Here is a 57,671-nt window from a genome sequence, read left to right as displayed (position 1 = left end):
GAACGTCTTGCTGAGGTTAGTGATCTCAAGCATCGATGCCCACCTCCTTGATTTCCTGGTTGGTGGTGGCCTTGCCACGAATGCGAATCCGGTTCGCGAACTTCGAGAAGCCCTTCCACTGGGGCAGGATCAGGGCGATGACCACCAGCACTGCGGAGATCAGCTTCATGTCGTTCACTTCCAAACCGGCGTTCAGGGCCAGCTGGATGACCAGTCGATAGATGACCGAGCCCAGGACCACGGCGAGGGCGGCAATCCAGATGAATCGCTGTCCGAAGATCGCCTGACCCACGATGACCGAGGCCAGTCCGATGAGGATCACGCCGATTCCCATGCCGATGTCGGCGAAGCCTTGGAACTGGGCGATCAGTGCGCCGGCGAAGGCCACCAGACCGTTGGACAGTGCCAGACCCAGAATCTTCTGGTTATCGGTGCTCACGCCGAAGGATCGAATCATTTCCTCGTTGTCGCCGGTGGCGCGCATGGCCAGCCCAACGTCGGTGCGCAGGAACCAGACGATCAAGCCCACCACCACGAGGCAGCCAAGGAACAAGATGGCAACAGAGGTTGGGGTGCCCAGCAGCTTGTTTTCACGTAGCGGCGAGATCAGGGTGTCTTCACCCAGGAGCGAGACATTGGCCTTGCCCATGATGCGCAGATTGATCGAATACAGGGCGATCATGGTCAGGATTCCGGCCAGCAGACCGTCAATCTTGCCCTTGGTATGGAGCAGGCCGGTGATAATCCCGGCCACGGCGCCGACAACAAAGGCCAGCAGCGTGGCGATGAGCGGGTTAGTGCCGTTAACGATCAGGATCGATGCGGTGGCAGCGCCAGAGGTGAAGCTTCCGTCGACCGTCAGGTCGGGGAAGTCGAGAATGCGGAAGGTCAAATAGACCCCGAGGGCCATGATTGCGTAGATCAGGCCGAGTTCAACCGCGGTGATCATGGGTGGATCCTTGCGTTGTGAGGTGTGGGTTAATGATGTTGGCCGGTCGGGCTAGCCCGACCGGCCAACGAAGAGCGGAAAAGACCCGCTGTTTACTTGTAGGTTTCGACTGCTTCGGAGAGCAGGTCGGCCGGGAATGTCATGCCGATCTTTTCTGCTGCCGCGGTGTTCAGGTAAAGCTCGGCCTCAGTGATGGTCTCAACCGGCATGGTTGCGGGCGTTGCTTCACCCTTGAGGATCTTCACGGCCATGGCTGCGGTCTGCTCGCCGAGCTTCTCGTAGTTCAGCCCGTAGGTTGCCGTGGCGCCGCGCTTGACGGACGATCCGTCGGCGGAAATCACCGGGATCTTCTTGTCCTGCGAAACCTGGATCAAACCCTCGAGTGCCGAGACGACGGCGTTGTCGGTCGGGACGTAGAAGGCGTCCACGTTCAGGCTTGATGCCGCCTGCTGAACCTCGGAGGAAGCCGAGATGGCCTTGTCCTCGATGGTCAGGCCCAGCTCGGCTGCGGCTTCCTTGGCCCACTTGACCTGGATGGCGGAGTTGGCTTCACCCGAAGAGTAGACGATGCCCACGGTCTTGGCGTCCGGCTTGATCTTGGTCAACAGCTCCAACTGTTCCTTGACCGGGTTCTTATCCGAGGTCCCGGTGACGTTGGCACCCGGTGCCTCGGCACTGGCGACAAGCTTGGCATCTACCGGATCGGTGACGGCGGAGAAGAGTACCGGGATCTCGGTGATGGTCTGGGCAGCTGCCTGCGCCGCCGGGGTGGCAATGGCCAACACGAGGTCAATGTCCTTGTCGCTGGCGAACTTGCCCACGATCGAGGTGTTGGTTGCCGCTTCGCCCTGCGGGTTCTGCTCGTCGTAGGAGATCTTGTCGCCGGTGTAGCCAGCATCGGCCATACCCTTCTTGAAGCCCTTGGCAACGGCATCCAGCGACGGGTGTGTCACATACTGATTGATGCCAATCTTGACCGGACCGTCATTTGCCGCCCCGGATGAAGCAGGGGATTCGGCACCCGATCCGCCGCAGGCGGAAAGCAGAAGAGCTGTGGCTGCAACCCCGGCTGCGAGCTGTACGGACTTGAAGAGTTTCATAGTGTTCCTTTCACGACGTGCGAGTGTCATGCCTGATCTTCGGTGGTGACCAATTCCGGGCATTTTCAGGATTTGTACGTCCATCGCCAAACGGCGGGAAGTTCTCCTCATGAATTGCTTTGATACTACATGTGAAGCTACTCACATTTCTTCCATCTTCCCCGAATTGCAAGACAAACCGTCAGGGTACCAGCAGATGTGCGTACAACTTTGATCCGTGACGGGACAAAACCAGACAATTGATATCCCGACGACGGCAGATTCAGACGCTACCGTGGACAACACGTTTTTTTGACACCCGCTCCCGCCAAAGCAAGACCACCCACGTGGTGTTCGGGACACTGTTGCCACGCTCTCGCAGGAACACCACCGCTGCTGCCCCACGACTGCCCGGCAGTGGACCGGGGCTGACATAGACTTGGGTCATCATGGCCCTGACGATTTCCTATCCCGAAGCCCTTCCCGTATCCGCGCGACGCGATGACATCATGTCCGCCATCAAGGACAACCAGGTGGTCATCGTCGCCGGTGAAACCGGTTCCGGAAAGACCACGCAGCTGCCCAAGATGCTCCTCGAGTTGGGCATGGGCGAACGCGGCATGATCGGGCACACCCAGCCCCGCCGGCTGGCAGCACGTACCGTCGCCGAGCGCATCGCCGAAGAACTCGGCACCACCATCGGCGCCGAGGTGGGCTTCCACGTGCGTTTCACCGGCGAAGTCTCCCGCGCCACCCAGGTCAAGGTGATGACCGATGGCATCCTGCTGGCCGAGATCCAGCGCGACAAGCTGCTCAAGAAGTACAACGCGATCATCATCGATGAGGCCCACGAACGCAGCCTGAACATCGACTTCCTGCTGGGCTACCTGCGCCGCATCCTGCCCAAGCGCCCGGATCTGAAAATTGTCATCACCTCCGCCACCATCGACCCGCAGCGCTTTGCACAACACTTCGCCGCCGAAGGGCCACAGGGTGAAGAGCCGATCCCGGCACCGATCATCGAGGTCTCCGGACGTACCTTCCCCGTGGAAGTGCGCTACCGCCCGCTGAACCCCGCCGATGGTATGGACGAGGACGAACTTGATCCGGACTCGGCGGTGGAGGATCGGGACCCGCTTGATGCGATCGCCGAGGCCGTAGATGAACTGGCCACCGAGGCGCCGGGTGACATCCTGATCTTCTTCCCCGGCGAGCGCGAGATCCGCGATGCCGCCGAGGTCTTACGTGCCCGGGTACAGACCAACCGACGTTTGGCCGGCACCGAGATTCTGCCGCTTTTTGCGCGGCTTTCCCTGGCCGAGCAGCACCAGGTCTTTAATCCGGGCAAGAACCGACGGATCGTGTTGGCTACCAACGTCGCGGAAACCTCGCTGACGGTGCCGGGCATCAAGTACGTCATCGACACCGGCACCGCCCGCATCTCACGCTATTCGCACCGCACCAAGGTGCAGCGTCTGCCCATTGAGCGCGTCTCCCAGGCCAGCGCCAACCAGCGTTCGGGGCGTTGTGGCCGCGTATCCGACGGCATCGCCATCCGTCTGTACTCCGAGGAGGACTTCACCTCCCGCCCGGAGTTCACCGACCCGGAGATCCTGCGCACCAATCTTGCCGCGGTGATCTTGCAGATGAGTTCGATGGGCGTGGTGCGCACCGCACGCGACGTCGCCGACTTCCCCTTTGTCCAACCCCCCGATGCCAAGTCCGTCAATGATGGCATCGCGCTGCTGCGCGAACTTGGTGCCCTGAACACCGGAACCGATGCATCCATCACCAAAATCGGTTCGCAGCTGGCCCAGTTGCCGGTTGATGTTCGTCTGGGTCGCATGATTGTTGAGTCAAGCAACCGCGGCTGCGCCAAGGAAGTCATGGTGCTCGCCGCTGCCCTCTCCATTCAGGACCCGCGTGAGCGCCCCAGTGAGGAAACGGGCAAGCGCGAACGCGCGGCAGAAATGCACAAGCGTTTTGTGGATGCGAAGTCGGACTTCTCCTCACTGCTGAATCTCTGGCGCTACCTGCAGGAGCAGCAGAAGGAACTCTCCTCCTCCGCTTTCCGGCGACTATGCAAAAACGAATACATCAATTATCTACGCGTGCGTGAATGGCAGGACCTGTTCACCCAGCTGCGCCAGCTGGCCAAACCGCTGGGCATCACCATCTCCCCAGAGCCCGTGGACCCGGCGACCAACGAGGACGCCATCCACATTTCCCTGCTGGCCGGACTATTGGGGCACGTGGGCTCCTGGGATGAGCGCAAGCGCGAATATGTGGGGGCCCGCGGTACCCGCTTCTCCGTCTTCCCCGGTTCCGCACTGTTCAAAAAGTCCACCGAGTGGGTCATGGCCGCCGAGCTGGTGGAGACATCCCGGCTCTGGGCACGCACCGTGGCACGGCTGGATCCCAAATGGGTGGAGGAGATTGCCGGAGATCTGCTCAAGCGCAACTACTCCGAACCCCATTGGTCACGCAATGCCGGTGCGGTCATGGGATACGAGAAGGTCACGCTCTTCGGGCTGCCGATCGTCCCGCGGCGCCGTATCCAGTACTCGCGGGTTGACCCCGAGCTCTGCCGTGAACTGTTTATCCGCAACGCGCTGGTGGAGGGTGATTGGAAGACGCACCACAAGTTCTTTGCCCGCAACCGCCGGGTGCTCGAAGACATTGAGGAACTCGAGACCCGCATGCGCCGGCGCGATCTGCGGGTCAGCGACGATGACCTCTTCGAGTTCTACGATGCGCGCCTGGGCGCCGATGTCCTCTCCGAGCGGCACTTTGACCGCTGGTGGAAGGCAGCTCGGCATGACGATCCCACGCTGCTGGACTTCAACCCGGAGGACATGCTCCAGGCGGACGCCACGGAACTTGATGAGGCAGCCTACCCACGTACCTGGCGTCACGGCACGCTAGATCTTGACTTGGTCTACGAATACAACCCCGCCGCCCGCGCCGGAGAATCCGATGGCGTCTCGGTACGGGTGCCGGTGCTCTTCTTGAACCAGCTGGATCCCGTGCGTTTCCGTTGGCTCATCCCGGGGCTGCGCGTGGAGCTGGTCACCGCGCTGATCAAGTCACTGCCCAAGGTGATCCGGAAAAACTTTGTGCCCGCTCCCGATGTGGCTCGCACCGCCGTGGCCGCGCTTGAAGCGGACTTTAATCCGGAGACCGACGATCTGGCGGCCTCGCTGGAGCTAGTGCTCCGCCGGCTCAAGGGTGTGGTTATCGAACCCGGTTCCTGGAATTGGGATGCCCTGCCGGCGCACCTGCGTTTCACCTTCACCATCCTTGATGCCGAGTCGAAGGTGCTTGATGAGTCTCAGGAACTCGCCGTGTTGCAGCAGTCCCTGGCCGCGGCCAACCGCTCCGCTCTGGCCAGGTCCCTGGGCATCAAGCCCGGTGCCGCGCTCCCCGGTGCGCCGGGGACTGCCAACGGGGCGCGGGGCGCCAAGGGTGCTGCCGGCTCCAAGGCGCCTAAGGGTGCCTCCATGCCCGCTTCTACCTCCGGTGCCCGGCGTGGATCCGCGGGCTCGGCGGTGGCCACCACGCTGTGGGAGCGCACCGGTTTGAGCGACTGGGACGCGTCGGTGGGCAACAACGGGGTCATCACCCCCAAGGTGGTCACCCAGGTCGCCGGTCAACAGGTCACCGCCTACCCGGCGTTGCTCGATGACAAAACCTCGGTACGCCTGACCGTCTTCCGCAATCCGGTGGAGCAGCTGGCTGCCCACCGCACCGGCGTGATCCGTTTGCTGCTGCTGAAGGTGCCCTCCCCCGCGCGCTACGTCCTTGATCACCTGAACAATCTGGAAAAGCTGGTCTTTACCCAGAACCCGCATGGCAGCGTGGACGAATTGATTCGCGACTGCACCATGGCGGCGGTGGACAAGTTGGTCCCCGAGACCCTGCCCTTCACCCAGGTGGAGTTTGAGGCCTTGTACGAGCAGGTCCGTGCCGAACTCATCGACACCGTCTTTAGCGTCACGGCCATCGTCGAGAAGGTGCTCTCCGGTGCCCGGCGGATCAACAAGGAGATCAAGTCGGTCTCCTCGATGGCGCTGATTAATGCCCTGAACGACGTGAAGTCGCAGCTCGGGCAGCTGGTCTACCCCGGCTTTGTGGCCAACACCGGATATGCACAGCTGGCGCAGTTGCCCCGGTACATCTCCGCCATCGAAAAGCGGCTGGAAAAGTTGGCCGGCGGCGCGGCGAATCGTGACAACGTGGCCATAACCGACATCCAATCCCTCGAGGATGACTACGATGCCGCCCTGTCTCAGCTGGTGCCCGGCACTCGCACCCCGGCGCCCTTGGCTGCGGTGAAGTGGATGCTGGAGGAATACCGTGTCTCGCTCTTCGCTCAGGAACTGGGGACCGCGTACTCGGTGTCGGCCAAACGGATCCGCGTTGCCATGCGTGAGGGGCTGGCCGCCGCGTCCTAAGGCGGCGTGGCTTCATCACCTGTTCTCAACCGACAGATGCCCATCTCGAATGATTCTGGACGAATCGCTCGAGGTGGGCATCTTGATGTTCGGTACTGCGCCGAGCATCACTGGCCGAGCGCTGTCGCCTAGGCGTCCGGAATAAAATCTCCGTGGCCATCGAGGCGCAGGGCGGCGCGCAGCTGCTGCGCGTTATTGTCGAGGCTGGCCGGATCCGGGTCGATCTCGGCACGTGCCAAATCGAAATCGGCCAGCGAATTGGTGGGCCACACATGCACGTGCAGGTGCGGCACCTCAAATCCTGCGATCATCAGCCCGGCCCGCTCGGAGCCGAAGGCAGCCTTCTGGGCGCGGCCGATGTGTCCGGCCACCAGCATCAGGTGATCGAGTAAGTCCGCCGGTGCGTCGGTCCACTCATTAATCTCTTCACGCGGCACCACCAGGGTATGGCCGTTGGTGATCGGGCCGATGGACAAGAACGCCACCGCACGATCATCCTTCCAGATAAAGCGCCCGGGAATCTCGCCATTGATGATCTTGGTAAACAGCGTGCTCATGCACCCTCCTTGGGGGTTCTCGCCCAATACGGCGAAATCGAGAAACATAGGTGTTGCGGCACGGCGGAAGCCTGACGACCACACCGAAGACGAGGTTCCGTGCACCTCTAACCATGAGCCTATCAATCACCCGGTGCACCGAGCATGTGGATGATGCCGGCAGAACGTGATGGAACCGCCGGTGGCTTAGGGCAGCGGACCCGTGGCTGCCGGGCGTGCGGCATCAGCACAATATTGTGACCACGAGCCCGGGTAGAGAGCTGCCTGCACGCCGATGGATTCCAGCGCAAGAATCTGGTGCGCGGCGGTCACCCCTGATCCGCAATAGGCGGCAACCTTCGGCGCCGCCGCACCAGCTCTGATGCCCAGCTCCGCCAACTGACGACGCAATATATCCGCATCGACAAAGTGCTGGTTCGCATCGAGGTTCTCGGTGGTGGCCCTGTTCACGGCGCCCGGGATGTGCCCGGCACGCGGGTCAACCGGTTCCTGCTCGCCACGGTAGCGCTCGGCGGCCCGGGAGTCCACCAGGATTGAGTGCTCGGGGTAGCTCAAAACGTCCTCCAGCTCGATGACTGGCATGTTGCCCCAACCCAACGCGACATTTCCCGCCCCGGGGGTCACCTCACCGGTTTCCAGAGGCAATCCCGCGGAGCTCCAGGCACCCAGACCGCCATTCAGCACCCGCACCTGGCTGAGTCCCGCATGGCGCAATAGCCACCAGCCGCGAGCCGCGGCCAGAGCACCGGTGGCGTCGTAGAGCACCACGATGGAATGGGTGTTGATTCCCCAGCGGCGCGCGGAGGCGGCCAGGTCCCCCGGCAAGGGCAGCGGGTGGCGGCCCGCGGCCGGGTGAGCCGGCGCGGCAAGATCGGCTTCCAGATCAACAAAGACCGCTGTGGGTAGGTGGCCGGCCAAGTAGTCGCTGTGTCCACTGCCAACGTTTTGACCCAGCTTCCAGCGCACATCTAGCAGCACCACATCGGCATCGGTTTTCAGCAGCGTCGACAATTCGTCCGCTGAGATCAATGTTTGGTGAATTCGTTCCATGCTCGGCTGCTCCCGTGTCTATTTCGCTGGCCCGCTGCCCGCCCTTCTTCCAGCCTAGTTCCCCCGCAGACTCGCGGGGTCCCACGGCCCGGCGTCCGGCTCGGTAGGCTTACTCGGGTGGATACAACACCCTTGATTTTATTGCCCGAGCCTTCCGCCTCCCGATCATGGGTTGACGCGGCGGTACGCACCATCGAGGCCGAAGCCATGCGCTCGGCCGACACCCACCTGCACAAGCTTTCACTGCCGGCTGCGTGGGGCATCGATCTGTACCTCAAGGACGAATCCACGCACCGGACCGGCAGCCTGAAACACCGTTTGGCCCGCTCCTTGTTCCTCTATGGTCTGGTGAATGGGTGGATCACCGAGGGGACGACGATTGTGGAGGCATCCTCCGGATCCACCGCGGTGTCCGAGGCGTACTACGCCCAATTGCTCGGCCTGCCGTTTATCGCCGTCATGTCCGCCGGCACCTCCCCGGAGAAAATCTCCCTGATCGAGGCCACCGGAGGCACCTGCCATCTAGTGGAGGATCCTTCCAGTGTGTATGCCGAATCCGAACGGTTGGCCGCTGCCACCGGCGGGCACTACATGGACCAATTCACCTATGCCGAGCGGGCGACGGACTGGCGGGGTAACAACAACATCGCCGAGTCGATCTTCGGGCAGCTGGCCGCCGAGGAACACCCCATCCCCTCGTGGATCGTGGTGGGTGCCGGCACCGGCGGAACCTCTGCCACCATCGGGCGTTATGCACGCTACCATCGCCATCCAACGCGTCTGGCGGTTGCTGACCCGCAGGGTTCGGCGTTCCTTCCCGCGTGGGAGGCGCATAATTCCGGGGGCAACCCGCAAACAGCCACGGGAACTGCCAGCCGGATTGAGGGCATTGGGAGGGCGCGGCCCGAACCGAGTTTTGTCCCGGGCATCATCGACTTTATGGCCACCGTTCCGGATGCCGCCTCCGTGGCTGCCATGCGGCATTTGAGTGATTTTGCGGCACTGCGCTCGGGGCCTTCCACCGGCACCAACCTCTGGCTGGCCTGGCAGATCATCGCCTCCATGCTGGCCAAGGGTGAACGTGGTTCGGTGGTGACGCTTTTGTGTGACAGCGGCGATCGCTACGCCACCACCTATTACAACGATGCTTGGCTGGCCTCCGCGGGGCTGGACCCTGCCGAATATGACGGACGGATCCAGCGCCTGCTGGGCACCGGACGCTGGGAATAGCGCCCGCTCAATCGTCCACGGATTGTGCTTCGCCGTTGAGAATCCGGTGATAGTTCAGCGACTGCGCACTAGCTTTCGCACCCAGCAGGCGATCCACTAGGGCTAGTCCACGATCGTTGAGCAGTCCGTCGTGAATGGGGATGTTCACCGGTGCCCCCACGATGGACAGAAATTCGATGGTTTCACCGATCTTCGCCCAAGGTGCGTGAGCGGGGATCAGCAGGGTGCTAATGGAGATACCCTCGGGCACCTGGTAGCTATCTCCGGGGTGGAACAGGTTCTTGTTGATGAAGTATCCGACGTTGCTCACCGCGGGCATCGAGTGGTGGATCACCGCGTGGAGCCCTCCGTGGGTAGAAATTTCCATTCCCGCGGCAGTGAAATTCATGCCCGGCACCACCGCATGGATCCGAGCTGCCGCCTCTGACACCCCGGCCGCCCGTGCCGCCGCCACGATGGTGGGCGCCAGCGCCGATGGCGCAAACACCGGCAACTCGGGGTTAGCGGCCATAGCAGCCAGCACCGCGTCCAGATCACAATGATCGGCATGCTCGTGGGTGATCAGGACGGCTTCGGCTCCTTGCAGGGCCTGATGACTCGGGGAAAAATTGCCCGGGTCGATCACCAACGTGCGGTGCTGCGATTGAACCTTGATGCAGGCGTGGTTAAATTTGGTGATCTCCATGTCTCCCACCCTAAACACTGTGGGGCCCCGGACACCAGCATCGCCCGGTTTGGTGCACCGCTGGTAAACTCAAGATGCCCGGTGTCTGCCCCCGAGTCCCGAACCAATGGCGGTCGATTCGCCACGAGTACGGGTGTTGTACCGATCTACTAGGAGTGCCGCAACACATGACAAATCCTGCTACCGAACGGCGCAGTTCCGAACAGCGCGTAACCAAGCAGCGCTTGGCAGTAAATGCCGCGCTGGAGCAGGTTGATGATTTTGTCACGGCGCAGGAACTTCACCGCTGGCTTGTTGACGAGGGTGACAAGGTTTCCCTGGCCACCGTGTATCGCCTGCTGCTCTCCATGGCGGAGGACGGCATGGTCGATGTGTTGCGTAATGACGAGGGCGAGGCGATGTATCGTCAGTGTCTCATCGAGCATCACCACCATCACCTGGTCTGCCGCAATTGTGGCAAGGCGGTAGAAGTTGAGGCCCCCGCGGTGGAGAAATGGGCCGCCCGCGTCGCGGAGGAAAACGGCTACACCGCACCCACTCACACCGTGGAGATCTACGGAATCTGCCCGGCGTGTACGGCCGCTCAGGCCACCAAGACCGCCGACGTCTAAACAGAAACACCGAGCACCGGTGCCTTGACCCGTCCCGGTCTCCATCCCCCGGCGAAATCTTAAGCGTCGGTGCTAGCAAATGGCGATGGGCCCACAATATTGATGCCCCCATTGCGTTGTGCCGACGCCACAACGCGGCCAAAGTCCACCGGGCCGACACCCGGGGCCCCTGCTTCAAGCTTCACGCTGGCGTCCCAATAGAACGCCTGACAGACCCCCGGCGTATGCAGGCACAACACCCTGGTGGCGTCCTGCGTCACCTTAAACGCGTGGGCCATACCTCGTGGCGCCATCACCATCCCACCGGCACCAATCCGTGACTCGTACCCATCTAAATGCATCACGATCTCACCGCTGAGTACGATCATGGTCTCGTCGGACGCCGGGTGCGTGTGCAGGGGCGTGTCTTTGCCTTTCTCGAGCTGATCCTCGAAGAGTAAAAAAGCTCCGGCAGTTTGGGCCTCGGTGGGCTTCCAGAGATGCACGCCACCTCCGTAGAACCAACGGCGCTCCCCTGCCTCGGGTTGCAGGGTGATGGCTGGCAGTTTGTCTCTGGTGTCCACGACGATCGCCTCTTTAGCTGATGTGGCACTTGGATCGGGATTGAGATCCCACGACAAGACTGGACCGATGCTCACGGCGAGTCAATCATCCTGGGGAACCGCGGTGAAAGCCGATGTGTAGGCCACTATGAGGGCCGATATGGCGTGGTCAAAGTCGCGCTGAACTCCGCTGGTCGCCTCCCGCAAACGGCGTATTGACGCTGGCACCAAAATGGCGTGTGTTCGCCCCCTCGAATAAGGGGCCAACACACGCCATTGCTCCAACTGTTGGTTGGGCTGAGGGCGACTAGGCGGCTACTACCGCCATTTTTTCCGAATGCCGCACCTTGTCCTTGCGCCAGGCGATGAGCCGGCACACCAGATAAATCAGGAAGGAAATGGTGGTGACGTAGGGGCTGATCGGCAGGGATCCCGCGAGGGCCAACAGGATGCCGCCCACCACGGAAGTCATGGCGAAGGCCACCGACAGGCTCACCGTCAGCACCGGGTTGGAAGTCACCCGGATGGCTGCTGCGGCCGGAGTGATCAGCAGTGCCAGCACCAACAGGGAACCGACAACTTGGATGGACAGGGCGACGGAGAGGCCCAGGACCACCATGAACGCCACCGACAGCCTGCCAGCGGGGATGCCACGGGCCGCTGCCACCGCCGGGTCAACGCTGGCGAAGGTCAACGGGCGCCACATCGCAATCAGGGCCACCACAACGACCACCGAGCACACCGCCAGCAAACCCAGCTGCACGGTATCGACGGCAACGATTTGACCCGTGAGCAGACCGAACTTGTTGGCGCTACGTCCCTCGTACAGCGCCAGGAACAAGATTCCCAGGCCGAGGCCGAAGGGCATCAGGACACCAATGATGGAGTTGCGGTCTTTCGCTGCAGCCCCCATCAATCCCAAGACCAGTGAGGCCAGCACCGATCCAACCAGCGAGCCCAGCACAACGTTGGTGCCGATCAAAAGCGCGAAGGCAGCACCGGCGAAGGAGAGTTCGGCAATGCCATGGACGGCGAAGGCCATATCGCGCAGCATGACAAAGATGCCGATCATGCCACCGACCAGGCCCAGCAAGGCACCGGCGATCAGCGAGTTGCTGACCAAAGGCAGGATCTCGGCATAGTCCTGGAAGCTGAAGACGGTGCTCCAGATCTCGGAAATATCCATGTGGTTCCTAGACTCCTTGGTGCGGGTGGGCGTGATTGACGGTTTCGGGCATACCGACCACCACAATGCGGCCGTTGGATTCGAAAACCTCGATCGGTGATCCGTAGAGCTCGGAGAGCACCTCGGAGCGCATGACCTCCTCCGGAGTGCCGATGTGGAAGCGTCCACCGGCGAGGTAGAGTACCCGATCAACATATTGCAGAATCGGGTTGATCTCATGGGTCACGAAGACCACCGCGGCGCCATGGTCGCAGGCCTGGCGGTGAATGAGCCCGGAGATGGCCTGCTGGTGGTGCAGATCCAAGGAAAGCAGTGGTTCGTCGCAGAGCAAGAGCCGGGGATCATCGGCCAATGCTTGAGCCGCGCGCAAGCGCTGCTGTTCACCGCCGGAGAGCACTCCGACGGGGCGGTCGGCGTAGGCGCTGGCCCCCACGAGTTCTAGGAGCTCATCCACACGCTCGCGCATGGCCTTACGTTTGAGCCGAATCCCCCACTTGTGTCCGTCGATGCCCAGCGCTACCAGGTCACGGGCCCGCAGCGGAGTGTTGTCGTCAAAGGGGCGCTGCTGCGGAATGGTGCCCACCTGACGTGAACCGCGGGCCGCGGGCTTGCCGCATACCTCAACGCTCCCGCCGGAGAGTTCTTGCAACCCCATCAGGGTGCGCAGCATAGTGGTTTTGCCAGATCCGTTGGGACCGAGTACCGCCAAGAACTCGCCGGGGGCGATATCCAGGTCCAGTCCGTCCCAAAGTGGGCGGGCGCCAAAGCTCAGCGATGCGTTACGCAAGCGCACGACCGGTGCGGGCGCAGTGACCGCGGTGGCATTATTTACCGGCAAGGGACACCTCTAGTTGCTGCACGTTTGATTCCATCCACGAAATATAGTCTTGCCCCTCGGGCAGGGTTTCGGTTAGTTCCAGTACCGGCACACCGGCCGCACGCGCCACGGCTGCGACCTGATCGGTTTGCGCGCCGGAGGTCTGGGTGTTCACTGCCAACAGCGCATAACGCTTGGCCGTCAGTGATTCGGTAAGTTTATTAAGCAGCAAGGGGGAAAGATCATCCCCGGCTTCCATCGCCGCACTGACCCCCTGAGGTGTTCCGTCCTTCAGGCCTGCCTCGGTGAGCAGATAGAACGGCAGCGGTTCGGTCATCGCGAATTCGCGCCCCGTTCCGCCATCGGACAGTGAGTTGATCTTCAGGAGCAGTACCTGGATCTTCTGGTCAAAATCTGCCGCCGCCGCGCTGAACTCTGCCGCCCGCTCGGGGCGCAGTTTGGAATATTCCGCGGCCAAGCCTCGTGCCAAGGAACCAACTATGCGCACGTCATACCAGACGTGTTCGTTGCCCTCGGCGTGTACATGATCTTTTGTGGCCGCACCGCGTGAAACCGGAGCTCCGGCCACGGAATCTGTCTCGTTCTGGAAGTCAATCGCGTGGATTACCGCGCCAGATTCGTTCTGCGGCACCTCGGAGAGCGCGTCAATGAAGGGGTCATATCCCCCACCATTTGCGATGACAACATCGGCCTTGGCCACCGCGAGCTTGTCGCGCGCGGTGGCTTCATAGGAGTGCGGATCCTGCGAGGTCCGATCAACCAGGGCACTGACACTCACGGCGTTGCCACCCACCGCACGAGCCACATCTGCGTACACCGAGGTGGAAGCCACCACGGTGATTTCGCCGTCGTTCGCGGATTCACGATCCTGTTCGGGCTGCACCGTGGCGGCGCAGCCCGGAAGCAACAACAGGGATATGGCAAGCGTGATGGCGCGGATGGGCTTGTTCATGCGGTGAGTGTGTGGCCTTTCGAGATTTACAGAACCACCATACTATCCCAATTGCGAGTCATTCGCATTATTGGGCGCTGCGGTTTTCCCTACGGATGCCACGCTTCTGGTTCTGGTCATCAATCTCGCCGACTAGTTGTTCCAGCACGTCCTCCAGGAACAGCACACCGAGCGTGGATCCGAATTCATCCACCACCCGAGCCAGATGCTTGCCATCGGCACGCATCTGCTCCATGGCATCTTCAATCTCCGCGTCCTTATCCACCACACCCATGGGGCGCAGTTCAATGTTGGACACCGGGTGGTGATAGGAACTATCCGGCAGGGCCATGACGTCCTTCATGTGCCAGTAGCCAACAAACTCGCCGCCGTCGGTGATGATGATGCGCGAGAAACCGGTGCGTCCCACCGTGCGTTCAAACTCCTGCACCGTGGTGCCACGGCGCAGCGTGACCATCCGATCGCGAGTGACCATGGTCCCGGCGGCCGTCAGGTCCGAGAATTCCAGCGCCTTGCGGAGCATCACCGCGTCTTCGGCCTCCAACGTGCCGTATCGGGCCGAGGACGCGATGATGGACTGCACCTCGGCGGCGGTAAAGGCCGAGTTAACCTCGTCCTTCGGCTCAACCTTGAGCAGATGCAGGAATCGGTTGGCCACCCAGTTCAGTGAGACCACGATGGGGTGCAGAATCACGGAGAGCACCAGCAGCGGTCCGGCCAGCAGCAAGACCGCCTTATCAGCCATCGACACCGAGATATTCTTCGGCACCATTTCACCGAAGGTCACGTGCAGGAAGGTCACGATGAGCAGCGCCAGGATAAAGGCGATACTCCCGGCCAGTACCTCCGAGACGCCGAGGAACTCCAACGGCACCACAAAGAGGTGGTGAATGGCCGGTTCGGCGACGTTGAGGATCAACAGCGAACAGACGGTGATGCCCAGCTGGCACACGGCCAACATGATCGATACCGATTCCATGGCCTTGAGCGCACGGATGGCCGCCTTGTTTCCGGCATCTGCCAATGGCTCGATCTGTGAACGCCGGGCGGACATGACGGCAAATTCGGCGGCAACAAAAAACGCGTTGCCCAGCAGCAGGACAATCAGCCATAACAGGCCGGCGAAGTCGTTCATCGCTGATTCTCCGATGCTTCATCCGGGCTGGACGCCGAGGCTGCCCTCGGGTTGCTGGGCGGGCGCGGCACAAAGTGCAGTTCTGCCACGCGGCGCTTATCCAGGGCGGTGACGGTGAAGGTGCCACCGGGGATCTCCACGACGTCCTTCAGGAAGGGAATTCGACCGAGTTCAGCCATGACAAATCCACCCAGAGTTTCGTAGGCGGCATCGTCAGGGATCTCCACCTCACCGATGAGATCGTTGAGCTGATCGGGGCGGGACATGCCCGGAATCTTCCAGGAGCCGTCGGGCAGCTGCTGGACCTCTTCGGTGGCGGTATCGTGCTCATCGGCGACCTCGCCGACGATTTCCTCAATCAGGTCTTCCAAGGTGACCATTCCGGCGGTTCCGCCATATTCGTCGAGCACGATGGCCATTTGCAGGTTGGCGCTGCGCAATTGCACCAGCAGGGTGTCCAGGTGAACGGTTTCGGGCACAAAAATCACCGGAGTCTTGTTCTCGCCGACCTCCTTGCCAGCGCGCTTATCGCGCGGGATGGCAATGATCGTCTTGACGTGGCAGACACCCTTGATTTCATCGGAGGAACCATCTGTCACCGGGAAGCGCGAATAGCCGGTTTCTTTGGCTAGCTCGATGACCTCCTGCACATGGGCAGTATGTTCGATGGTCTCCATCTGGATGCGCGGAGTCATCACGTCGGCCGCCGAACGCTCGGAGAATCGCACGGTGCGGTCAACAAAGAGTGCAGCATCCTTGTCCAGGGTTCCCATTTCGGCACTGCGACGTACCAGGGAGACTAACTCTGCTGGTGAGCGTGCGCCGGAGATTTCTTCTTTAACTTCCAGCCCAAAAAGGTGCAGGATCTTGTTGGAGAAACCGTTGAGCACCACGATCGCTGGCTTGAAGACGGCGGTGAAGACCAGCTGGGGTCCAGCTACGGCACGGCCAATCTCATACGCCTTGGCAATGGCCAGGTTCTTGGGGACCAGCTCGCCGATGACCATCGACAGCAGGGTGGCCAGCACCATGGCGGTGATCAGGCTGATGGGGGCCGCGGATTCGGCAAACCCCATGGATTCCAGTGGGCCGCGCAATAGTTTGCCGACCGATGGCTCCATGACGTAACCGGTCAGCAGCGTGGTGATGGTGATTCCCAGTTGGCAGGAGGAGAGCTGGGTGGAGAGAGACTTGAGGCACTGCAGCAGGGCTGTGGCCTTGGTGTCCCCCGCGTCAACGGCTTCTTGGACACTTGACTGATCCAGCGCGACGAGGGAAAACTCGACGGCGACAAAGAATCCGGTGCCCAAGATCAGCAATAGCCCAACGACTAAGAGCAACCATTCCATTTAGTGTTTCACCGCCCCGAGGGCGCGTGAACTTCGGGGGGCGGCAACGCCGTGGCCCGGAAGTTTAGAATATGTGTGCCTGCAACTAGAAGGCTCCGATAGCGAAGCTGAACTCGGCGAGCAATGACATGAGTGGCCGGCGCTGCGCGATTTCACGACGGGCCGGCACAGAGAATGACTGTCCATTATGGATTCAGTCTAACTGATGGGCGAGGCGAGAAAGGGAAGGGCCGAATCGGAGCCAAATCGCCCGCGCTCAGACGGCTCACGCGGCGTGAAGTCCGCAACCTCGTGTGGAACAAAGTCCAGAGTCACAATCATGCTTGCACCTGCGTCGCGGTGCTGTGTGACCGATGTCCCGCCGCGCTGATTGCGCATAAATATTCACGGCGATATCTCCCGCTAGCTCCGCTGGTAGATTCGCCAGATCTGCGGCGCAGGATTGGGGCCCCACCCGCGCCCACACTCCAGCTGGCGGTACCTGGCCGGAGCAACACGGCGGAGAGCGATTTCTTACTGTGGCATCGACTCGGCGCAGGATCGGGCCGTTCGGCGCGACATACATGTGATGCCCGGCTCATAAGTTCCCAACCTGAGGCCAATAGTCACTAGACTATTACGCAGGTCTAGAACTTTGCCTGCGCGATAGGTACCCGGCGCGGAGGCTGCTTGGACAAACGGAAATTCAGGGAGAAGAGGCGTAATACCGTGCCAGATCAATCGCACCACCGACTCACCGAAGAGTTCGGCGGGAACGAATGGCTAGTTGATGAGCTGTACGAACAGTTCCTCAAGGACAAGAACTCGGTAGATAAGAAGTGGTGGGACATCTTCGCGTCCCTCAACTCGGAGCAGGCGGCCGCTCCTGCGGCACAGGCTCCGGTTGCAGCCACCCCGGCACCGGCTGCACCTGCAGCAGTACCACGTGCCGCGACCCAGGCGCGCGTCGTTGACGTCTCCGGAGGCACACCCAGCTCCTCCGCCGAATCCTCGACCGCCGGCACTGCCGCCGCCGCAACGTCTCGTGTTCCGGCAGATCCCGCTCCGGCCACCAAGTCGCAGCCGATCCCGGCGCAGCTGCCGAAGTCCAACGCCCCCGGCACCATGGGCGAAGAAAAGCGCACGCAGCTGCGTGGCCCGGCCAAGGCCATTGCCACCAACATGGAGCAGTCCCTGACCGTTCCGACCGCCACCACGGTGCGCGCCGTTCCGGCCAAGGCCCTGATTGACAACCGCGTTGTCATCAACAACCACCTCAAGCGTGCCCGCGGCGGCAAGATCTCCTTCACGCACATCATCGGCTTCGCCGTGATTCGCGCCCTGAAGCTCTTCCCCTCGCAGAACGTCACCTATGCCGAGATCGACGGCAAGCCGATGGCTGTCACCCCGGCACACGTGAACTTCGGCATCGCCATTGACATGCCCAAGCCCGATGGATCGCGCATGCTGGCCGTGCCGAACATCAAGGCAGCGGAGACCCTGAGCTTCAACGAGTTCTGGGACACCTACGAAGGCCTGATCAAGCGCGCCCGCGCCAACAAGCTCACCGCAGATGACTACGCAGGCACCACCGTGTCGCTGACCAACCCCGGCGGCATCGGCACCGTGCACTCGGTACCGCGCCTCTCCAAGGGCCAGGCCACCATCGTGGGCGTTGGCGCACTGGAATACCCTGCGGCCTACCGTGGCTCCGCCGAGTCGACGGTTGCTCTCGCGGGTGTCGGCAAGATCATCACCCTGACCTCCACCTATGACCACCGTGTCATCCAGGGTGCTGGCTCCGGCGAGTTCCTGAAGCTTGTTGAGTCGCTGTTGCTGGGCGAGCAGGGCTTCTACGACGAGATCTTCGAAGCACTGCGCATCCCCTACGAGCCGGTGCGCTGGGCAGTGGATAACCAGGTCGACGTCGACCTGCAGGTTAACAAGATCGCTCGCATCCAGCAGCTCATCCACTCCTACCGCGTGCGCGGCCACCTGATGGCCGACACCAACCCGCTGGAATACGTCCAGCGCCGCCACCCTGACCTCGACATCCAGACCTACGGCCTGACGCTGTGGGATCTGGACCGCGAATGGGTCACCGGCGGATTCGGTGGCAAGGACCGCCTGCTGCTGCGCGACATCCTCGGAGTACTGCGCGACGCCTACTGCCGCACCATCGGCATCGAATACATGCACATCCAGGATCCTGTGGAACGCAAGTGGTTCCAGGACGAACTGGAGCACCCGTACACCAAGCCGACCCGCGAAGAGCAGTTCCGCATCCTGGGCAAGCTGAACTCCGCGGAGGCCTTCGAGACCTTCCTGCAGACCAAGTTTGTTGGACAGAAGCGCTTCTCGCTGGAGGGCGGCGAATCCCTGATTCCGCTGCTTGATGGCATCATCTCCGACGCGGCCGACGAAGGCATCGACGAGGTCGGCATCGGCATGGCTCACCGTGGCCGTCTGAACGTGCTGACCAACATCGCCGGCAAGACCTACGCACAGGTCTTCCGCGAATTCGAAGGAACCGCGCCGACCGGCTCGGTTCAGGGTTCGGGCGACGTGAAGTACCACCTGGGTACCGAGGGTTCCTACACCTCGGATTCGGGCAACGAGACCAAGGTTTACCTCGCGGCTAACCCCTCTCACCTCGAAGCATCCGACCCGGTGCTTGAGGGCATCGTGCGCGCCAAGCAGGACCGCGCGGAATCGGGCAACTTCAACGTGCTGCCGATTCTGGTACACGGCGACGCTGCCTTCGCGGGCCAGGGTGTCGTTTCGGAGACCTTCGCCTTCTCGCAGCTCCCGGGCTACAAGACCGGCGGCACGATCCACGTGATCGTGAACAACCAGGTTGGCTTCACCACCGCACCGACCTCCTCGCGTTCAAGCGTGTACGCGACCGATGTTGCCAAGCAGGTTCAGGCACCGGTCTTCCACGTCAACGGCGATGAGCCGGAGTCGGTAGTTCACGTGGCTCAGCTGGCCTTCAAGTACCGCCAGCGCTTCAACAAGGACGTCGTCATCGACATGGTGTGCTACCGCCGCCGTGGCCACAATGAGGGCGACGATCCGTCGATGACTCAGCCGATGATGTACAACCTCATCGAGGCCAAGCGTTCGACCCGCAAGCTGTACACCGAGGCTCTTGTTGGCCGCGGCGACATCACGCAGGACGAGGCAGATTCGGCATTGCGCGACTACCAGGATCGTCTGGAACGCGTCTTCTCCGAGACTCACGCCGCGCAGACCTCCCCGATCCCGGTGATCACCGCGGGAATGTCGGCGATCAACGATCTGGAGCTGCCCGCAGCCCAGCGCGAGGACTACGCATCGGTTGGCACCGGAACCGGCACCGCGATCACCGCCGAAACACTGGCACAGATCGGCGCCGCTCACATGGCCATCCCGGAGGACTTCACCGTCCACCCGAAGCTCAAGGTACTCCTGGAGCGTCGCGAAAAGATGAGCCGCGAGGGCGGGATTGACTGGGGCATGGCGGAAATCGCCGCCTTCGGCACCCTGTCCATGGAAGGTGTGCCGGTTCGTCTGGCAGGCCAGGACTCACGCCGCGGCACCTTTGTGCAGCGTCACGCGGTCTTCCACGATCGCCTGAACGGCAACGAGTGGTACCCGATGCACAACCTCTCCGAGGACCAGGCGAAGCTGTGGATCTACGATTCGCTGCTCAGCGAATTCGGCGCCCTCGGCTTCGAATACGGCTACTCGGTGGAACGCCCGGACGCCCTGGTGCTCTGGGAAGCGCAGTTCGGTGACTTCGTCAACGGCGCGCAGACCATCATCGATGAGTTCATCTCCTCCGCCGAGCAGAAGTGGGGCCAGCGCTCCTCGCTAGTCATGATGCTTCCGCACGGCTACGAGGGTCAGGGCCCGGATCACTCCTCCGCCCGCATCGAGCGTTTCCTGCAGCTGTGTGCAGAAAACAACATGGTTGTGGCCCAGCCGTCCACCGGCGCCAACCACTTCCACCTCTTGCGTCGTCAGGCCTACGCCCGTCCGCGCAAGCCGTTGGTCATCTTCACCCCGAAGCAGCTGTTGCGTCTCAAGGCCGCAGCTTCTGCCGTGGAGGACTTCACCACCGGTACCTTCCAGGAAGTTATTGCCGATACGGCGAACCTGAACCCGGCCGACGTTGATCGTGTACTGCTGGTTTCCGGCCGTCTGTACTACGATCTGGCCGCAGCTCGCACGAAGGCTAACGACACCAAAACCGCAATTGTTCGCGTGGAGCAGCTTTACCCGCTGCCCACCGAGGCCATTGCCGCCGAGGTTGCCAAGTACCCGAACGCCGAGGTTGTCTGGGCTCAGGACGAGCCGGCCAACCAGGGTCCGTGGCCGTTTGTTGGTCTTAACCTTCCCGCAGCACTGGGCAAGGTTGTTCGTCTGGTATCGCGTCCGGCATCCGCCGCCACCTCGACCGGCACGCACAAGCGCCACGAGGTTGAGCAGTCGGTGCTCCTGACAGCGGCATTCAAGCGCTAAAGGATCACGTGAGACTCCGTACATCCCTGAGGATGTGGAGTAACTAAATCAAGCCTCGGGGCGGGACACTAACAGTGTCCCGCCCCGAGCTCGCTTAACCGACTGCTAGTGTGGGTGGGTAGCCGCCCTGAGAAAGGTCATTCGTGGATCACCGCACTATTCGACTAACCGCCATCGGCGACGAGCTCCTTGCCGGACACGGGGACCCACGAGCGTTGGGCTGGTACGGACGGGTGCTGGCACGCACCCCCGGCACCGAGGTCCGCATCGAGAGCTATACCTTGGCAGCTCCCGGCGAAGGTACCGAGGCATTAAGTACCCGCTGGTTTGATGAGGCTTCGCGCCGTTTCGGCGAAAACGTGGATAACCGTCTGGTTGTCGCACTCTCGGACCGCGACCTTGATCTGGGCCTTTCCACGGCCCGCAGCCGACTCAACCTGGCCAATATTCTTGATTCAGCCTCCCAGATGAGCATCAAAGCACTGGTAGTAGGCCCGGCGCCGGGCCTGGACCCCGAACGTAATGCCCGCCTGGCCGAACTATCGCACGTCTACGCGGACGTGGCCACGCGCCGTAAACACCACTACGTTGATACCTTCACCCCGTTGCAGAATCATGCCCAGTGGCGTAACGATCTCACGGTCAACGGTGGGCTTCCGGGGCAGGCCGGGTACGGGCTGATGGCTTGGCTGGTCCTCCATCGCGGCTGGTACTCCTGGCTTGGTTTGCAGGAGCCCGGCGCCAGCTAGTCAGCCCGGTCAGATTCGACTTTGGGGATCGGGTCTGGTGTGTGAAAGACTGGTAAAAGTCCAATTTTTGGGTCAGTACATTGAAGGAGATTCACATGAGCAAGCGCGCACGTAAGCGTCGGGGCCGTAAGTCCGGTGGAGCAAACCACGGTAAGCGTCCCAACACCTAAATCGCTGCATTGTTAGGCACCGGTAACACACCGTGCCCACGCAGTTTAGGGCTTGGCCACTAAAAGGGCCGGATCCCCCGCACCGCCGCAAGGCGATGAGTCGGGGATCCGGCCCTTTTAGCATGTCCGATAGAACAGTGGTTCGTTCCTATGCGTGTCCGATTTCCACCTGGATCTCGGAAATCCGCGAAATGATTTTTGACTTCAGCGTGTCCGGAGCGATCTCCTGGCAGCTACGTCGCACCACCGAGCGAATGATGCACTCAAGGTCGTATTCCTCGGTGCATTCGGCACAATGCTCCAGGTGCTCCTTGACGTCGGAGAGGTCCTTCAGCGACAGCGCACCATCAAGGTATTCGTACAGGCGGACGATGCGATTGTCGTCGCAGTCCCCTAGTGATTGGCAGTCACCCATTATTTCTTCTCCGCTCCGGGCTTGGGTGCCCCTTTGGTCTTAGATGCTGTGTTGATTCCGCGCTCCTGCGCGTAATCGGCGAGCAATTCCCTCAGTTGTTTTCTTCCGCGGTGCAAGCGCGACATCACCGTGCCAATCGGCACCCCGAGGATGTCGGCGGCGTCCTTGTACGGGAAGCCCTCCACGTCCACGAAGTAGACCGCCAGCCTGAATTCTTCGGCAATGGACTGCAACGCGTTTTTCACGTCGGAGTCCGGCAGGTGGTCCAGCGCTTCCACCTCGGCCGAACGCAACCCGCTGGGGGTGTGCTCGGCGGACTTGGCCATCTGCCAGTCCTCGATGGTGTCGGTCCCGGTGCGCAATGGTTCACGCTGCCGCTTGCGGTACAGGTTGATGTAGGTGTTGGTCAGGATTCGGTACAGCCAAGCCTTGAGGTTAGTCCCCGGCTTGTACTGGTGGAACGCCGAATACGCCTTGGTATAGGCCTCCTGGACCAGATCTTCTGCGTCCGATGGGTTCCGCGCCATGCGCATCGCAGCGGAATAGAGCTGGTCAACATATTGGAGCGCGTCACGCTCGAAGCGCTCGCGGCGTTGTGCTTCGGTCTCGTCGGCTACCGGAACGGTGTCGGTGCCCTGCATATGCTCGGTCATCACCGCCAAGTCTACGCGTAGCGACGCTTCGCTCGGGGCCGGGGAATTAGCCGTCAGTACTCCCATATGTCCTCCGCCTCATGGCATCAAATGTGTGATCTCTTCATGGCCGCGCTCGGATCGGAAAATCCTTGCGAAAATTGCGCCATGCATGGATAACACGCAAGCGCCCGACTCTATTCCACGCCGGGTACCGCGCTACGGCTAGAATTGGGGCCGGAGCCCACATCGATGGCGACGTTAAACCGGCCGATAGTCGTGAACTAACGGCGCCGTCCCCACCATCCATGTGAGAATCCCCCACCGCGCGGCTCAGACCGCGACACAGAACCAAATTCGGAGGCAGCCGTTGAGCACCAAAGACATCGTGGACACCGCATGGGACGCACCCCACCCCGCGTACCCAGTTAACGGCACCGTCATCGTTCCGGCGTCCAAGTCTTTGACCAACAGGTACCTGTTGCTCGCCGCATTGGCCGATGGGCCATCACGCATCTATAACGCTCTGGCCTCACGAGATTCCGATCTGATGATCGGCGCACTGCGCGCCCTGGGCACCGGGATCGAGTCCATCAACTCCGCCGATGGCACCGTTGAGCTTCGTATCACGCCGCTGGATCTTGAACGTGAACTGGGTCAGGTGCAGATCGACTGCGGTCTGGCCGGAACCGTTATGCGCTTTGTTCCGCCGCTGGCGGCCTTGGTCCGCGGGAGCATCACCTTTGATGGTGATCCGCACGCACGGCTTCGCCCCATGGCCCCGGTGCTCACAGCCCTGAGTGATCTGGGGGTGAGCGTGCACGAGAATGGCGAGCCCGGCCTGTTGCCGGCCACCATCACCGGGACCGGCTCATTGGCCGGGGGTCGGATCGTTGTGGATGCATCGGCGTCCTCCCAATTCATCAGCGCCCTGATGCTGGTTGCTGCCCGAAGCGAACACGGGGTGGAGATCATTGCCGCGCCGGGCACCATCGCCAGCCCCGATCACATCGAGATGACCGTCGCCACGCTGCGCGAACTGGGTGTGGAGATCACACGACCCACCGAACGCAGCTGGAAGATTGAGCCGGGGCGCATCACAGCCTTTGAACGCACCATGGAACCTGACCTCTCCAATGCCGGACCTTTCCTAGCCGCCGCCATGGTCACCGCTGGCACCGTCCGCATCCCACACTGGCCCGTGCGCACCACGCAGGTCGGGGACCAATGGCGCACCATCCTCACGCGCATGGGGGCACAAATCACCCATCACGAGGATGGGATTCTTGAAATCACCGGACCGGCGAAGATCAGCGGCATCAACTACGCCGATTCCTCCGAGTTGGCCCCGACGCTGGCCGCCATCTGCGCCCTGGCCACCGAGCCCTCACGACTCACCGGCATCGCACACCTGCGTGGCCACGAAACCGACAGACTTGCTGCCCTGGTCACGGAGCTGAACAAGCTCGGCGGGAAAGTCACCGAACTGGACGACGGGCTGCTGATCGAGCCGGCCACGCTGCACGGAGGCGAGTTCGGTACCTATGCTGATCACCGGATGGCCACCGCAGGAGCCATCATCGGCTTGGCGGTACCCGAGGTCAAGGTCCTTGACATCGGAACCACCGCCAAGACCATGCCCGATTTCCCCGAACTTTGGACGACGCTGGCTACCAGCGGAAAGGCCACACACTAAGCACATGGCACGCAATACCGAGGATTGGGAAGACTTCACCGTCCGCGCCCGCCCCAACAAAAAGGGCACCCGCCCCCGCACCAAGGACCGCCCGGCCTACGAGGACGCCTTGATCGGGAGAATCATCACCGTTGACCGTGGCCGCTACCGCGCGATCCTGGATGAGGACAGCGCGCAGGAGCGGATTGTGATTGCTGCCCGTGCCCGTGAGCTACGCCGCAATCCGGTGGTGCCCGGGGACTTTGTGGCGCTGGTGGGCGATACTTCCGGAGATCCGGACACGCTCGCGCGCCTGGTGCGCATCGAGAACCGCAGCACCTTGCTGCGCCGCAGCGCCGATGATACCGACCCGGTGGAGCGCGTGGTGGTGGCCAACGTCGATCAGCTGGTGATCGTGGTGGCCGCCGCCAACCCGGAACCGCGTACCGGTTTCATCGACCGGGCGATCGTTGCTGCCTTCGATGCGGGTATCAGCCCGCTGCTGTGCATCACCAAGGCCGATGTGCGTGACCCGGAGCCCTTCTTGGAGAACTACCGCCACCTGGACATCGACATCGTGGTCTCGCGGACCACCGATGAAACTGCGACCGGCATCGATGCGCGCAGTGCCGATGGACTCTCCGCCCGCTTGGCAGGGACTCCCGTGGAAGCCCTGCGTGAGCATCTGGCCTCGAAGGTCTCGGTGGTTATCGGTCACTCCGGTGTCGGCAAGTCCACGCTGGTCAACGCGCTCACCGGTGCCCAGCGCGCCACCGGCAACGTTAACGCCGTTACGGGTCGCGGTCGGCACACCTCGTCCTCGGCCCTGGCGCTAAGAATCGATGACGCTCCGGCGGGCAGTTGGATCATCGATACCCCCGGTATCCGCTCCTTCGGATTGGCCCTGGTCGACCCGGAAAACATCCTGAACGCGTTTGCCGATTTGGTACCCGTGGCCAATCGGTGTGCCCGCGGTTGCACGCATAAGGCCGCCGAGCCGAAATGTGCCCTTGATGCTTGGGTCGCCTCCGGCGAGGCCGGGACGGTGGGCATCGCCCGGCTGGAATCCTACCGTCGACTCCTGGGTCAGGACGAAGAAACTGAAACCAAGGAACTCGGCTCCATCTAGCTCGCCCCGAGCACGCTGCGTGGGGCAGATCGTTGCGTCGCGGGCCCCTAGATGCGCTCAGAGTGCGGTCATGGTGCGTGTGATTCCGCACACTAGGCACCGCTGTGCGTCATGCCGGGGCCTTTGACCGGTTTCTTGCAGCACGCGCGTCACCACGTGGGATAGGTTAAAAGACATGAACACCGACGTGATGACCTACCTTGATGACCTGCGCCTAGCCCATGTCATTGCCGACTCGGTCGATTCCCTGACGCTTTCGCGTTTCAAGGCAGTTGACCTCGTCGTGGAGACCAAGCCGGATTTGACCCCGGTCTCCGATGCGGACAAGGCGGCGGAGGAAACCATCAGGTCACACATTTCCCGGGCGCGGCCTCGTGATGCCATTACCGGCGAAGAATTCGGTACTACCGGCAAGTCCAACCGGCACTGGGTCATCGACCCGATTGATGGCACCAAAAACTTTGTGCGTGGCGTTCCGGTGTGGGCCACGCTGATCGCCCTGATTGACGACGGAGAACCCGTGGTGGGTTTGGTCTCCGCTCCGGCGCTGAACCGCCGCTGGTGGGCAGCCAAGGACCTCGGTGCGTTTACCGGTCGCTCGCTGACCAGTGCCCACCGGCTCCAAGTCTCCTCGGTGAGCAAATTATCCGATGCCTCGATGTCCTACTCCTCGCTGAGCGGTTGGAAGGAACGCGGGCAACGGGAGAACTTCCTGGAGCTCACCGATTCACTGTGGCGCACACGCGCCTACGGCGACTTCTGGTCCTACTGCATGGTGGCAGAAGGTGCCATAGATCTGGCCGCCGAGCCCGAACTGAACCTCTACGATATGGCCGCGCTGGTTCCGATCATTCGCGAAGCCGGCGGCCGCTTCACCTCGGTCGAAGGTGTGGAGGGCTGCGATGGCGGAAATGCCGTGGCCAGTAACGGCCTGCTGCACGATGCGGCACTGGAAATTTTGAACGCCGGCCGCTAATGTCCCCGGCACCACTGACGGCCAGCGAAGAAAACTACCTTAAGGCGCTCCATGCGCTGACCGAATGGGAAAATGACCCGGTCACCACCGGGAACATCGCCGCCCAGCTGGGTGTTGCCCCGGCATCTGCTACGTCCATGGTCTCCAAGTTGGCGGGCAAAAACCTGCTGATCCACCCACCCTATGGCGCCATCTCCTTCACCGAGGCTGGCCGACTGGCCGCACTTTCGGTGGTGCGCCGGCACCGGCTCATCGAGACCTTCCTGCTCAAGGAGCTCGACTATGGGTGGGATGAGGTGCATGAGGAGGCAGAACAACTGGAGCACACCGTCTCCCCACGGTTTATTGAGGCCCTTGCCGCCCGCTTGGGCCACCCGGCCGCTGACCCCCACGGTGATCCAATCCCCGGTCCAGACGGCGCAATGGTGATGCCACCGGCCGTGCGGCTGGACAGATTTTATGCCGCGGGATCCCCCAGCCAAGCAATCATTTCGCGCATCAGCGATGAAGACCCAGCCTTCCTTCGGCTCTGCACCGATCTAGGGATCTCCCCCGGCAGCACCATCGAGCTGCCCCACCCACAACTGAGCATCATCGACACGACGATGTTGTGGGTGCTTGCCGTACCCACCGACACCTAACCACTTGACCACGATGGTCATCTGGCACGCATCATGATGAAGACAGAGCCGCCGCAGGCAAGCCCCGGAGGGGGCAAGGCCACGGCACGGATCACCGTCGGTAATCTGTTGGCCGTGATGGTCGGCGGATTCCTTGGCGCCGCGCTGCGTGTGGGACTCGGCTTCGTCTTCCCCGAAGGTGGCGGATTCCCCACCACCACACTGGTGGTCAATCTCAGCGGAACGGCTGCGCTGGCGGCCCTGACTAGCTACTGGCAGGTGACTCATCGCGGCCGGCCCTGGTTACGAGCGGGAATCGGCACCGGCTTCCTGGGCGCCTACACCACCTTCTCATCCCTTGTCCTGTTCGTTCTGGGTTCCCCGCTCCCATTGGCACTGAGCGCGCTGCTGGTCTCACTGAGCGGATGCGCCGCTGTGGCATGGCTGGTCATGGCGGGAGTCGAACGCATGGTGCGACCCACGGTAGAGGCGCAGCCTGACCCCGGTGCTGCGGCACCCGGGATGAGAAGCGAAAACGGTGGGGAGGTCTCGTGAGTCTCTTGTGGCCCGGAGGATTCCTGCTGATCGCCCTTGCGGGTGCCCTCGGCGCACTGATTCGCTACCTCATTGATGTTTCCATCTCCGCGAGGCAGCATGCGCAGCCGCGGCGTGGTGCAAAAATCTTCCCGGCCGGCATCCTTGTGGCCAATACCGCTGCGGCGTTCTTAGTGGGCGCTACTGCCGCATGGGCCCTGAATCACGACGTCGGGCTGGATCTTTTTTCACTTTCGCGCCTCTCGGATCTGGTCATTGTGGCTCTGATCCTCGGCGTGGGTGGCGGGTTAAGCACCATGAGCACATTTATGCTCGCCGTGGTCTCACTGTGGCGCTCCGGGGCACGCGCCATGGCTCTGAGCTACCTCGGAGCGACGGTTATCGCCGGACTCTGCGCGGGACTAGCGGGAATTCTGCTCGGGAGACTACTTCCCTAAGCGGTTGCGAAAGACTCCGTGCCGAGCATTGTTGCAGCTGTTCGCTGCCGCACCGCAGCGAACTAACGGGCGGCGCGCCGACCCGAGGTCTTGCTGGGCGCGGGCCGGCGGTCCCGCGCAGCGACGGTCAGCGCGAGACTGATTGCGGTGAGCACGCCCATGGCTATGGCCAGCACCGGCTGCCCGGCTACCGCAAGGAGGACGGCACCAGCCGCGAATAAGAGGTGAGACACAACGGCATGGTACGGCTGCGCAAAACGTAATGGAGCCTTGGGTGACAAGAACATAATCCAGAAAATCAGTACCGGAACGACGCTGATGAGTACCGACAGCACAGGGCTAAAGTTCAGCGTCTGCAATCCCCAGATGCCGAAGGCACCCAAGAGTGCTACTTCAAGGATGAAGCCGACGGTCGTTAGTGCTGCTACGACGCCGCTCCCCTTCGTTCCCTCTGGTGCGTTGGCAGCATTCAGCGTCGTGGCCGCTTCGGTTGCCCCAGCCGCTGCAGGTGCCTGCTCAGACGCACTGTGCGCTTTGTTGTCCGTCGGATTGTGCTGTTTCGGAGGTGTAACGGAGTCAGCCGCCGTAGCTGATGACGATTCCGCCGGTTCGGCTGCTGGTTCACGACGCTGAGCCGGCGATGATTTCGCTGCGGTAGGTGCGCTCACAACGTCGGCGTCATCAGTTGCAGGAGACTTGGAAGTCGAATCGGCGACGTCATTGGCCTCAGTGCCCAGTTTCTGCGCCGTTGGCTTCACCGGAACAGAGCCATCGCTTGTGGGGGTACCGGAGGTTCCAGAGGTCACGTTCCCAGCGTGAGTAGGAGCACTGCTTCCCTCTTTTGCGGAACTATCCGCACCACTATCTCGCGTCGGAACGGGTTTTCTGTTGGCTGTTGAGGATGGCCCGGAGCCCGCTTTGGGAACCACTGTGTTCTCGCCCGCTGCCGTTGGCGCGGAGCCCACATTTGAAACGGGCTTGTTGCTAGCTATCGCGGTTGGCGCACTGCCCACAGCTGGAACCGCTTTGCCCGGAGTAGTTGTCTTGCTCGCGACTACCGGTGCACTTTTTGTTGCTTTGGGGCCAGTGGTGGTCGCGCTTTTTGCCTGGGTCTTGCCGTTTGCAGCCGAAGGAGACGTTCTAATTTTTTCGCCCTGGACGACCTGTCCCTGCTTGGCCGTGGGGCTTTGCTTTGGGGCGCTTGCCGCTTGTTCAGCCACGGACGCTGGTGTTGACGTAACAGGTTGAGAGGAACGACCCGTTGTAGGCGAGGAAGGTCGGGGCTTGGGAGTGGCCTTAACGATCGGCTCGGGCTTAGCAGTGTCCGCTGGTTTACCGGCGACCGCAGGTTTTGCGGATATCGCTTCCGCTGCCTTGGAGTCAGCGGCTGTGGGCACCGGCGTTGATTTCGCGTTGTTGGTTACCGCAGGATTCACCACTGGAGGGCTTGCTACGAATCGGCCGGGTTTGTTCGGCTCATCCGACGAAGTGGACTTGGTCGCGTTCTGGGTATCGGTCGGCGGTGCTGGGCTTGCTGGCCGCGGCGCACCCGGCTTCGGCGATGTCTTGCTCGACGTCTCGGGCTTAGCTCCGGAAGCAATTGTCGAGGGCTTGGGCGGGGACGCAGTCCTATCACCGCTGTTCTCGGCGGAGACGGTGCCCTTCTTTGGCACACCGTTATTCGACGTTGACTGCTCCGGCATGTTGCGCTTACCTCACATGGACTCGACAATGCCCGACACTCGTCGAGCTGACCATTTACGATTCCCAGTCTATGACGCCAACGACGTGCGATGGTCGAACAACATGTCGAAGCAAGGTTTTTCCCGTTTTCTGACAGTCATGACTGATCCCCGGAATTCAGCTGGCGACGTGCTGGTTAAAGCAAATGATCCACTGCCCTGAATCAGGGCAGTGGATCATTTTCTTTGTGGCGGGGACAGGATTTGAACCTGTGACCTCCGGGTTATGAGCCCGGCGAGCTACCGAACTGCTCCACCCCGCGTCGGTAAACACAACACTACCAGCGCATGAACGTCTCACCTAATCGAGCAAGACTTCGCTCAAAAACCTGCCTTTTCAACGCGCGTGCCCGGGTCCAAGACATCGTTTGTGCAACACGAGATGGCATCGGCAAAACAATTGCCTGATGACAAGAACATTGCCATGAGCCGCAACATGACTAAGGGCCGCAAGCCGGCCTTGGACCCCAGCAACATGACTTTTGGGCAAAAGGGAAGGACCCTGGCCAAGTTTCCCTGGTCAGGGTCCTTCATTCGTGGCGGGGACAGGATTTGAACCTGTGACCTCCGGGTTATGAGCCCGGCGAGCTACCGAACTGCTCCACCCCGCGGCGATATATCAATCATCGCCGATAAGGTGAGCAGTAAGCAAATCCTGGGGGTGTCGCCCTGATCACACGTAGTGCAGGCGACTCCCCCACTCCCCCAATAGCCCGAGGATTCCAGCTCTTTACGGAGCCGGTGTTTCGCTGGCCGGCGCCGAAGATGCTGGGGCATCAGTTGGTTCAGCAGGACCAGTGAGCGCATCCTGAGCTTCAGTTGCGCGATCGAGAGCTTCCTGCAGCTTCGTCTGCTCGGCGCCATAGGCAGCGAAGTCATTCTTCGCCAATGCCTCTTGGCCAGCCTTGATAGCCGCATTCGCATCACCCAAGGCGTCGCTCAGCTGCTGCTCCACGGTCAGGTCGACCTCCGGAGCCCCTGGCTCGGGAGTCCCGGTGCCACCCGATTCGGTTTCACTGGTCACCGCGCCGGAGGTTCCCTGGAACACCTGGTCAAGTGCCTCGGCTAGGGTATCGGCGAAGCCGACCTTGTCGCCGAAGGCCACAAGGACCTTGCGCAGCGTCGGGTAGGAGGTCTGGCCCGAGGACTGCACGTAGACGGGCTGGACGTAGAGGATACCGCCACCAACGGGCAGCGAGAGCAGGTTGCCGTTCTTGACCTCCGAGGCACCCTGACGCAGCAGGTTCAACGCTTGGGAAACCGTAGCGTTGGAGTCGAAGTTCTGCTGTGCCTGGCCGGGGCCGGGGACAGAGAGCTCACGCGGGATCGCCAGCAGCCGCAGCTTGCCATAGCCCTCGGCCTTCACTCCCGCCTCGGAGCCGGCGTCGGCTTCCGCAGACAGGAAGCCGAAGAGCACGTTACGCTGCTGACCGCCGGAGGCTGTCTGCGGAATGAACGTACTGGTCAGCGAGAAGGCTTCCTTCTCTTGCTTCGGCATCTTCAGTGAGAGGTAGTACGGTGGCTGCTTGACGCTCGCGTTGGACTGGGTCGGGTCCGAGGGAACGGACCAAGCATCGTTGGCGTCGTAGTAGCCCTCGGGATCTGTCACGTGGTACGTGGAGAGTAGCTCACGCTGAACCTTGAACAGGTCTTCCGGGTATCGCACGTGACTCATCAGCTCGGCGGACATGTCCTTGTAGGACTTGATGTTGGTCGGGAAGACCTTCTGCCAGGCTTTCAACATTGGCTCTTCCGGCTCCCAGGCGTACAGGGTGACCGATCCGTCGTAGGCGTCAACGGTTGCCTTGACCGAGTTGCGGATGTAGTTGATCTGGCCAGTCTGAGCGACGGCACGAGTGCCGCCGGTCAGCGAGTCGGTGACTGCCGAAGCAAGTGCCTGTTGCTTGGAATAAGGGTAGTTATCCGAGGTGGTGTAGGCATCGACGATCCACTGCACGCGGCCATCAACAATCGCCGGGTAGGTGTTTGAATCGACGGTCAGGTACGGGGCGACCTTTTCGACGCGTTCCTTCGGGCTGCGATCGTAAAGAATCTGCGATTCCTCGTTGATGGCGTCGGAAAGCAACAGGTCCGTAGAGGCGAACTTCAGCGAGTAGACCAACCGGTTGAAGAAGTTGCCCACTGAGGGGCCGCCGTCGCCTTCGAAGGTATTACGCGTATCTTGGCTGCCCGAACCGGAAGCCGGACGGTCAAGTTCACGCGGCGCCCAACCCTCTGGACCACCAACAATCGAGTAGGAAGGGGACGTTTCACCGAAGTAAATGCGTGGTTCGTAGGTATCGTCGTTGCCCAGCACGCCATTAGTAGGGATACCACTGAGCATGAAGTCGGGACGTCCACCGGCTGCCACACGGTTACCGAAGGCAGCAACCACACCGTAACCGTGGGTGTAGGTGATGTGCTGGTTGACCCAGGTATCGGTCTGATCCACGTTCAGTTCACGGACACCGATGACCGTGTCTTCGACTTTTCCGTCAATCTCGTAGCGGTCAACGTTCAACGTGGTAGTGAATTTGTAATAGGTGCGGAACTGCTGGAGCTGATCAAACGCCGCTGAGACCAGGTTCGGGTCAAGCAGTCGGATGTTTGTGGTGGTCGCGCTGTCCTTGGCGAGGGCGTTCTTCTGCGGGTTCAGCTGAACGTCGTAGGGTGTCTCCTCAACCGCATCCAGCCCGTAGGCCTGGCGCGTCATGTCGATGTTCTTTTGGATGAACTCGCGTTCCAGTGTTTTTTCCGAGGGAATGACCTGGTACTGCTGGACGATGAACGGGTAGATACCACCGGCAACGATGACGGTGACCAGCAGCATGGCGGTACCGATGATCGGAAGGCGCCAGCGCCCGATGATCGCAGCAACGATGAACGTCACGGCAACCAAAACCGCGGCGATGGCCAGAATGGTCTTGGTGGGGATCACTGCGTGCACGTCGGTGTACAGCGCGCCGGCAACTCGGCCGTCCTGGGCGAGCAGCGTCGAGTAGCGGTCAACCCAGAAATTCACTGCCTGAAGCAACAGGAAGGCTACCGCCACGACGGCGATGTGAATACGGGCAGGTTTGCCAATAACAACCCCACCGCGTTCCTCAATACGAATGCCGCCATAAAGGTAGTGGGTGAGCAGGCCCGCGATACCGGCAATAAGCACCACGGAGATCAGGTAGCCGGACAAAAGCCCGATGAAGGGAAGCGAGAACATGTAGAAGGACAGGTCCATGCCGAACTGCGGGTCAACCTCGTTAAAATCAACCTGGTTGAAGAACAGCAGCACCTCTTTCCACTGTGAGGTCACGGCCGAGGCGGCGAAGATGCCCACCACGACCGGCACACCGATCATCAGCAGACGACGCATCGGCTCAAGCTGGGATTGGTACTTGGACATGGCGTCTTGGCGCTGACCGTCCGGAGCGTACACGGGACGTGAGCGATAGGCCAGCCGCAGCGAAATCCAGACGGCGAAGCCCATGATCAAGAAAGCGACCACGAAGATGGCGGCCTTGGATAGGTACTCGGTCCAGAACACGCGCTCAAAGCCGAGCTGGGTGAACCACAGCACGTCAGCGTAAATGCTCGAGACGAAGACGAACGCGGCGACAAGGACGCCGATCACGATGATCGTGGGCATCAGCGGCGACGAACGCCGCCGATTCGGCTGCGGGTCGGGACGTCCTTCGGGACCCCTCGGGGGACCCTCAAAGGGACTGCCAGTGCCAAAACTCAATTTTTACCTCACGGTTGAAGCGAAGGGTGAATGGATGACACATCAAAAAATGTGTCTTAACGCTCCATTCTGCCTTGGATGCCCCGTGGTACAACAACCGGATACCGGGATGTCGGAGAAATGTAAGCCGATTGTGATCACCCCGCGCCTTCACCGCGCCGCACGAAGAGAACCGAAGCCCACTTTTGCGAGTACTACCTAGCCACAACCGGGGAACGAGGCGGGGTCTTGACCCGAACCAATTCCCTCAACCGCTGCCCTGGCCTCGGCGAGGGTCGCGACCTTGATGACAGTTAAGCCATCCGGGACACGCCCCGTAAGGTCGGCGCAATTATCGGCCGGGGCCAAGAAGTACTGCGCTCCGTTGTCTCTGGCACCAACCAGCTTTTGCGCGATGCCACCGATGGGTTCAACCTCGCCATCGGCAGTGATCGCCCCGGTGCCGGCAAAGTGTTTGCCCCCGGTCATCTCGCCGGCGGTCAGCTGGTCAACGATCGCGAGGGCAAACATCATTCCGGCGCTCGGACCACCAACATTCTCCAAACCGAAAGTGACGTCAACAGGGAATTCGAATCCGCTGGAAAGCATGATGCCCAATTGCCGCTGGCCCTCGGGCGTCTCGGTGGTTGCGGTCTTAACGGTTAGGGCTTTGCCATCACGCACGATGCCCATCGTGCTGGGCTTATCGCCCGCAGCTTCAAGCTGTTTTTTTAGCGTCGCTAAATCGGTGATCGGTTTCCCGTTGAGGCTCTGTAAACGGTCGGAAATTTTCAGCACGTCGGAGTTCTGCTGGGTGGCAAAGCCAACCACGCTCAGGTGCGAAGTGAAATCGATCTTGAGCTCGTTGAGCGCCGCCGCGGTGGAAAGCTGTTGCGAGTCATCCATCATTACGGTGTTCTGCTCGCTTTGCTGGGTCGTCGTGGTCCCACGAGGCAGCACAATTTCTTCCGGCACCACATCTTGCTTCGGATCGATCCAACCCCACAGCACGTTGAAGAATGGCAAGCGCTGCTGTCCGCCACCCTGGACATACACGGTGGTCATATCCAGAGCTCCGGAGGTGGGATACGTCTTGGTCCCGCTGATCTGAAGCAGCTTCGTATCCTTCACCGAACCGATGGTATTCATCGCCGGGCCAGCTGACTCCACAACAAAGTGGGTTGGAAGCACCGCCGCTGCAGCAATGATGGCCAGCGCCGTCCAACCCGCTAATGCGCGGTGCCGGTAGAGGCGGGATTCACCACTGTCCCCCGCCGGCCGCCGGCCCCAAAGCCTTGAACGGTCTGCGCCGTGGCGGCTCGGGTCGGTTCCCAAAATGCCATTGGCGGCCGGACCCTGTTCCGGGTGCGATGAATCATGCGCTGCTGGCACGAGGCCCTCTTTCCTTGTCATTCGGGCACGCGGCACCCCGATAATTGATCGGGGTGAGCCACGGCAGGTTCAAGCCTACAAGCCCGCAAGGATGCAGCGCTGCTGGGCACGGGAGGGAGCCAAGGGTTCACAGCATTTTCCGATGTGCCCACAGCGAACTGTCTGGGCAGATCATGGGCCGATCCTTTGTGCCAGGGGTACCGTTGAACCATGGCTGAGAATCCCCCATCAAACCGACCCGACGACTCCAACAACGACGATGAGAATGCGAAGGATCCGTTCTCCGAGATGTTTGGCTCGCTCTTTGGCGGTGCCGGCGGATTTGACCCCAAGAACCTTCCCGAGGGGTTGAGCGAAGCCATGGGCTTGAACAACAATCCCGAGGCCATGGCGCAGATGATGCAGCAGGCTAAGGCCATGATGGCCGCCATGTCCCAGGGTGATGGCGGCCCGGTGAATTGGAAGATGGCCACCGATGCTGCCCGTCAGGCCATTGCCGGCGATGACCCCTCGATCACCGCAAGCCGCGCCGCCGCCGTGGTCAGCGCCGCTCGACTTGCCGAGATGTGGCTGGACTCGGCCACCGTGTTTGAGGCAGATGGCAGCGAATGTCGCTCCTTCTCCCGTGCCGAATGGGTCGAAAAGACCATGCCGGTGTGGAAGTCTCTCACCGAACCAGTTGCCGTGAGCGTCGGCAAGGCCATCACCAGTGCCCTGAGCGAGCAGATCCCCGAACAGATGCGACCCATGATGGGTGGCGCGCAGGGAATGCTGCAGTCAATGGGCGGCACCATGTTCGGTATGCAGCTGGGTACGGCCGTTGGTGGGTTGGCCAAGGACGTTCTCGGTGCCACCGACATCGGCCTACCGCTGGCCGGGTCGACCCCGGCACTGGTACCAACCAACCTTGCCGCTTTCGGAGACGGACTAGGCGTCCCCGAGCAGGAAGTGCTGCTCTTTGCCGCGTTGCGCGAGTGCGCACACGTACGCCTCTTCAACCGGGTGCCGTGGCTGCGTTCCACGGTCATCTCGGCGGTGGAGTCCTATGCGCGCGGCATTCACATTGATATGTCACGTGTTGAGGAAGCCGTGCGCGACATCGATCCGTCTAACCCCGAGTCGTTCCAGTCGCTGATGGGCGAAGGGCTGTTTATGCCCAAGCGCACCGCAGCCCAGGAAAGCGCACTGGCCAAACTCGAGTTGGTCTTGGCACTGATTGAGGGTTGGGTCGATGAGGTCGTGGCCGCCGCGGCCGTGAATCTTCCGAGTGCCGGAGGGCTACGCGAGACCATCCGTCGGCGCCGGGCAGCTGGCGGCCCCGCTGAGAACGCTTTTGCTTCCTTGGTTGGCTTGGAACTACGTCCACGCCGACTGCGTGAGGCCGCAGCCTTATGGGCTCATCTGTTCGAAGAGCGCGGGCTCGAAGGCCGCGACGCCATTTGGGAGCACCCGGATTTGATGCCGACCGAAGAAGATCTCCAAGACCCCGCCGGCTTCACCACCCGACGTCAGTTGGCCGAGGCCAGCATGGATGACATTGATGCCGCGCTGAGCAAATTGCTCAGTGGTGGTTTTGAGACGGAGGACTCCAGCGATGCCGAGAACCCGGGCACCGATTCGGATTCGGATTCGGATTCGGATTCGGATGAAAACCCGGAGCAGGAGAACCCTGAGGCCAAATAACCTCACGTCGTAAAATGCTGTGGGTGTGTCGGAATCTGTCGACACACCCACAGCTTTTTTCTGCCCAGTATGGGTCAGCCAACGATATGCATGCCTCACCTAGGCGAGAACGCGGCTCCCAATGCTTCCGAGATCGCCGTCGTCGAAGTCTTCATCGTCAAAGTCATCAAAGTCCGTATCCCCGCTTGGTGCCGGAATCTCCGGTTGAGTATTCGGCGTGGCTCGCTCGGCGGCACGGTATCCGTGGCTGACTCCCGAGAGGAAAATGGTGGCGTCGTGCACCCGCGGGTAACGTGCCAGAACCGCCTTGAAGCGTGCACCATGACCATCGCGGGGCTCAACTAAGTGGGCTAGTTCGTGGGCCAACACGTAGTCCTGCACCCATTGGGGCAGTGGGCGCAATTTATCCGACAGTCTGATCTGGCGGGTGTGCAGGCTTGCTGATCCCCAGCGACTGTTTTGATTTGATACCCACCGAACGCCCGCGGGAGAGGCTTGGGATCCAAATAGTTCCGCGTCCATGGCTCGAGCCCGTTTTAGCAGCTGCGCATCTGGATCAATCGAGTGTCCGGCAACGACCTTGCGCATGACCTTTTTAACCATGTCAGCTACCAGCAATCGTTCGGCCTGCTCGCCGAGGCCGACCGGCACCGAGACGACCATCGTGTTCTGCTTCCATGCCCCGGAAATAGTCTTTTTACGCCTCGCCGAGCGCACCACACGAATCGCGGTGCCGTTGCTATCAACGTATTCGCTCGTAGTTGATTGGGTGCTCATCTCAGTTTCCTTCCGCCCCGTTCCATTTCTTCTACCGCACCTCGCGGTACTCCCCCAGTCCACTTTCCCGCTCCAGGGTGTGGATACCCGCCGCTCCGCGTCATTCCGGTGCCAATCTGGTGGGACTCAAGGCGCCAGAGAAATGATGAGATGTGGTGCCTAACTCTTCGAAGGGGCACCATCATGAGGATCAACCCGGGAGTGCAGGTTCTCAGCTTAGTTGAGGGCACCATCCAGATTGGAACGGGCCAGCGTGCCCGGTGGATAACTGGACTGAGCGCTGCCGAACGGCGTTTTGTGCTCTCCCTGGCCACGGGCGCACCACCGAGCGCCTCCGCGCCCATTGCCGGTGATGTCCTGAAAAAGAGTAGGCGCAGCGAGATCTTGGGCATTCTCGCTCCGGTCCTTGTGCCGTCGGTGCCACATTCAGGCAAAGACGTGGAGGCCGCGCTGGGCAAAGGTCTCGGGGCACGAATGATGCCTGATGTTCTGCAATGGAGCTCCGCTTACCGGCTGGATGCGACACGCGCACTGAAGGCTCGGAGCGAGTCCAGAGTCGCGCTCTATGGATGTGGACGCACCGGACAACTCTTGGCACACATTCTCGCCGCGGCCGGGGTGGGAGGACTGATGCTCTCGGATTCGGAAGATTTCGACGCGCAGGATTTAGGAGCCGCCACCGCCGGCATCACCGCGGTGGGAACCCAGCGAGCCCGGGCCACGGCACGATCATTGCAACCGCTCTACCCGCATTTGGCGGTTGCCGAATCCGCAGTCAGGAGCCCTGGCGCGTCGCCGCTGGACATCTCGGTAGTGATCGGCGAAGGAGCACTGCCGCCAGTGCATTCACTGGCACAGGATGAGGCAATGCTCCCGGTGCTCTTCACCGATGCGGGCGTGCGCATCGGTCCAATGTCCATCGACGGCATGAGCATGTGTGCGCCCTGTGTGTGGGAGCAATGTGACCCCACTGTGCGCATGCTGGACAGCCACGCCGACGAGAACGAATACCAGCTCCTGCGGCCCGAAGCGTCACTAGCGGCCGTGGCGGCGGGTATCACCGCCATGCAAGTGCTGATGTTGATCGATCGCATCAACGTCCCGACAACTGTGGATTCGATGATCACGTGGGATTTATCCACCGGAGGCGGGTCAAGTACCCCGGCGAAGCAGCGTCCTCACTGCACTTGTCTGGATGGTCGTGCCGCCTAGGACAATGGTTGCAAAAGCTTAGGGAGGCATCGTTCCAGCACCCCCGCGCGTGGTCGTCGGAGCGCCCTAGTCTGCCTCCCGTGACGGAGTAGCGAATGGTGGGTGCCGAGACACTGGTTCGAATACATCGGGGTGCGTTGAACTTGTGCTGTGCCAGTGGCTTGCGGGGGGCGTGCAACGCGGGACGCCACTTTGGCGGTATCCCGCGTTGTGATAGCCAGAGCAGTGCCCGGCTAGATAAAACGGACCCGTTCGGGGTCTTGCCAATGCCGGTGCTTCAAATTTGAGGGTACGGATTCAACTCGTACGTTCCGCCCACTTCCAGCCGGACTCGCGGGTCCCCGATATGGAAGCGTTCCGTGTCGTTGCGGCCGTTGAGGCTCCACGGTAACGATCCGTTCTCTAAGCTGACATCGCCATGGAATTCGTTGAACGTTGATTCGACACAGAACGTGTTGGTTGAGGCGTAGTAAAGACCCGTTCCGCCGTTGTGTGTGAAAGTGATGAAGGCTCCTGCTGCGGCCGGGCCCGCCGTTTTCAGAGTGTTCGAGAACGCGATGCCCTGACGATTCTTGCGCCATCTGGTGCACCAGCGGCTCAAGAAGCCGAAGTCCCTCACAGATCCGTGCGGGCAACGCTCGGACAGCCGATGCCAGTTCTTAGACATATGAGCCGAGCACGAGACGTCTCTACTTCGCTGAATCCCCTGCAAGGATCGCCAGTACCGCGTCGCCATAACGCTCCAGCTTGCTCTTGCCCACCCCGGAGATCTGCCCCAGTGCCGAAACGTTGCTGGGGTTATTCTCAGCGATGGCCATCAACGTGGCATCGGTGAAGATCACGAAGGCCGGAAGTGAATTCGCTTGGGAGACCTGCAGGCGCCAAGCGCGCAGAGATTCGAACACTGCCTCGTCATAACCCGCCGGGCAGCCACCACAACGTCCCAGCTTTCGCTCCGAGGCGCTCGAGAGCAACGTTCCACAGACCCGACACAGCGGCGGCGTGGCTGCGGCCCTGCGCTTGGTACTGCGCGCTGGAGTCGCGGTACGTGACGATCCGGAGGGACGCAGACCGTCCAAGAAACGGGAGGGCCGTCGATTGGCTCGACCGCCAGGGGTGCGAGCCAACGACCACGAGAGTCCCAGGTATTTACGGGCGCGGGTGATACCCACATAAAGCAGTCGACGTTCCTCGTCGTAACCTGCCTGATCATCTGCGAAGGAGATGGGCATCAGACCTTCGGAGAGGCCCACCAAGAACACCGCATCCCATTCCAAGCCCTTGGCCGCGTGCAGCGAAGCCAGAGTGACGCCCTGCAGGGTTGGCGCGTGCTGGCTAGCTGAACGTTCCTCCAGTTCAGCAACAAAAAGATTCAACGTAAAAGGGATCTCCGAACCGGCTCGAGAAACTGCCATTTCGTCGGCGAGCGCAACCAGTGCGGAGAGAGACTCCCATTTTTCCCGAACGGCACCCGAGGCTGCCGGAGCGGTTGCACTGTAGCCAAGGGAGACCAAGATGTCGCGAGTGAGCTGTGGGACGGACTCGACTCCGGGCTCGGTGGTGGTGTTTCGTGCCGCTGAGCGCAATTGCAGCATCGCATCGCGCACCTCGCGGCGGGCGAAGAATCGTTCCCCACCACGCAGTAGGTATCCAACTCCGGCGGAAGCCAGTGCTTGCTCATAGGCAGCGGATTGGCCATTGGTGCGGTACAGGATGGCGATCTCCGCCGCCGGGGTGCCCTCGGAAATGAGCTTCTTGATCCGGGCAGCGATTTCTGCTGCCTCGGCCTCGTCGTCCTTGGCCTCAAGGAAACTGGGGTCGGGCCCGTTCTCACGCTGGGCAACAAGTTCTAGCGGCGTGGGCCAGTGGATGTCGCGGTCAGGAACCCCGGCCTCCGGCTGACGGGCAGCCAAGACACGGTTGGCCAGGTGCACCACCTGCGGAGTGGAGCGATAATCGCGCACCAGCTTGACGACCGGTGCGTGTTCATACCTATCCGTGAAGTCCAGAAGGTGGCGCGGGGTGGCACCGGTGAAGGAATAAATGGTCTGCGAGGCGTCGCCCACGACACAAAGTTCATCGCGCCCGCCCAGCCACAAGTCCAGTAGACGTTGCTGCAGCGGGGAAACGTCCTGATACTCGTCAACAACGAAGTGACGGTATTGGTCGCGTACCGAAGCGGCAACGCGGGGGTCATCCTCCAAAATGGCCACCGTGAGCAGCAGTACGTCCTCAAAGTCGATGAGCTGCCGATCGGTTTTCACATCTTCGTAGGACTGGAAGATCCGAGAGACGGTGATCGGATCCAGTCCCCCGGGCTGCCCGCGGTCCGCCGCTGCTGCTACATAAGATTCTGGCGTGAGCATCGAGACCTTTGCCCATTCGATCTCGCTGGCCAAGTCACGCACCGTGGCACGGTCAGCGGTGGTGCGCAGTCGACGTGCGGCCTCGGTGATTAGCGGCGCCTTGTAGTCAACGATGTTCGGCAGTTGACCGCCAATGGCCTGTGGCCAGAAGTACTGCAGCTGGCGCAGGGCTGCCGCATGGAAGGTCCGGGTCTGCACCGCACCAGCACCAAGATCACGTAGTCGTGAGCGCATCTCGGCGGCGGCCCGGGCGGTGAAGGTTACCGCTAAGAGTGAGCTCGGCTTGTAAACGCCGGTGTGCACACCATAGGCAATGCGGTGAGTAATGGCCCGGGTCTTGCCGGTTCCAGCTCCGGCGAGAACACAGAGCGGTCCCTGCAGCGTCGTGGCGACTTGTCGTTGTTCTTCGTCCAGTCCGCCGAGGATGCGCTCCTCGATACTGCCGGTTCCCGTCTCTTCGGTCATGTCCTAGTTTTCCAAGTGTTCGGGCTGGGGCAATACGCCACCAAACCAATTTTCGATCAGTGCGCTGGCGATGGAGACACCGGCTGGCACACCAATCTCCCCGGTGCGAACGGCATCGGCTAATTCCTCACGTGTGAACCAGCGCAGGTCGATGATTTCCTCCCCATCGGGGAACAACTCGGTACCGGTGGCGATCGCGGTGAATCCGAGCATCAGTGAACGCGGGAACGGCCACGGTTGGGATCCCATGTAGCGCGGGTTTTTCACGATAACACCGGATTCTTCGGCGACTTCGCGGATGACCGCCGCCTCCAGGGACTCCCCCGGGTCAACAAATCCGGCAAGGGTGGAGAATCGAGTCCCGCCCCACGCCTTGTTGGCACCCAAAAGCAGGCGGTCGGCATCGTCGGTGATGGCAACGATGATGGCAGGATCGGTGCGTGGGAAGTGCTCTCGCCCCTCCGCCGCGCAGAATTTGACCCATCCGGAGGCACGAAGCGTCAGTGGGCCACCGCATCCCGCGCAGAAGTTTGTTGCATGATTCCAGTTGGCAATGGCTACTGCCTCAACAAATAGGCCGGCATCTCGAGCACCTAACCCGGCTGCTACATCGCGCAGGCCCAGCCATTGACCCGGGTGCAGTTCATCGGCACTCCCAGGTGCCGCCCATGCAGCGGGGGTCTGCTCGAAACTGTGTAAGACGATCTCGGTTGAGCCATCAAACCCCAGATAAATCTCTGTACCACCTTCGGGCAGATCCGCTGCGGGCATCAGCACCAGTTCACCGTCAAGTACCCGGGCGCGGCCACCAATCATCACGAGGTAGCGAGTTCTTTCGGCGGCACGCAGCGAATCGAGCCAGTCTTCTTGGGCACGGCTTTCGCAACGCCTGTCGCTGGTGGCGCGGGCTAGGGGCAAGGCGCCGAGAGCCGGGAAGCTGGTCACTGGTTGCAGCACGGAATCACTCATGGAATCAACCGTACTGAGCTTGGGGCCCCAACACCTACTCCCGGGTCCGCGTTGTGGCTATCGGCGCATAAATCAGTTCTCGCTTCCAGTACTTCCTTTGGCGTGTACGTGCCTCACTCGTGAGCGATTTACTAGCGAAAGCCACGACTCGCCGCCGCTCGAGAGCGACGGCCCGGCTGACTCGGTCTACGGTGGATGATGTGAAACGCTCTCCCATGGAACTCGCTGCCATCGCCACCGCCGCGGTACCCGGCTTGGCCCCCACGGGCGTGGCCACGCTGCCGGACGACGGCAACGACTTCGACTCAGTGCTCATTGTTGACGCCGCTAAGAACCGCTGGCGGGTGCGCTCCCCGCGCCACGAAGAAGCCAGCATGCGCCTTGAATCTGAGCTGGCGGCGCTGCGTGCCTTTTCTGCTGGCATCCGTGCCTCGCTCCCGTTCCAGTTACCCTCTGTCGCCGGTACCGTGCGGCAGGGCCCGCTGCGCACCTTCGTTTATAACTACCTGCCCGGTCGGCAGTACTCTCTTGAAGACCTGGTCTCCCTCGGCTCACGCTGCGCCCGTGACCTAGGTATCGTGATGGCCGCCATCCACTCGATGCCAGATTCGGCGATCGATCGTGCGGACCTACCCGCGTACACCGCCGAACAGGTACGCCAACGCCGGCTCAATGAACTAGATGCGGCGGCAACCACCGGAATGATTCCCTCCCGCCTGCTGCGACGTTGGGAACATGCGCTAGAGGATGTGGCCCTGTGGCGCTTTAATGCCACGGTCATCCACGGCGACCTGCACGAAGATCAACTCCTGGTGCAAGATGCCAAGGTGGTTGCGGTGAATGGCTGGACCGATCTTCAGGTCGGCGACCCCGCCGATGACTTTGCCTGGTTGGCGGCCGTGCACGAGCAATCCTTCGCCGATGCAACATTCGAAAGCTACATTTCGGTGCGCGGTGACCGTGCCGATCCGCACATCATGCGCCGCGCCTCCTTGGCCGCCGAATTTGCACTGGCGCAGTGGCTGGTTAAGGCCATCGCTGGCGGCGACGCGCAACGCATTGCCGAGGCGAAACTGATGCTCGAGGAACTAGATTCCGACATCGCCGAATACGGCGGGCAACCCATTTCTGTCGTTGAACCACCGCGTGCCCAGCGTGCTGGCAACGAAGAGGACGAGCAGCCCGTCCCGGTCTCCGCAATTAAGAACGTGGGAGTAGCGGATACTGACGAAGCGACCGATGTTGACGAAGATGAATCGGATGCGAACGACGGAGAGGTTTCGTCTCTCGAACCGGCCACCTCGGCCATGAGAATCGTTCCGGTTCCGGTGCAGGCCATCCCGTCAAAGCCGGCTAAGCCGTCAACGCCGCCGCAGCCCGTTTCAGCGCCGGCCAAGCCGTCCAACGAGCCGCGCCCCATGGTGAAGGCCGACTCCGACTCCTCGAAAAAGGAAAAGGATACGGCGGGTTCCAAGGTCATCGAGCCCGAAACCAACGCGATCCCCATTCAGAAATTGGATCCGAAGTAGCCGAGGCTACCTGCTCAATCTGTGAAGAGGCGCCAACCATTAAGGGCTGGCGCCTCTTCGCTGCTTTGCCCTAAGAGTCGCTGCGTGGTGCTTGCTGCAATTCCGCCATGGACTCGGTGATCAGGGCCTCAAGCTCGGCTTCCTCTGCCAGATCATGCGGCCTAATGGTGATGCCCGAACCCACGTAGTAGAACGCCGCACGCACCTGCGAAACCTCGATTCCGCGCAATCGTGCCCAACCCAACCGGTACACCGCTAGCTGCAGCGCCTTGATGCGTAGTTCTTCGCCTCGAGGCACCCGCCCGGTTTTCCAATCCACCAACAACCACGCGCCGTCGGCCTCTTGGAAGATTGCGTCGATGCGCCCGCGCACCGACACCGGACCGATACGCGTTTCGATGGCAGCCTCCACGTAGGCTGGCTGTCGATCGGCCCATTCGGACTCCAGGAAGGAGTTCTTCATGTCCTCCAGATCAAGAGCATCATCGATATAGGCATCCGCGGCTTCCATGTACTCGCCAAGTTCCAGCATTCCGGTGGAGTCAAAGTACTCCTCCAGCCATGCGTGGAAGGCTGTGCCACGGCGAGCGGCGGTGCCGGGACGGCGCGGGATGGGACGACGCAATTCTGCCAGCACGGTTTTTGCATCGGTGGCCAGGTCCACAAACACCGAGGCTCGCACGTGCTTGGGAATGCCGATGGTACGTTCCTCAGCAGCTTCCTGCTCGCGGCGGGCCAGCAGTAGCTCGGCTTCCTTGAACCAGTTCTTGCCCGTGGGTGTATTCCACGCAGCAGCTTCCGCCGATTCGCTCTCCTCCGTTAGGGGAGGCACACCCCGTGCGACCCGATCCGCGGCGGTGAGCACCGCTTCGGCCGCGGCCTCCAATTTGGCGCGGCGCCCCGGTGGGCGCGGGCGCAGCACACCTCCGCCGGTGATGGAGGGGCCTTCCAACGGGTCGTAGGGCCACCGAGCTTCCAACGGTTGTTCACGGAACGGGTTAGCCTCCGGCGCATCCTCATCGTCAACCCACTCTGCCACGACGGCAGCGGGCTTTTCCCCCTCGCTCAGTGGGCGCATGTCCAGCAGGAAACTCGAGGCGTCGGTGAGTTTGGTGCGCGTTCCGGTCCAGGCCGTCGCCGAGCAGATCAACAACGATTTAGCTCGGGTCAGTGCGACATAGGCAAGTCGCCGTTCCTCCAGCTCGGCATGATTCAACACCTCGGACTTGAACATGGCCTCGGCCTTCACCACGTCGAAAAGGCATTCTTGGTCGGTGTCCCATTGCGGCAAATCATGTTTGTCGCCGCGCAGTGGCCAGGGAAGAGCGGAGTCTCCGCTGGTCCAGCGCGAGTCATTAGCGCTGGGGAAAATCCCTTCATTCATGCCCGTCACGGCAACCACGTCCCATTCCAGACCCTTGGAAGCATGGATCGTCAGCAATTGCACGGCATCGGGGTTTGATTCCCCGGGGACAATTGCTAAGCCGCCTTCCTTCTCGGCCGCTGCCTCCAACCAGGTCAGGAAACCGGCAAGGTCCACCCGGGTGGAAGTGCTCGAATAGTCCTGGGCGATATCGGCAAAGGCATCGAGATGACGTCTCGCCTCGTGAATTCCCACACCTGGCTTCGCTGCAACCTCGATATCCAGGCCCATGGCGCGTTCTGTCTCGCGCAGCAGGGTGTCGAGGTCATCGTCGATAAAGCCGCGTAGATACCGCAGCTCATCACGCAGTTTTGTCAGGCGAGCCAGGGCTGTGGCGCCCAATGATCGACCATCGCCCGATACCCAGTCGGGATGTGGAAGGTAATCGAGGGCTTCGATGAGGCTCGCCGCGTCATTAAGTTCGGCTCTGGCCTCGGCGCGGGTGAGGTCCTCGGCGCTTTCGCTGGTCTCAAGGTCCTCTTTTCCCCCCTCCTTGAGCGCAAATTCTCGCCGCCTCGCCAAGAAGCGCGACCAGTCGGCAAAGGCCATGAGGTCCGCTGGCCCGATGCGCCAACGGGCGCCGGCGAGAAGCCTCAGCAGATGATCCGAGCGGTTAGGGTCAACCAGCACATTCAGCGTGGCAACGATGTCGCTGACCTCGGGCATGCTCAGCAATCCGCCGAGACCTAAGATTTCATACGGAATTCCCGCGTCCTCCAGCCCCCGCGAAATCGGAGTCAACTGCGAACGGGTGCGACAAAGCACCGCCATGGAGGGGTTGCGCCCGTGGGCGCTGGCAAATGATGCGCGTTCGATAATGAATCGAGCTGCGAGTGCTGCCGCCTCTTGCCCACCGGTGGCATATCTAGCCAATTCCACCCGGCCTTCCCCGGCGAAAGCGCTGGGTTTAAGCGCGGGGACGGAGATGCCTGCCGGTGCCACGGAATTCAACCGCGCAGAGACGGCGTTAGCGGCGGAAAGCACGTTTTTAGAGTTGCGCCAGGCGGTACTCAGATAGGCCACGGACGCAGGACGCAGTTCACTGCTTGCCCCGTCTTGCGGTGCTACCCGGGCAGGGAATTCGGTTGGGAAACGGAAGAGCTGACCGGCCGAAGCGCCACGGAAACCGTAGATTGACTGATTCGGGTCACCCACCGCGGTGAGCGCATGCCCTTCACCGAAGATGCACGAGAAGAGCACCATCTGCGCGTGCGAGGTGTCTTGGAATTCATCGAGCAGCACCACCTTGAAGCGGGCCCGTTCGCTGTGTGCCGCCTCCGGGATTTCCCGGGCAATACGAGCGGCCAGCGCCACCAGATCCCCATAGTCCAAGGCGCCGCGTGCCGCCTTGGCATGAGCATAGTCAAGGGCAAGTTCGGCGATGGTGGCACGCGTTCGCAACTTATCTAACAGTTTGCGGGCCTCCACGGAGGGGGCTGCCGGCTTATCGATCCGATACGGCAGGGACTCAAGTTGTCCCACCAGCTCGTCGATCCAAGCCTTTGCTTCCGCGGGGGCGACGAGGTGCTCAGCGCATTCCCCCGCGAAGGTCACCACGGCATCGATCAACGTGTTTTTGGAGGACGCCAGATGCTCATAGTCCCCCGTGTAACCCTCGACGACTGCCGCTGCTACCTGCCAGGCCTGAGCGGTGCCGAGTAACGCGGTATCGGACTCGACGCCGATGCGCAGCCCGTGCTCCTTGACCAACGTGTTGGCATAGGAATGGTAGGTCGAAACCGAGGGATCCAGCAGGCCTTCGGCTTCGAGTTCTAGCAGGCCAGAACGTGCCAGCTTCTCCAATTGACCGCGGATACGTTGGGCAAGTTCGCCGGCCGCCTTGCGGGTGAACGTCACGCCAAGAATTTCCTCCGGGCGCACCTTTTTGTTGGCCACCAGCCAAATGACCCGATCGGCCATGGTGGCAGTCTTTCCCGATCCAGCGCCGGCAATAACCAGCAGTGGTTCAAGCGGGGAGGAAATGATGGCCGACTGCTCGGGGGTGGGCTGATGCTGTCCGAGGATCTCGGAGAGCTCCTCCGGTGAATAGATACGCCCTTCCGGTTCCACGGTGGCCGGGCCGCCGACGACGTCCTCATGCACAGATTCGGATGGGGTTTGGGTGCGGCTCACGGCTCGGTGACCTGCCTTCCTTCGGAACACAATGGACAGATACCCGGCAAGCGGCAGTTACTCCCGCTGCGGCCACCTCGGGCTGGGTCATGGCGGGAGAGGAAATCTGCGTCACCCATCAATGCTGCGGCTGCCAGCACCATGGGTGTGGCCCAATCAGTCTCGGTGATGGCTGGTTGGGCCTGCTCGCGCGGGGACTTGGTGGTGGTTCCCAATTGCACCAACGAGGCGCCTGCTGGCACGCGAGTGAGTTCCACCGGTGTTTTTCCGGCGAGCGCACCGTTGATGATGGCCGCTTGGTAGGCGCCCAGTTGCGGGTGCTTCTCCACGTCCTTGCCGCTGGGCTGAGATTTGCCGGTCTTCAGGTCAACGACCCACGGATTGCCTGCTTCGTCTGCCTCAACGCGGTCAACCACGCCGCGCAGCAGTGCATCGCGAGGTTCGACCGCTCCTGATTCCATGTCGGCTGTCACGGCGGGAATGATGATCTCGAAGGAGATCTCGCGGCCGATCAGGGTGCGATGCTCGGTACGCATCATGACGTTGTATTGGGCCAGCTTCTTGAGCATGTCTTCGGCGCGTTCACGATCCCGTGCGCCCTCCCAGTTGCTCGGCATTTCCAGTTCTGCCCAGCGTTGCTCAAGTACTTCCAGATATTCACCGCCACTGGCTTGGGGGTGTTCCTCGGCGATTGAGTGCACCAGGGTGCCCAGAGAACGGGCAAAGTCGGTGGCAGCTTCTCCCCCGGCGGCTTGGACAAACCAGTTCAGCGGTGAGTTCATCACCGATTCAACCTTGGAGGGTGAAACCTTAACTGGTTCCCCGGTCGGTACCACCGGCCCGGTAGAGGTGATCTCCGCCAAGCCCCACCAGCTGGCAGGATGCGCGCCACGGATCGGACGCGATGCAGCAGCCAGGGTGCCAAGTACCTCCGTGGCGTCGCTGTGCAGAGGTTCACGTGATTCGTCGAGGGCCGTGGCCTCGGCGGCTTGGCGCAATTCGGCAACCAGTGCTCCGAGGGTGCGTGGCCGCGGAACAAAGACAGGGTTGCGCCCGGTAACAGCGCCCTGTGGATCAACGATGTCGAGGAAGGAAGACGGTTGAGTATCGTCAGAAGCCACCGCGATGGCGATGACTTTGGATTTCGCGCGAGAAATCGCATTGGCGAAGGTGCGTAACTCATCTGCGCGCGTCTCGCGGATGAGCGAGGCGATATTGCGGGTGGGAAGAATTTCCGGGCCGTGTTCAATCACATCACTCAGTGCGCCACCGCCGAGCAATTCACCACGCAGTTTGGTGTTGGGCCAGATCCCTTCCTGCATCCCGGGTACCAATACCAATTCCCATTCGAGCCCTGCCGCCGCTGCGGTGGTGAGCACCTGGACGGAGGCAGCACTTCCGCCTCGATTGGCCAGAGTATCCATGGGCAGTTCTTGCCCCAACACGTGCTCAACAAATTGGGTGACGGAGGAACCGGGCAACTGGTCAACAAAGCGTTCGGCGGATTGGAAGATTGCCAGCATGGCATCAAGATCGTGGTCGGCCCGAGTACCGAGGATGCCGCCTTCCAGTGCCGCTGCACTCCACTTCTCGGCCATTCCGCTGGCCGCCCACAACGCCCAAAGTGCTGTTTCGGCGTTCATATTGCCACTACCAAGTTCGGCGAGAAGTGCTTGGTACATCCGTGCCAGGCGTCGGGCTCCTGCCGCCTCGCGACCCATGTTCCCCAAAAGTTCCAACTGATCTAGCATCCCCGTGAGCAACTCGGCACTTGAGCGGTTGCCGCCGTTGGCGACTTCGTGACGGCGCAATCCTTGGCGCAGCCGTCGCACGTCCAACGCCGAGGCGTTGGCATAGCGCGACATTAAGAGTTCTTGAAGCAGTAAAGGATCCTGTTGGGCCTCGGGGGCCAAGGCCAATTGCATCAGGTCAAGTAGCGGGCGAACCGCTGGTTCTTCCCGCAGGGGCGTTTCGGCGGGCGGGGTATTTACCGCGATGCCGGCGCCCGCAAGGTACTTGGACATGGATCGTACTTGGGAGCCATTGCGCAGAATCACGGCCATGGAATCCAGCGGGCGGTGGTGGATCAGGTGTTCTTCGAGTAGGCGCTGGGCCACGAGGCGTTGTTCGTGGATGGGCGAATCAACCAGAAGAACTTCAAGGCTGCCCGGGGGCGATGCTAGAGGAAGTGTCTCAGCTGCAGCGTTATCCGTGACCGGCCCATTTTCAGCATCGTCCACGAGTTCTGGGCTCGACGTCTGAACTTCGCCGGCTGCCTCGCTGTCGCTAGTGGCCTCCGGGAAGGAGAGGATCCTGCCCGCAACACCAGCTGCCACGGGTATGCGACGAGCGACCTGTCCCCATGCGGTGGCCAGTTCGCCATCGAGTCGGTGGGAGATCTGCAATTCCATGATGTGGGCCGGGTCCGCTTCGGTACCTAGGCGCGTCTCGAATTCTCCGAGCATGTCCGGCCGAGCACCACGGAAGCCTTGAACGACATTATCTGGCACGGCGAAGGCCATCAGGTCACGTCCCCGAGCAAGCAGCGCGAGCAAACGATGCTGGGCAGGATTGGCTTCCTGGAGGTCATCGACCATGACCAGCTGGAGGCGCTCGTGTTCAGCGTTGAGGAACTCTGGGTTCTCTTCCAGGATGTTTGCTGCCGCGGCCAATAGCCCTGCTGGGTCAAATGCCTCGGCGCTACCCAAATCCAAGAGGTCCCGATATTCCTGATAGAACTGGGCAGCGGCGACCCATTCTGGACGCTTAAGATTTTCACCCAGGTCCTGAAGCGCGCCCGCCTCAAGTCCGTGTTCGGAGATCCGGTCAAAAAGTTCTCGCAATTCCTTGCGGAAACCACGGGTGCCGATGGCTTCGCCCAGCGATTCGGGCCATGACGGGCCGGGTGTGATGCCCTGGGCATGGCCCTGAAGGAGATGTCCGATCAAGGTGTCTTGTTCGGGACCGGACAGCAGCCGAGGAGGCCGCTGGAGCTCCGGTAAGAGTCCGTCCAACCGCGCCCTGCGGATCAGGTCAAAGGCATATGCCGACCAGGTGCGTACCGCGGGTTCTGAAAAGGTTTTGTCGGTACCGGCCGAGAGGTCATCGCGCAGAAGCGCGGCTGCGGCACGTGTCGGTGAAAGCACCAGCACCCGCTGCGGATCAAGTCCTGCCGCTAGACGGGTGGTCAGCACCCGTAGCAACGTCGACGTCTTTCCGGTTCCAGGGCCTCCCAACACCAGCACGGGCCCATGACCGGGCGTCAGCTCCAGCAGTGCCTGCTGCGCCGAGTCTGCGGGCACGTGCTCCTCTGAACTCAGCTGTTCCGTGCGTGTCGGATTAGCTGTGTTGGTGGTGTCCATGTTCTCCATCAGATCATTCGAGGGTGTCGATTTGGCATCGGCAGTAATTCGGCGATGCCGTCGATGCGAGTGTGCTCCGCGTCGGTGGGTTCCCAACGGGCCACATTCATTCGGACCCGCGTCGGCGTCCTGGGTGTGCCCTCCGCTTCCCAATGGCTTTCGGCGAGCGGTTGCAAATCGCTTGGCAAGGTTCCGTTGGAGCGGATGACCCGCCACCAGGTGGCGTTGGAGTCGCCCCTACCCATGGCCTTGCCGACTTGTCGAGCTCCACCAATGCCGAGCAATTCGGCAATGTCTCCATAGGCCAGCACCTTGCCGGAGGGGATTAACTCAACGACGGCGAACACTGCCTCGTCGTAATCGAGACCCACGGCTGTGCCCGATGCACCATCTTCGGTGATCGCGGCGCCGGGACGACTGGAATCACTGCCTCGATCCACTCTTGCTCCTCGTTCGTGATGTTTCCCCAGCCTCTATTATCGGCTTCACCGCTCTCTCTTCCTCCACCACCGCGCTGCGATGGGACAAAGTGTCGTCGATTCCCGGTAGCGTTGTTTCCATGACTTCATGGCATAACCTTCCCCGCGCCGCCTTCGACCTGGAAACCACTGGTCGAGATCCACATGAGGCTCGCATCGTGACCGCGTCTATCGTCGTGGTTAATGGGCGATCAGAAATCCTGCACACCAAGGAATGGCTGGTCAACCCCGGCATTGCTATTCCTGTCGAGGCTTCAGAAATTCACGGCATCACCACCGCCAAGGCGCAAGCCGAAGGCGTGGACGCCGCTACTGCTGTCGCTGAAATCTCTGCTTACCTGGCAGATCTATTCCAAACCATGCCGGTGATGGCGTTTAACGCCGCCTACGACTTCACGGTGCTTCAGGCCGAGGCGAATCGTTACTCCTTGGAGCAGCTCAATCCAACCCCGGTTATTGACCCGTACATCGTTGACAAGCAGGTCGATAAGTACCGCCGCGGAAAGCGCACCCTCTCGGTGATGAGCGAGTTCTACGGCGTGCAGCTGCTCAACGCACACACATCGGCGGCGGATGCTGCCGCGACCATCGGTATTGCCGACGCGCAGGCAGCCAAATACCCGCAGCTTCAGATTGATCCCACAGAACTGCACGCAGCCCAGATTGGATGGGCGGCTGAACAAGCTGCCAGCCTTCAGGAATTCTTCCGTCGCAAGAACCCAGAAACTGTGGTCGATGGTCAGTGGCCGGTCAAACGCTGATCCGCTGACCTCACCGTCGAAGGCGCCGCTCCCTGAGGGAGCGGCGCCTTCGACGCTTCCGGTTGATCGCAAGGCGCGACGCCTCGGCTCATCAGATCGAGTGCAAGCCGAAGCTGAAGTGCGCTTTACAGACCAAATGCCGCAAAGATGACGCAATATTTTACGTTTTATTGCTCGCGTGAGAGGGTTCACCCTACGTTCGGGTAACCAGCCTCTCGATTTTCTCGTCGCCAGACATTGATTTCTTCGAAAAAACCGTGGAATTCGCATGGATTCAACAACTAACTACTCCGCGGCAATCATCCTTTGCAAAAAATCGACCAATGATGCGCGATTGCGCCGCATTCGTTCGATAGTGGTTGAATGTTCAGTACCCCTTTTCCTTTTGATTGCTAAGGACACCCCTTTTGATCACAGTCACCGACCTGCGCAAGGTCTACCAGCAGGGCGACCGCACGGTCGTTGCCCTTGATGGTGTTTCCTTACACGTCGAAGCCGGCCAAATTCACGGCATTATCGGCCATTCAGGTGCAGGAAAATCGACACTCGTTCGGTGCCTGACGCTGCTCGATCGCCCCACTTCTGGGTCAGTTGCTGTGAACAACAAGGAACTCGCCAACGTGTCGGATACGGATTTGCGCACCGCGAGACGACGCATCGGCATGGTCTTCCAGCACGCGAACCTCATGGATTCGCGCACCACAGCTCAAAACGTGGCCTTCCCTCTGGAATTGATCGGCACTCCCAAGTCAACGATCAACGAGAAAGTTTCAGCTCTTCTGGAACTTGTGGGCCTGACCAACTTTGCTGATGCGTACCCCTCGCAGCTTTCCGGCGGTCAGCGCCAGCGTGTGGGCATTGCCCGCGCTCTGTCCTCGGACCCCGATGTGCTGCTTTGCGACGAACCCACCAGCGCGCTGGACCCCAAGACCACCGACGAGATCCTTGCACTGATCAAGTCGGTGCGTGACAGGTTGAACCTCACGGTGTTGATCATTACCCACGAGATGAATGTGGTGAAGCAGGCTTGTGATTCGGTTTCCCTGCTAGAAGCAGGACGCATCGTTGAGCACGGCGACATCGAAAAGGTAGTTGCTAACCCGGCCGGCCGACTTTCTCAGGCATTGCTGCCCATGCCCGGGGATCTGCCCGCGCAGCTTCCAGCAGGCACGGTTCTGGACCTTCTGTACTCCGGGGCCAGCGCTGCCGAGCCAATCATCTCCTCGATCTCGCGCACCTTTAATCTTGACGTGAATGTGCTGGCAGGTTCGGTAGAGAACTTGGGTGAGCACCAATTTGCGCATCTGCGCATTCAACTTCCCGAAGGATCAGACATCAACGCCATCACCGCACACCTGATCGCCAATGGTGTCGCAGTAACCCTGAAGGAGGCTAAGTAAACATGGACTTCTTTAATGACTTGATGACCAATCCTGGTATCACCAAGGCCATGTGGCCGGCCTTCCTTGAGACGCTGCAAATGGTGGGCATCTCCGGACTTTTCACCGTTGTCGTGGGCTTGCCTCTGGGCATTTTGCTGCTGAACACCGCCAAGGGCGGCTTGACGCCAAACCGCGGGCTGAACGTATTGCTTTCGGGCATCATCGTTAACATCACCAGGTCTATCCCCTTCGCGATCCTCATGGTCTCGTTGATCCCCCTGGCCTCCGCGCTGGTGGGTACCTCGTTGGGCCCAATTGCTGCGTCGGTTTCGCTGACCATCGGCACCATCCCGTTCTTCGCTCGACTAGTGGAAACCGCTCTTCGCGATGTCTCCGCCGGCAAGATTGATGCCGCCTTGGTCATGGGTTCCACGCGCATGCAGGTGGTTCGAAAGGTCTTGGTCCCGGAAGCCATGCCGGGCATCATTGCCGCAACGACCACCACCCTTGTGACCCTCATCGGGTACTCGGCCATGGCTGGCCTCGTTGGCGGTGGCGGTCTGGGACGACTTGCTTACAACTACGGTTTCCAGCGCTATGACGCCACCATCATGATCGTTACCATCGTGATCATTGTGTTGCTGGTTCAGATCGTTCAGGTTCTCGGCGACTGGTTCGCTCGCCTGGTAGACCACCGCTAAACAGGTCGGGGTGCCGCCCCAACCTTTCAGAATTCCGACGGTTCATCCCGCCGGCGTGCAGCCAGTAGCCGCTAGCTGCTTTTGCTATCCACTGTCACCGACACTGGATCTTGATGAAAAGGAAGCGCATCCTATGCGTAAGAAACTCGCACTTGCCCTGACTGGTGTCGCCACGCTATTCGCACTGACGGCTTGCGGCGGTGGCGCCGCCACTACCCCCAGCGCGGAAGCAACACTCGACCCGGCCAACCCGACCGTCGTCAAGGTCGGTTCCAGCCCGATTCCGCAGGCCAAGATCCTCCAGTACATTGATGACAACTTGGCCAAGGATGCTGGCATCGATCTGGAAATCACCGAGATTGATGACTACCTGACGCCGAATATTGCACTCGACGACAAGACCTTGGATGCTAATTACTTCCAGACCGAGGCCTACCTGGCAGACCAAGTCAAGTCCAAGGGCTACAAGTTCGAACACGGTAAGGGCATTCACGTTGAGCCCTTGACCGTCTTCTCCAAGACGTTCAAGGACATCGCCGATGTTACCGAGGGTTCCGTTGTCCTGTTGAACAACGACCCGGTTAACCAGCTGCGTGGCCTTCGTGTGCTGGAGTCCGCTGGCTTGCTCACCGGCCTTGAGGACACCGATTCGGCACTGCTCCTTGACGGCGATGACGTGAAGAACCCGAAGAAGCTCGTTTTCAAGGAAGTTAACTCCGAACAGGTTCCGAAGTTCTACGCCGAGGACAAGACCATCGGTTTGGCAGTGATCAACGGTAATTACATCGTTCAGGCGAAGCTGAATCTGGACGAGGTTGTTGCTCAGGAGTCAGCCATCGATAACCCGAATGCCAACTTCCTCACATGGCGTGAAGGTGAAGAGACTCCGGCTATCGCCAAGCTCGAAGAGCTGTTGCACTCGGACGAGGTCCGCGATTACATCAAGAAGACCTGGACCGATGGAAGCGTCGTTCCTGCCTTCTAGTCAGTACTTTTCGGGCGTCATCTGACGGCTTGAGAACCTTTTCCGTTAGCGCGGATACAAAAACGCGGGTCGTTTCCCCTCTCAGTTTTCGAGGAGGGAAACGACCCGCTTTTTGTGTCTCGGCGTGCAGCACCACTTCGGCAGAGTCGAGAAAATCTTCCTTCGGTGAGGCGTGGAGTAGCACCTTGATGTACTGAAATGCCTAAAAGCTGACAATTCCGCCGTACCATGGGTGAGCGATTATCAACTTTTTTAGGTTTTGGACGGAATGGCAGCACTGAACAACGAGGAACTTCCCACGATCTACAACCTGGCTTCGAGCGACCCTCGAAGCGAGCTGATCGACAGGTCAACTGTGGGTGAAGACGCGTTGCAACAGATTGAGCGGATCATGGCCGAAATGGGCCGACTGCGATCTGTTGAACGAAAGATTTCTCGCGCTTCCCAGCACTACATGAACCTTAACGAGACCGATATGCGAGCAATTCGCTTCTTGATATCGGCGAAGAATACCGGCGATATAGTAACGCCCAGCGCGTTAGCAAAGCACTTGAGGGTAACCACCGCTTCGATGACAAAGATGATCGACAAGCTTGAAAGTGCGGGCCACGTGGAACGAACCGCTCACGCGACAGATCGCCGTTCACTGTGCCTTGCGGTGACAGAGGATACCCACATGGCCGCACGCGAGCAGGTCGGTCGCCACCATGCCTCCCGTTTTAGCGCTGCGGCACGGCTGACGGCCGCCGAACGTGAGGTAGTTATCCGATTCCTCTCCGAGACGGCGCAGGATATGGAATCAAGCGTCAACTCCGTGGGCGAGATACCGACTCCCAAGGCCTAGTCACCTGCGGGGCTCAGTCATCATGGTGCTGCTGCTCGTTCTCCTGGGCAGCAATAGTGATACGTCTGGCCATCGAAGAGAAGATGATTCCGTGGAACGGAAGAATCGCAGCCCAATAAAGTCGTCCGGCAAGACCCTTGGGGAAAAAGACCGCGCGTTGCCTGTAACGACTTCCCGTGCCGTTAGGTTCGACCGACAGCTCCAGCCAAGCACGACCCGGAACTCTCATTTCCGCTCTCAAACGAAGCAGTCTATCGGGCACGATCTCCTCCACCCGCCACCAATCCAGCGCATCGCCCAAAGCGAGGCGTTGCCTGCTGCGCCGTCCACGATTCAGCCCTGCTCCCCCGACAAGTTTGTCCATAACACCGCGCAGCGCCCACACTCCGGGCAACGAGTAATACCCGGTGTCTCCACCGATGCTCTGGATCACCCCAAAAACGGCTTCCGGCGAGGCAGCTGAATCGCGCTCACGCTCATCGGTATAGACGGTCTGCCCGGCCCACTGCGGATCGGAGGGCAGTGGCTCCGCCGGTGCCGCGAGCGCGTGGGCAGTGCTCCAGGTGGTTTCAACAGTGTCATTGCGCATCTTGGCCAACGCCAATTCCACCGATCGTTGATAGCCGGTGAGCCCCAGTGGCGGGCGTTTGATGATCAAATCAATGTCGCGATTGCGCATCACGCAATCGTGCTGGAGAGATTCAACCAGCGGAACGGCGAGAACGCGTGGAATGGGGGTGACCAGGTTGACCCATTGCGCCGCCAACCACGGTGTCAACACGGGAAGAGCCAAAATCACCGGCCGGCGCAGCTGTGCGGCATCGGCATAAAGACGCATCATCTCGCCGTAGCTATGGGCCTGCGGGCCTCCGATGTCGTAGGTGCCGGAAATCTCCGGCGGTAACTGAGCACACTGACTCAAGTAGTACAGTGCGTCGCGAATAGCGATGGGTTGGACCTTGTTCAGCACCCAGCGTGGAGCGGGCATCACCGGCAACACGTCGGTGAGGTGCCTGACCATTTCAAAACTGGCCGAACCAGATCCGATGATCACCCCTGCTTGCAGCGTAATCGTTGAAATACCACTGGCTTCGAGGATTCGACCCACGGTGACCCGTGAGGAAAGATGTCGACTCAGCTCACCTTCGGGGTGCAACCCGGAGAGATATACCAACCTTGAGATCCCCTGGGTTTGCGCGGCCTTCACCAGCGTGCTGGCGCAGCGTTCCTCAAGGGGCGCGAAGTTTTTGCTCCCGCTCATGGAATGCACCAGGTAGTACAGCACCGT

General features: G+C 61.1%; 46 protein-coding genes and 2 tRNA genes (2 of these 48 running past the window's edge). 22 read left to right on the top strand and 26 right to left on the bottom strand.

Annotation, left to right across the window (positions count from 1 at the left end; genetic code table 11):
- The 3 genes from HED64_RS07025 to HED64_RS07015 form a co-directional block, all read right to left on the bottom strand.
- Positions 1-33 carry the 5' end (the start) of an ABC transporter ATP-binding protein gene (locus HED64_RS07025; protein ID WP_168151346.1) on the bottom strand. Its footprint begins 759 nt before the window's first position, so only the first 33 of its 792 coding nucleotides appear in the window; its start codon is at positions 31-33; the stop codon falls past the left edge of the window.
- Positions 26-949: an ABC transporter permease gene (locus tag HED64_RS07020; protein WP_168151345.1), complete on the bottom strand. Its 924-nt coding sequence runs from the start codon at positions 947-949 to the stop codon at positions 26-28. The genes HED64_RS07025 and HED64_RS07020 overlap by 8 nt, the downstream gene beginning before the upstream one ends.
- Before the next feature lie 92 nt (positions 950-1,041).
- Positions 1,042-2,049, bottom strand: a complete 1,008-nt coding sequence (locus HED64_RS07015; protein ID WP_168151344.1) for an ABC transporter substrate-binding protein — start codon at positions 2,047-2,049, stop codon at positions 1,042-1,044.
- Positions 2,050-2,477: 428 nt separating this feature from the next.
- On the opposite strand from HED64_RS07015, the gene hrpA reads away from it, so the two are divergent.
- Positions 2,478-6,482, top strand: a complete 4,005-nt coding sequence (gene hrpA / locus HED64_RS07010; protein WP_168151343.1) for an ATP-dependent RNA helicase HrpA — start codon at positions 2,478-2,480, stop codon at positions 6,480-6,482.
- A 128-nt stretch (positions 6,483-6,610) separates the two neighbouring features.
- On the opposite strand, the gene HED64_RS07005 is transcribed toward hrpA, so the two are convergent.
- Both HED64_RS07005 and HED64_RS07000 read right to left on the bottom strand, forming a co-directional pair.
- Positions 6,611-7,039: an HIT family protein gene (locus tag HED64_RS07005; protein ID WP_168151342.1), complete on the bottom strand. Its 429-nt coding sequence runs from the start codon at positions 7,037-7,039 to the stop codon at positions 6,611-6,613.
- A 186-nt stretch (positions 7,040-7,225) separates the two neighbouring features.
- Entirely contained in the window at positions 7,226-8,089 is an 864-nt protein-coding gene (locus tag HED64_RS07000) for a sulfurtransferase (protein ID WP_210149352.1), read from the bottom strand.
- A gap of 207 nt (positions 8,090-8,296) precedes the next feature.
- Here HED64_RS07000 and HED64_RS06995 point away from each other — a divergent pair, with 207 nt between their 5' ends.
- A complete protein-coding gene (locus HED64_RS06995; RefSeq protein ID WP_168151473.1) occupies positions 8,297-9,319 on the top strand; it encodes a pyridoxal-phosphate dependent enzyme in 1,023 nt (340 codons plus the stop codon).
- 7 nt (positions 9,320-9,326) lie between these two features.
- Here HED64_RS06995 and HED64_RS06990 read toward each other — a convergent pair whose 3' ends face one another.
- Positions 9,327-10,004 carry an MBL fold metallo-hydrolase gene (locus tag HED64_RS06990; RefSeq protein ID WP_168151341.1) on the bottom strand — a complete coding sequence of 226 codons (678 nt, stop codon included), beginning with the start codon at positions 10,002-10,004 and terminating at the stop codon, positions 9,327-9,329.
- Between the two features lie 167 nt (positions 10,005-10,171).
- On the opposite strand from HED64_RS06990, the gene HED64_RS06985 reads away from it, so the two are divergent.
- Positions 10,172-10,615, top strand: coding sequence for a Fur family transcriptional regulator (locus HED64_RS06985; protein WP_168151340.1), 444 nt, complete (start codon positions 10,172-10,174; stop codon positions 10,613-10,615).
- 59 nt (positions 10,616-10,674) lie between these two features.
- Here the strand turns inward: HED64_RS06985 and HED64_RS06980 are convergent, their stop codons facing one another.
- The 6 genes from HED64_RS06980 to HED64_RS06955 all read right to left on the bottom strand — a co-directional run bounded on the left by HED64_RS06980 (position 10,675) and on the right by HED64_RS06955 (position 16,617).
- Positions 10,675-11,253 carry a cupin domain-containing protein gene (locus HED64_RS06980; RefSeq protein WP_342590667.1) on the bottom strand — a complete coding sequence of 193 codons (579 nt, stop codon included), beginning with the start codon at positions 11,251-11,253 and terminating at the stop codon, positions 10,675-10,677.
- A 211-nt stretch (positions 11,254-11,464) separates the two neighbouring features.
- The gene (locus tag HED64_RS06975; RefSeq protein WP_168151339.1) at positions 11,465-12,343 is read right to left on the bottom strand and encodes a metal ABC transporter permease; all 879 of its coding nucleotides are present in this window, start codon (positions 12,341-12,343) and stop codon (positions 11,465-11,467) included.
- A gap of 7 nt (positions 12,344-12,350) precedes the next feature.
- Positions 12,351-13,181: a metal ABC transporter ATP-binding protein gene (locus HED64_RS06970; protein WP_210149350.1), complete on the bottom strand. Its 831-nt coding sequence runs from the start codon at positions 13,179-13,181 to the stop codon at positions 12,351-12,353.
- On the bottom strand, positions 13,168-14,133 hold the full coding sequence (locus tag HED64_RS06965) for a metal ABC transporter solute-binding protein, Zn/Mn family (protein WP_168151338.1): 966 nt from the start codon (positions 14,131-14,133) through the stop codon (positions 13,168-13,170). The genes HED64_RS06970 and HED64_RS06965 overlap by 14 nt, the downstream gene beginning before the upstream one ends.
- A gap of 67 nt (positions 14,134-14,200) precedes the next feature.
- Positions 14,201-15,268, bottom strand: a complete 1,068-nt coding sequence (locus HED64_RS06960; RefSeq protein ID WP_168151337.1) for a hemolysin family protein — start codon at positions 15,266-15,268, stop codon at positions 14,201-14,203.
- Positions 15,265-16,617: a hemolysin family protein gene (locus tag HED64_RS06955; protein WP_168151336.1), complete on the bottom strand. Its 1,353-nt coding sequence runs from the start codon at positions 16,615-16,617 to the stop codon at positions 15,265-15,267. The genes HED64_RS06960 and HED64_RS06955 overlap by 4 nt, the downstream gene beginning before the upstream one ends.
- Before the next feature lie 708 nt (positions 16,618-17,325).
- Between HED64_RS06955 and HED64_RS06950 the strand changes: the two genes are divergently transcribed.
- The 3 genes from HED64_RS06950 (at position 17,326) to HED64_RS20255 (ending at position 22,021) form a co-directional block, all read left to right on the top strand.
- Positions 17,326-21,102: a multifunctional oxoglutarate decarboxylase/oxoglutarate dehydrogenase thiamine pyrophosphate-binding subunit/dihydrolipoyllysine-residue succinyltransferase subunit gene (locus HED64_RS06950; RefSeq protein WP_168151335.1), complete on the top strand. Its 3,777-nt coding sequence runs from the start codon at positions 17,326-17,328 to the stop codon at positions 21,100-21,102.
- A gap of 143 nt (positions 21,103-21,245) precedes the next feature.
- A complete protein-coding gene (locus HED64_RS06945; protein ID WP_132358394.1) occupies positions 21,246-21,851 on the top strand; it encodes a GDSL-type esterase/lipase family protein in 606 nt (201 codons plus the stop codon).
- A gap of 95 nt (positions 21,852-21,946) precedes the next feature.
- The gene (locus HED64_RS20255) at positions 21,947-22,021 is read left to right on the top strand and encodes a 50S ribosomal protein bL37 (protein WP_370630992.1); all 75 of its coding nucleotides are present in this window, start codon (positions 21,947-21,949) and stop codon (positions 22,019-22,021) included.
- A gap of 148 nt (positions 22,022-22,169) precedes the next feature.
- Here HED64_RS20255 and rsrA read toward each other — a convergent pair whose 3' ends face one another.
- Positions 22,170-22,436, bottom strand: a complete 267-nt coding sequence (gene rsrA, locus HED64_RS06940) for a mycothiol system anti-sigma-R factor (protein WP_132358396.1) — start codon at positions 22,434-22,436, stop codon at positions 22,170-22,172.
- A complete protein-coding gene (locus HED64_RS06935) occupies positions 22,436-23,089 on the bottom strand; it encodes a sigma-70 family RNA polymerase sigma factor (protein ID WP_168151470.1) in 654 nt (217 codons plus the stop codon). Before HED64_RS06935 ends, rsrA begins: the two co-directional genes overlap by 1 nt.
- A 349-nt stretch (positions 23,090-23,438) precedes the next feature.
- Between HED64_RS06935 and aroA the strand changes: the two genes are divergently transcribed.
- The 6 genes from aroA (at position 23,439) to HED64_RS06905 (ending at position 28,460) form a co-directional block, all read left to right on the top strand.
- Positions 23,439-24,764, top strand: coding sequence for a 3-phosphoshikimate 1-carboxyvinyltransferase (gene aroA / locus HED64_RS06930; RefSeq protein WP_168151334.1), 1,326 nt, complete (start codon positions 23,439-23,441; stop codon positions 24,762-24,764).
- 4 nt (positions 24,765-24,768) lie between these two features.
- Positions 24,769-25,872 carry a ribosome small subunit-dependent GTPase A gene (gene rsgA / locus HED64_RS06925; RefSeq protein ID WP_168151333.1) on the top strand — a complete coding sequence of 368 codons (1,104 nt, stop codon included), beginning with the start codon at positions 24,769-24,771 and terminating at the stop codon, positions 25,870-25,872.
- 175 nt (positions 25,873-26,047) lie between these two features.
- A complete protein-coding gene (gene hisN / locus HED64_RS06920) occupies positions 26,048-26,848 on the top strand; it encodes a histidinol-phosphatase (RefSeq protein ID WP_168151332.1) in 801 nt (266 codons plus the stop codon).
- On the top strand, positions 26,848-27,489 hold the full coding sequence (locus HED64_RS06915; protein ID WP_168151331.1) for a metal-dependent transcriptional regulator: 642 nt from the start codon (positions 26,848-26,850) through the stop codon (positions 27,487-27,489). The genes hisN and HED64_RS06915 overlap by 1 nt, the downstream gene beginning before the upstream one ends.
- A gap of 33 nt (positions 27,490-27,522) precedes the next feature.
- Positions 27,523-28,023, top strand: coding sequence for a fluoride efflux transporter FluC (locus tag HED64_RS06910; protein WP_245325790.1), 501 nt, complete (start codon positions 27,523-27,525; stop codon positions 28,021-28,023).
- Positions 28,020-28,460 carry a fluoride efflux transporter FluC gene (locus tag HED64_RS06905; RefSeq protein WP_168151330.1) on the top strand — a complete coding sequence of 147 codons (441 nt, stop codon included), beginning with the start codon at positions 28,020-28,022 and terminating at the stop codon, positions 28,458-28,460. Before HED64_RS06910 ends, HED64_RS06905 begins: the two co-directional genes overlap by 4 nt.
- 62 nt (positions 28,461-28,522) lie before the next feature.
- Here the strand turns inward: HED64_RS06905 and HED64_RS20165 are convergent, their stop codons facing one another.
- A complete protein-coding gene (locus HED64_RS20165) occupies positions 28,523-29,266 on the bottom strand; it encodes a DUF2568 domain-containing protein (protein WP_168151329.1) in 744 nt (247 codons plus the stop codon).
- Between the two features lie 583 nt (positions 29,267-29,849).
- On the opposite strand from HED64_RS20165, the gene HED64_RS20160 reads away from it, so the two are divergent.
- Entirely contained in the window at positions 29,850-30,365 is a 516-nt protein-coding gene (locus HED64_RS20160; RefSeq protein WP_168151328.1) for a hypothetical protein, read from the top strand.
- Positions 30,366-30,391: 26 nt separating this feature from the next.
- Here the strand turns inward: HED64_RS20160 and HED64_RS06890 are convergent.
- Positions 30,392-30,465 (bottom strand) — tRNA-Met (locus HED64_RS06890).
- 161 nt (positions 30,466-30,626) lie between these two features.
- Here HED64_RS06890 and HED64_RS20040 point away from each other — a divergent pair.
- Positions 30,627-30,758 (top strand): hypothetical protein, encoded by a 132-nt coding sequence (locus HED64_RS20040; protein WP_281069208.1) that lies wholly within the window; start codon positions 30,627-30,629, stop codon positions 30,756-30,758.
- Here HED64_RS20040 and HED64_RS06885 read toward each other — a convergent pair.
- The 3 genes from HED64_RS06885 to HED64_RS20155 form a co-directional block, all read right to left on the bottom strand.
- Positions 30,740-30,813 (bottom strand) — tRNA-Met (locus HED64_RS06885). The two genes, HED64_RS20040 and HED64_RS06885, sit on opposite strands and share 19 nt — an antisense overlap.
- 119 nt (positions 30,814-30,932) lie before the next feature.
- Positions 30,933-33,845: a UPF0182 family membrane protein gene (locus HED64_RS06880; protein WP_210149346.1), complete on the bottom strand. Its 2,913-nt coding sequence runs from the start codon at positions 33,843-33,845 to the stop codon at positions 30,933-30,935.
- A gap of 294 nt (positions 33,846-34,139) precedes the next feature.
- Positions 34,140-35,312: a S16 family serine protease gene (locus tag HED64_RS20155; RefSeq protein WP_168151326.1), complete on the bottom strand. Its 1,173-nt coding sequence runs from the start codon at positions 35,310-35,312 to the stop codon at positions 34,140-34,142.
- Positions 35,313-35,522: 210 nt separating this feature from the next.
- Between HED64_RS20155 and HED64_RS06870 the strand changes: the two genes are divergently transcribed.
- Positions 35,523-36,995, top strand: a complete 1,473-nt coding sequence (locus tag HED64_RS06870; RefSeq protein WP_168151325.1) for a zinc-dependent metalloprotease — start codon at positions 35,523-35,525, stop codon at positions 36,993-36,995.
- A gap of 99 nt (positions 36,996-37,094) precedes the next feature.
- On the opposite strand, the gene HED64_RS06865 is transcribed toward HED64_RS06870, so the two are convergent.
- A complete protein-coding gene (locus tag HED64_RS06865; protein ID WP_168151324.1) occupies positions 37,095-37,772 on the bottom strand; it encodes a M48 metallopeptidase family protein in 678 nt (225 codons plus the stop codon).
- A gap of 183 nt (positions 37,773-37,955) precedes the next feature.
- Here HED64_RS06865 and HED64_RS06860 point away from each other — a divergent pair, with 183 nt between their 5' ends.
- Complete coding sequence (locus HED64_RS06860; RefSeq protein WP_168151323.1) at positions 37,956-38,984, top strand: ThiF family adenylyltransferase; 1,029 nt, start codon at positions 37,956-37,958, stop codon at positions 38,982-38,984.
- A 689-nt stretch (positions 38,985-39,673) separates the two neighbouring features.
- On the opposite strand, the gene HED64_RS06855 is transcribed toward HED64_RS06860, so the two are convergent.
- Complete coding sequence (locus HED64_RS06855; protein ID WP_168151322.1) at positions 39,674-41,815, bottom strand: ATP-dependent DNA helicase UvrD2; 2,142 nt, start codon at positions 41,813-41,815, stop codon at positions 39,674-39,676.
- 3 nt (positions 41,816-41,818) lie between these two features.
- Positions 41,819-42,784, bottom strand: a complete 966-nt coding sequence (gene nudC, locus HED64_RS06850) for an NAD(+) diphosphatase (protein WP_168151321.1) — start codon at positions 42,782-42,784, stop codon at positions 41,819-41,821.
- Positions 42,785-42,984: 200 nt separating this feature from the next.
- Between nudC and HED64_RS06845 the strand changes: the two genes are divergently transcribed.
- Entirely contained in the window at positions 42,985-44,313 is a 1,329-nt protein-coding gene (locus HED64_RS06845) for a phosphotransferase (RefSeq protein ID WP_342590666.1), read from the top strand.
- Positions 44,314-44,383: 70 nt separating this feature from the next.
- Here HED64_RS06845 and HED64_RS06840 read toward each other — a convergent pair whose 3' ends face one another.
- From HED64_RS06840 to HED64_RS20035, 3 genes are read right to left on the bottom strand one after another with little or no spacing between them, the layout of a single operon-like run.
- Positions 44,384-47,839 carry an ATP-dependent helicase gene (locus HED64_RS06840; RefSeq protein ID WP_168151467.1) on the bottom strand — a complete coding sequence of 1,152 codons (3,456 nt, stop codon included), beginning with the start codon at positions 47,837-47,839 and terminating at the stop codon, positions 44,384-44,386.
- 26 nt (positions 47,840-47,865) lie between these two features.
- The gene (locus HED64_RS06835) at positions 47,866-51,240 is read right to left on the bottom strand and encodes an ATP-dependent helicase (protein ID WP_168151320.1); all 3,375 of its coding nucleotides are present in this window, start codon (positions 51,238-51,240) and stop codon (positions 47,866-47,868) included.
- Positions 51,240-51,671 carry an MGMT family protein gene (locus HED64_RS20035; protein ID WP_342590664.1) on the bottom strand — a complete coding sequence of 144 codons (432 nt, stop codon included), beginning with the start codon at positions 51,669-51,671 and terminating at the stop codon, positions 51,240-51,242. The genes HED64_RS06835 and HED64_RS20035 overlap by 1 nt, the downstream gene beginning before the upstream one ends.
- Before the next feature lie 119 nt (positions 51,672-51,790).
- Here HED64_RS20035 and HED64_RS06825 point away from each other — a divergent pair, with 119 nt between their 5' ends.
- The 5 genes from HED64_RS06825 (at position 51,791) to HED64_RS06805 (ending at position 56,383) form a co-directional block, all read left to right on the top strand.
- Entirely contained in the window at positions 51,791-52,471 is a 681-nt protein-coding gene (locus HED64_RS06825) for a 3'-5' exonuclease (RefSeq protein ID WP_168151319.1), read from the top strand.
- 407 nt (positions 52,472-52,878) lie between these two features.
- On the top strand, positions 52,879-53,871 hold the full coding sequence (locus HED64_RS06820; protein ID WP_168151318.1) for a methionine ABC transporter ATP-binding protein: 993 nt from the start codon (positions 52,879-52,881) through the stop codon (positions 53,869-53,871).
- A gap of 2 nt (positions 53,872-53,873) precedes the next feature.
- Positions 53,874-54,554 carry a methionine ABC transporter permease gene (locus HED64_RS06815; protein ID WP_168151317.1) on the top strand — a complete coding sequence of 227 codons (681 nt, stop codon included), beginning with the start codon at positions 53,874-53,876 and terminating at the stop codon, positions 54,552-54,554.
- A gap of 133 nt (positions 54,555-54,687) precedes the next feature.
- The gene (locus HED64_RS06810; RefSeq protein ID WP_168151316.1) at positions 54,688-55,539 is read left to right on the top strand and encodes a MetQ/NlpA family ABC transporter substrate-binding protein; all 852 of its coding nucleotides are present in this window, start codon (positions 54,688-54,690) and stop codon (positions 55,537-55,539) included.
- A 268-nt stretch (positions 55,540-55,807) separates the two neighbouring features.
- A complete protein-coding gene (locus HED64_RS06805; protein ID WP_168151315.1) occupies positions 55,808-56,383 on the top strand; it encodes a MarR family winged helix-turn-helix transcriptional regulator in 576 nt (191 codons plus the stop codon).
- 13 nt (positions 56,384-56,396) lie between these two features.
- On the opposite strand, the gene HED64_RS06800 is transcribed toward HED64_RS06805, so the two are convergent.
- Positions 56,397-57,671, bottom strand: the 3' portion of a protein-coding gene (locus HED64_RS06800) for an SDR family oxidoreductase (RefSeq protein ID WP_168151314.1). Its footprint extends 201 nt past the window's final position; 1,275 of the gene's 1,476 nt are visible here — the last part of the coding sequence; the start codon falls outside the window, past its right edge; it ends in the stop codon at positions 56,397-56,399.

Source organism: Paeniglutamicibacter terrestris (genome assembly GCF_012271785.1).
Classification (GTDB): Bacteria; Actinomycetota; Actinomycetes; order Actinomycetales; family Micrococcaceae; genus Paeniglutamicibacter; species Paeniglutamicibacter terrestris.
Note: the sequence above shows the minus strand (reverse complement) of the source record. Positions and strands in the feature narration are given on the sequence as shown.

What these genes read in the sequence shown, in the direction of transcription:
- HED64_RS07020 (WP_168151345.1), bottom strand. Translation starts at nt 949, where the DNA reads ATGATCACCGCGGTTGAACTCGGCCTGATCTACGCAATCATGGCCCTC.
- HED64_RS07015 (WP_168151344.1), bottom strand. Translation starts at nt 2,049, where the DNA reads ATGAAACTCTTCAAGTCCGTACAGCTCGCAGCCGGGGTTGCAGCCACA.
- hrpA (WP_168151343.1), top strand. Translation starts at nt 2,478, where the DNA reads ATGGCCCTGACGATTTCCTATCCCGAAGCCCTTCCCGTATCCGCGCGA.
- HED64_RS07005 (WP_168151342.1), bottom strand. Translation starts at nt 7,039, where the DNA reads ATGAGCACGCTGTTTACCAAGATCATCAATGGCGAGATTCCCGGGCGC.
- HED64_RS07000 (WP_210149352.1), bottom strand. Translation starts at nt 8,089, where the DNA reads ATGGAACGAATTCACCAAACATTGATCTCAGCGGACGAATTGTCGACG.
- HED64_RS06995 (WP_168151473.1), top strand. Translation starts at nt 8,297, where the DNA reads ATGCGCTCGGCCGACACCCACCTGCACAAGCTTTCACTGCCGGCTGCG.
- HED64_RS06990 (WP_168151341.1), bottom strand. Translation starts at nt 10,004, where the DNA reads ATGGAGATCACCAAATTTAACCACGCCTGCATCAAGGTTCAATCGCAG.
- HED64_RS06985 (WP_168151340.1), top strand. Translation starts at nt 10,172, where the DNA reads ATGACAAATCCTGCTACCGAACGGCGCAGTTCCGAACAGCGCGTAACC.
- HED64_RS06975 (WP_168151339.1), bottom strand. Translation starts at nt 12,343, where the DNA reads ATGGATATTTCCGAGATCTGGAGCACCGTCTTCAGCTTCCAGGACTAT.
- HED64_RS06965 (WP_168151338.1), bottom strand. Translation starts at nt 14,133, where the DNA reads ATGAACAAGCCCATCCGCGCCATCACGCTTGCCATATCCCTGTTGTTG.
- HED64_RS06960 (WP_168151337.1), bottom strand. Translation starts at nt 15,268, where the DNA reads ATGAACGACTTCGCCGGCCTGTTATGGCTGATTGTCCTGCTGCTGGGC.
- HED64_RS06955 (WP_168151336.1), bottom strand. Translation starts at nt 16,617, where the DNA reads ATGGAATGGTTGCTCTTAGTCGTTGGGCTATTGCTGATCTTGGGCACC.
- rsrA (WP_132358396.1), bottom strand. Translation starts at nt 22,436, where the DNA reads ATGGGTGACTGCCAATCACTAGGGGACTGCGACGACAATCGCATCGTC.
- HED64_RS06935 (WP_168151470.1), bottom strand. Translation starts at nt 23,089, where the DNA reads ATGACCGAGCATATGCAGGGCACCGACACCGTTCCGGTAGCCGACGAG.
- rsgA (WP_168151333.1), top strand. Translation starts at nt 24,769, where the DNA reads ATGGCACGCAATACCGAGGATTGGGAAGACTTCACCGTCCGCGCCCGC.
- hisN (WP_168151332.1), top strand. Translation starts at nt 26,048, where the DNA reads ATGAACACCGACGTGATGACCTACCTTGATGACCTGCGCCTAGCCCAT.
- HED64_RS06915 (WP_168151331.1), top strand. Translation starts at nt 26,848, where the DNA reads ATGTCCCCGGCACCACTGACGGCCAGCGAAGAAAACTACCTTAAGGCG.
- HED64_RS06910 (WP_245325790.1), top strand. Translation starts at nt 27,523, where the DNA reads ATGATGAAGACAGAGCCGCCGCAGGCAAGCCCCGGAGGGGGCAAGGCC.
- HED64_RS20040 (WP_281069208.1), top strand. Translation starts at nt 30,627, where the DNA reads ATGAGCCGCAACATGACTAAGGGCCGCAAGCCGGCCTTGGACCCCAGC.
- HED64_RS06880 (WP_210149346.1), bottom strand. Translation starts at nt 33,845, where the DNA reads ATGCCCACGATCATCGTGATCGGCGTCCTTGTCGCCGCGTTCGTCTTC.
- HED64_RS06870 (WP_168151325.1), top strand. Translation starts at nt 35,523, where the DNA reads ATGGCTGAGAATCCCCCATCAAACCGACCCGACGACTCCAACAACGAC.
- HED64_RS06865 (WP_168151324.1), bottom strand. Translation starts at nt 37,772, where the DNA reads ATGAGCACCCAATCAACTACGAGCGAATACGTTGATAGCAACGGCACC.
- HED64_RS06860 (WP_168151323.1), top strand. Translation starts at nt 37,956, where the DNA reads ATGAGGATCAACCCGGGAGTGCAGGTTCTCAGCTTAGTTGAGGGCACC.
- HED64_RS06855 (WP_168151322.1), bottom strand. Translation starts at nt 41,815, where the DNA reads ATGACCGAAGAGACGGGAACCGGCAGTATCGAGGAGCGCATCCTCGGC.
- nudC (WP_168151321.1), bottom strand. Translation starts at nt 42,784, where the DNA reads ATGAGTGATTCCGTGCTGCAACCAGTGACCAGCTTCCCGGCTCTCGGC.
- HED64_RS06835 (WP_168151320.1), bottom strand. Translation starts at nt 51,240, where the DNA reads ATGGAGAACATGGACACCACCAACACAGCTAATCCGACACGCACGGAA.
- HED64_RS06825 (WP_168151319.1), top strand. Translation starts at nt 51,791, where the DNA reads ATGACTTCATGGCATAACCTTCCCCGCGCCGCCTTCGACCTGGAAACC.
- HED64_RS06815 (WP_168151317.1), top strand. Translation starts at nt 53,874, where the DNA reads ATGGACTTCTTTAATGACTTGATGACCAATCCTGGTATCACCAAGGCC.
- HED64_RS06810 (WP_168151316.1), top strand. Translation starts at nt 54,688, where the DNA reads ATGCGTAAGAAACTCGCACTTGCCCTGACTGGTGTCGCCACGCTATTC.
- HED64_RS06805 (WP_168151315.1), top strand. Translation starts at nt 55,808, where the DNA reads ATGGCAGCACTGAACAACGAGGAACTTCCCACGATCTACAACCTGGCT.